At 72.3% G+C, this 57671-nt stretch carries 47 protein-coding genes and 1 pseudogene (2 of these 48 cut by a window edge); 13 read left to right on the top strand and 35 right to left on the bottom strand.

Annotation, left to right across the window (positions count from 1 at the left end):
* Positions 1-319: the beginning of an ABC transporter permease gene (locus tag ACZ573_RS16210; RefSeq protein WP_471304221.1), read on the bottom strand. It extends 353 nt beyond the left edge of the window; the window shows 319 of its 672 coding nt (coding positions 1-319); its start codon is at positions 317-319; its stop codon lies beyond the left edge, outside the window.
* Positions 320-323: 4 nt separating this feature from the next.
* Positions 324-1064 (bottom strand): ABC transporter permease, encoded by a 741-nt coding sequence (locus tag ACZ573_RS16215; protein ID WP_471304223.1) that lies wholly within the window; start codon positions 1062-1064, stop codon positions 324-326.
* 149 nt (positions 1065-1213) lie between these two features.
* On the opposite strand from ACZ573_RS16215, the gene ACZ573_RS16220 reads away from it, so the two are divergent.
* Complete coding sequence (locus ACZ573_RS16220) at positions 1214-2176, top strand: ABC transporter ATP-binding protein (protein ID WP_471304225.1); 963 nt, start codon at positions 1214-1216, stop codon at positions 2174-2176.
* A gap of 105 nt (positions 2177-2281) precedes the next feature.
* Here the strand turns inward: ACZ573_RS16220 and ACZ573_RS16225 are convergent, their stop codons facing one another.
* Positions 2282-3391 carry an alpha/beta hydrolase gene (locus ACZ573_RS16225; protein WP_471304228.1) on the bottom strand — a complete coding sequence of 370 codons (1110 nt, stop codon included), beginning with the start codon at positions 3389-3391 and terminating at the stop codon, positions 2282-2284.
* A gap of 153 nt (positions 3392-3544) precedes the next feature.
* Here ACZ573_RS16225 and ACZ573_RS16230 point away from each other — a divergent pair, with 153 nt between their 5' ends.
* From ACZ573_RS16230 to ACZ573_RS16255, 6 genes are all read left to right on the top strand, one after another.
* On the top strand, positions 3545-5392 hold the full coding sequence (locus ACZ573_RS16230) for a phosphatidylglycerol lysyltransferase domain-containing protein (protein WP_471304230.1): 1848 nt from the start codon (positions 3545-3547) through the stop codon (positions 5390-5392).
* An 85-nt stretch (positions 5393-5477) separates the two neighbouring features.
* Positions 5478-6350: a dihydropteroate synthase gene (gene folP / locus ACZ573_RS16235; protein WP_471304233.1), complete on the top strand. Its 873-nt coding sequence runs from the start codon at positions 5478-5480 to the stop codon at positions 6348-6350.
* A gap of 25 nt (positions 6351-6375) precedes the next feature.
* On the top strand, positions 6376-6819 hold the full coding sequence (locus tag ACZ573_RS16240) for a nuclear transport factor 2 family protein (protein ID WP_471304235.1): 444 nt from the start codon (positions 6376-6378) through the stop codon (positions 6817-6819).
* A 129-nt stretch (positions 6820-6948) separates the two neighbouring features.
* Positions 6949-7308, top strand: a complete 360-nt coding sequence (gene folB / locus ACZ573_RS16245; protein WP_030010912.1) for a dihydroneopterin aldolase — start codon at positions 6949-6951, stop codon at positions 7306-7308.
* Positions 7305-7913: a 2-amino-4-hydroxy-6-hydroxymethyldihydropteridine diphosphokinase gene (folK, locus tag ACZ573_RS16250; RefSeq protein WP_471304238.1), complete on the top strand. Its 609-nt coding sequence runs from the start codon at positions 7305-7307 to the stop codon at positions 7911-7913. The genes folB and folK overlap by 4 nt, the downstream gene beginning before the upstream one ends.
* Before the next feature lie 49 nt (positions 7914-7962).
* Positions 7963-8448, top strand: coding sequence for a DUF3180 domain-containing protein (locus ACZ573_RS16255; protein WP_471304240.1), 486 nt, complete (start codon positions 7963-7965; stop codon positions 8446-8448).
* A 46-nt stretch (positions 8449-8494) separates the two neighbouring features.
* On the opposite strand, the gene folE is transcribed toward ACZ573_RS16255, so the two are convergent.
* The 6 genes from folE to dacB all read right to left on the bottom strand — a co-directional run bounded on the left by folE (position 8495) and on the right by dacB (position 15956).
* Positions 8495-9103, bottom strand: a complete 609-nt coding sequence (gene folE / locus ACZ573_RS16260) for a GTP cyclohydrolase I FolE (RefSeq protein ID WP_030726949.1) — start codon at positions 9101-9103, stop codon at positions 8495-8497.
* Between the two features lie 105 nt (positions 9104-9208).
* A complete protein-coding gene (ftsH, locus tag ACZ573_RS16265; RefSeq protein ID WP_301368325.1) occupies positions 9209-11236 on the bottom strand; it encodes an ATP-dependent zinc metalloprotease FtsH in 2028 nt (675 codons plus the stop codon).
* A 204-nt stretch (positions 11237-11440) separates the two neighbouring features.
* The gene (hpt, locus tag ACZ573_RS16270) at positions 11441-12001 is read right to left on the bottom strand and encodes a hypoxanthine phosphoribosyltransferase (RefSeq protein WP_030010907.1); all 561 of its coding nucleotides are present in this window, start codon (positions 11999-12001) and stop codon (positions 11441-11443) included.
* A gap of 66 nt (positions 12002-12067) precedes the next feature.
* Positions 12068-13105: a tRNA lysidine(34) synthetase TilS gene (tilS, locus tag ACZ573_RS16275; RefSeq protein ID WP_314242530.1), complete on the bottom strand. Its 1038-nt coding sequence runs from the start codon at positions 13103-13105 to the stop codon at positions 12068-12070.
* A gap of 221 nt (positions 13106-13326) precedes the next feature.
* The gene (locus ACZ573_RS16280; protein WP_471304246.1) at positions 13327-14469 is read right to left on the bottom strand and encodes a zinc-dependent metalloprotease; all 1143 of its coding nucleotides are present in this window, start codon (positions 14467-14469) and stop codon (positions 13327-13329) included.
* A 38-nt stretch (positions 14470-14507) separates the two neighbouring features.
* The gene (gene dacB, locus ACZ573_RS16285; RefSeq protein ID WP_471304248.1) at positions 14508-15956 is read right to left on the bottom strand and encodes a D-alanyl-D-alanine carboxypeptidase/D-alanyl-D-alanine endopeptidase; all 1449 of its coding nucleotides are present in this window, start codon (positions 15954-15956) and stop codon (positions 14508-14510) included.
* 163 nt (positions 15957-16119) lie between these two features.
* Here dacB and ACZ573_RS16290 point away from each other — a divergent pair, with 163 nt between their 5' ends.
* Together ACZ573_RS16290 and ACZ573_RS16295 are read left to right on the top strand one after the other, a co-directional pair.
* Complete coding sequence (locus ACZ573_RS16290) at positions 16120-16614, top strand: inorganic diphosphatase (RefSeq protein WP_030756147.1); 495 nt, start codon at positions 16120-16122, stop codon at positions 16612-16614.
* A 208-nt stretch (positions 16615-16822) separates the two neighbouring features.
* Entirely contained in the window at positions 16823-18463 is a 1641-nt protein-coding gene (locus ACZ573_RS16295) for a threonine/serine exporter family protein (RefSeq protein ID WP_471304250.1), read from the top strand.
* A gap of 119 nt (positions 18464-18582) precedes the next feature.
* Here ACZ573_RS16295 and ACZ573_RS16300 read toward each other — a convergent pair whose 3' ends face one another.
* From ACZ573_RS16300 to ACZ573_RS16340, 9 genes and pseudogenes are all read right to left on the bottom strand, one after another.
* Positions 18583-19281 (bottom strand): DedA family protein, encoded by a 699-nt coding sequence (locus ACZ573_RS16300; RefSeq protein ID WP_471304252.1) that lies wholly within the window; start codon positions 19279-19281, stop codon positions 18583-18585.
* A 120-nt stretch (positions 19282-19401) separates the two neighbouring features.
* Entirely contained in the window at positions 19402-20160 is a 759-nt protein-coding gene (locus ACZ573_RS16305) for a MerR family transcriptional regulator (protein WP_471304255.1), read from the bottom strand.
* A gap of 76 nt (positions 20161-20236) precedes the next feature.
* Positions 20237-21019, bottom strand: a complete 783-nt coding sequence (locus ACZ573_RS16310) for an ABC transporter permease (protein ID WP_471304257.1) — start codon at positions 21017-21019, stop codon at positions 20237-20239.
* The gene (locus tag ACZ573_RS16315) at positions 21016-21951 is read right to left on the bottom strand and encodes an ATP-binding cassette domain-containing protein (RefSeq protein ID WP_471304260.1); all 936 of its coding nucleotides are present in this window, start codon (positions 21949-21951) and stop codon (positions 21016-21018) included. The genes ACZ573_RS16310 and ACZ573_RS16315 overlap by 4 nt, the downstream gene beginning before the upstream one ends.
* 78 nt (positions 21952-22029) lie before the next feature.
* Entirely contained in the window at positions 22030-22659 is a 630-nt protein-coding gene (locus ACZ573_RS16320; protein ID WP_389114719.1) for a PadR family transcriptional regulator, read from the bottom strand.
* Between the two features lie 24 nt (positions 22660-22683).
* Positions 22684-23196 carry a DinB family protein gene (locus tag ACZ573_RS16325; protein WP_471304263.1) on the bottom strand — a complete coding sequence of 171 codons (513 nt, stop codon included), beginning with the start codon at positions 23194-23196 and terminating at the stop codon, positions 22684-22686.
* Positions 23197-23307: 111 nt separating this feature from the next.
* Positions 23308-25386: pseudogene (gene mrdA, locus ACZ573_RS16330) on the bottom strand (penicillin-binding protein 2); the annotation flags it as partial.
* A gap of 60 nt (positions 25387-25446) precedes the next feature.
* Positions 25447-26904: an aldehyde dehydrogenase family protein gene (locus tag ACZ573_RS16335; RefSeq protein ID WP_189743990.1), complete on the bottom strand. Its 1458-nt coding sequence runs from the start codon at positions 26902-26904 to the stop codon at positions 25447-25449.
* Between the two features lie 89 nt (positions 26905-26993).
* Positions 26994-27872 carry a helix-turn-helix domain-containing protein gene (locus tag ACZ573_RS16340; RefSeq protein ID WP_189743988.1) on the bottom strand — a complete coding sequence of 293 codons (879 nt, stop codon included), beginning with the start codon at positions 27870-27872 and terminating at the stop codon, positions 26994-26996.
* A 341-nt stretch (positions 27873-28213) separates the two neighbouring features.
* Between ACZ573_RS16340 and ACZ573_RS16345 the strand changes: the two genes are divergently transcribed.
* On the top strand, positions 28214-28723 hold the full coding sequence (locus tag ACZ573_RS16345; RefSeq protein ID WP_471304268.1) for an ATP-binding protein: 510 nt from the start codon (positions 28214-28216) through the stop codon (positions 28721-28723).
* A gap of 110 nt (positions 28724-28833) precedes the next feature.
* Here ACZ573_RS16345 and ACZ573_RS16350 read toward each other — a convergent pair whose 3' ends face one another.
* Together ACZ573_RS16350 and ACZ573_RS16355 are read right to left on the bottom strand one after the other, a co-directional pair.
* A complete protein-coding gene (locus ACZ573_RS16350) occupies positions 28834-29079 on the bottom strand; it encodes a DUF397 domain-containing protein (protein WP_030726905.1) in 246 nt (81 codons plus the stop codon).
* Between the two features lie 136 nt (positions 29080-29215).
* Complete coding sequence (locus ACZ573_RS16355; protein ID WP_471304272.1) at positions 29216-30394, bottom strand: DUF2786 domain-containing protein; 1179 nt, start codon at positions 30392-30394, stop codon at positions 29216-29218.
* A 215-nt stretch (positions 30395-30609) separates the two neighbouring features.
* On the opposite strand from ACZ573_RS16355, the gene ACZ573_RS16360 reads away from it, so the two are divergent.
* Positions 30610-32325 carry a bifunctional 3'-5' exonuclease/DNA polymerase gene (locus tag ACZ573_RS16360; protein WP_471304274.1) on the top strand — a complete coding sequence of 572 codons (1716 nt, stop codon included), beginning with the start codon at positions 30610-30612 and terminating at the stop codon, positions 32323-32325.
* Positions 32326-32342: 17 nt separating this feature from the next.
* Here the strand turns inward: ACZ573_RS16360 and ACZ573_RS16365 are convergent, their stop codons facing one another.
* From ACZ573_RS16365 to ACZ573_RS16380, 4 genes are all read right to left on the bottom strand, one after another.
* Complete coding sequence (locus tag ACZ573_RS16365) at positions 32343-33593, bottom strand: hypothetical protein (RefSeq protein ID WP_471304276.1); 1251 nt, start codon at positions 33591-33593, stop codon at positions 32343-32345.
* A gap of 70 nt (positions 33594-33663) precedes the next feature.
* Positions 33664-34179, bottom strand: a complete 516-nt coding sequence (locus ACZ573_RS16370; protein WP_471304279.1) for a SigE family RNA polymerase sigma factor — start codon at positions 34177-34179, stop codon at positions 33664-33666.
* A gap of 124 nt (positions 34180-34303) precedes the next feature.
* The gene (locus ACZ573_RS16375; protein WP_471304281.1) at positions 34304-34810 is read right to left on the bottom strand and encodes a GNAT family N-acetyltransferase; all 507 of its coding nucleotides are present in this window, start codon (positions 34808-34810) and stop codon (positions 34304-34306) included.
* Between the two features lie 218 nt (positions 34811-35028).
* Complete coding sequence (locus ACZ573_RS16380) at positions 35029-36264, bottom strand: serine hydrolase domain-containing protein (RefSeq protein WP_471304283.1); 1236 nt, start codon at positions 36262-36264, stop codon at positions 35029-35031.
* A gap of 142 nt (positions 36265-36406) precedes the next feature.
* On the opposite strand from ACZ573_RS16380, the gene ACZ573_RS16385 reads away from it, so the two are divergent.
* On the top strand, positions 36407-38008 hold the full coding sequence (locus ACZ573_RS16385; RefSeq protein WP_471304285.1) for an outer membrane protein assembly factor BamB family protein: 1602 nt from the start codon (positions 36407-36409) through the stop codon (positions 38006-38008).
* A 26-nt stretch (positions 38009-38034) separates the two neighbouring features.
* Positions 38035-38886 carry a DUF8017 domain-containing protein gene (locus ACZ573_RS16390; protein ID WP_471304288.1) on the top strand — a complete coding sequence of 284 codons (852 nt, stop codon included), beginning with the start codon at positions 38035-38037 and terminating at the stop codon, positions 38884-38886.
* Positions 38887-38922: 36 nt separating this feature from the next.
* Here the strand turns inward: ACZ573_RS16390 and ACZ573_RS16395 are convergent, their stop codons facing one another.
* The 11 genes from ACZ573_RS16395 to ACZ573_RS16445 all read right to left on the bottom strand — a co-directional run.
* Complete coding sequence (locus ACZ573_RS16395; protein WP_471304290.1) at positions 38923-39900, bottom strand: NAD-dependent epimerase/dehydratase family protein; 978 nt, start codon at positions 39898-39900, stop codon at positions 38923-38925.
* A 99-nt stretch (positions 39901-39999) separates the two neighbouring features.
* Entirely contained in the window at positions 40000-41133 is a 1134-nt protein-coding gene (locus ACZ573_RS16400) for a hypothetical protein (protein ID WP_471304292.1), read from the bottom strand.
* Positions 41130-41858, bottom strand: coding sequence for an HAD family hydrolase (locus ACZ573_RS16405; protein ID WP_471304294.1), 729 nt, complete (start codon positions 41856-41858; stop codon positions 41130-41132). Before ACZ573_RS16405 ends, ACZ573_RS16400 begins: the two co-directional genes overlap by 4 nt.
* Positions 41851-43107, bottom strand: coding sequence for an ATP-grasp domain-containing protein (locus tag ACZ573_RS16410; protein WP_471304297.1), 1257 nt, complete (start codon positions 43105-43107; stop codon positions 41851-41853). The genes ACZ573_RS16405 and ACZ573_RS16410 overlap by 8 nt, the downstream gene beginning before the upstream one ends.
* 3 nt (positions 43108-43110) lie before the next feature.
* Positions 43111-45636, bottom strand: coding sequence for a non-ribosomal peptide synthetase (locus ACZ573_RS16415; RefSeq protein WP_471304299.1), 2526 nt, complete (start codon positions 45634-45636; stop codon positions 43111-43113).
* Positions 45633-47222: an AMP-binding protein gene (locus ACZ573_RS16420; protein ID WP_471304301.1), complete on the bottom strand. Its 1590-nt coding sequence runs from the start codon at positions 47220-47222 to the stop codon at positions 45633-45635. The genes ACZ573_RS16415 and ACZ573_RS16420 overlap by 4 nt, the downstream gene beginning before the upstream one ends.
* Positions 47219-50377, bottom strand: coding sequence for a condensation domain-containing protein (locus ACZ573_RS16425; RefSeq protein WP_471304305.1), 3159 nt, complete (start codon positions 50375-50377; stop codon positions 47219-47221). The genes ACZ573_RS16420 and ACZ573_RS16425 overlap by 4 nt, the downstream gene beginning before the upstream one ends.
* Positions 50374-51642: an MFS transporter gene (locus ACZ573_RS16430; protein ID WP_471304307.1), complete on the bottom strand. Its 1269-nt coding sequence runs from the start codon at positions 51640-51642 to the stop codon at positions 50374-50376. Before ACZ573_RS16430 ends, ACZ573_RS16425 begins: the two co-directional genes overlap by 4 nt.
* Positions 51635-55732: a non-ribosomal peptide synthetase gene (locus ACZ573_RS16435; RefSeq protein ID WP_471304310.1), complete on the bottom strand. Its 4098-nt coding sequence runs from the start codon at positions 55730-55732 to the stop codon at positions 51635-51637. The genes ACZ573_RS16430 and ACZ573_RS16435 overlap by 8 nt, the downstream gene beginning before the upstream one ends.
* The gene (locus tag ACZ573_RS16440; protein WP_471304312.1) at positions 55729-57021 is read right to left on the bottom strand and encodes a MupA/Atu3671 family FMN-dependent luciferase-like monooxygenase; all 1293 of its coding nucleotides are present in this window, start codon (positions 57019-57021) and stop codon (positions 55729-55731) included. The genes ACZ573_RS16435 and ACZ573_RS16440 overlap by 4 nt, the downstream gene beginning before the upstream one ends.
* 2 nt (positions 57022-57023) lie before the next feature.
* Positions 57024-57671, bottom strand: the end of a protein-coding gene (locus ACZ573_RS16445) for a type I polyketide synthase (RefSeq protein WP_471304314.1). Its footprint extends 3948 nt past the window's final position; 648 of the gene's 4596 nt are visible here — the last part of the coding sequence; its start codon lies off the right edge, out of view; its stop codon occupies positions 57024-57026.

Below are 57671 nucleotides of genomic sequence, written 5' to 3' on the forward strand. Positions count from 1 at the left end.
GCAGCGGCGGGACGGCGAAGAGCACGAGCGCGGCGATGGTCGGCAGATAGCCGGCGTTGCGCAGCGGGGAGACCATGAACAGCGCCAGCACAGCGAAGACGGGGACGGCCCGGCCGATGTTGGAGATGTTGATCGCGAGGGTGCCGCCCTTGCCGAGGTGGCCGAGGAACAGGCCGATCGGCAGCGCCACCGCGCAGGCGATCGCGAGCGCGACCGCGCTGACGTACACGTGCTCGCCGAGCCGGTGCCAGACACCGCTCTCCCCCGACCAGTTGGCGCCGTTCGCCAGCCAGTCCCAGGCCCCTGTGATCGCGCCCACGGCTTCAGGCCTCCTTCGCCGGAGCCGAAGCCGGAGCCGGAGCCGCGGGCCGGGCACCGGCACGCGCACGGGCTCCGGCACCGGCCCGGGTCCACGGGGTGAGCAGCCGCTGCACGCCGAGCAGCAGCAGGTCGGCCACGAGCGCGAGCAGCACGCACAGCACCGACGCGGTGAGCACCTGGGCCTTGAAGGAACTGTTCACGGCCGGGGCGATGAGATTGCCGAGGCCGCCCTTGCCGACGATGGAGCCGACCGTGGTCAGCGCGACCGTCGAGACGGTGGCGATCCGGACCCCGGCGAGCAGCGCGGGCAGCGCGAGGGGCAGTTCGACCTGCCACAGCAGGCGCCCCGGACCGTATCCCATGCCGCGCGCGGCCTCCCGTACGTCCTCGGGGACGGCCTCCAGGCCGGCCAGGACGTTGCGGACCAGGATCGTCAGCGAATACAGCACCAGCCCGGTCACCACCAGCGCCGCCGAGAGGCCGAAGACCGGCAGCAGCAGGGAGAACATGGCCAGCGAGGGGATCGTGTAGAGGAGGGTGGTCAGACCCAGGACGGGTGCCGCCCAGCGGCGGCCGCGGCGGGCCAGCAGGGCGAGCGGTACGGACACGGCTATGCCGATCAGGACCGACACGCCCGTGATCCAGATGTGTTCGAGGGTGGCATCGGTGAGTTCCTGGGAGCGGGAGGTGACGTAGTCCCAGCAGATCCAGTCGTTCGCCACCAGGCAGTTCTGCGCCGCCATGCCCCTCACCCCCCGCCATTCGAACGTACGTCTTCACGGTCACCCGTCACAGCGACCCTAACCCCCGACACCCTCAATGGCCGGAATCCTTCGCAGTGGGGCAACACGCCCTTCACAAATCAGCGGCCCGCGTGCGGAAAGATGGGCTTGTGATCCGATTCGAGCATGTGACCAAGCGCTACCCCGACGGGACGACAGCCGTCGAGGACCTGTCCTTCGAGGTGGCGGAGGGTGAGCTGGTCACGCTCGTGGGACCGTCCGGCTGCGGCAAGACGACCACGATGAAGATGGTCAACCGGCTCATCGACCCGACCTCCGGCCGGATCCTGCTGAACGGCGAGGACATCGCGGCCGCCGATCCGGTCGAGCTGCGCCGCCGGATCGGGTACGTCATCCAGCAGGTCGGGCTGTTCCCGCACAAGACGGTGCTGGAGAACACGGCGACCGTGCCGCAGCTGATCGGCACCCCCAAGGCCCAGGCCCGCGCCCGGGCGGCCGAACTGCTGGAGCTGGTGGGCCTGGACCCGGCCGTGTACGGGGGCCGGTACCCGGAGCAGCTGTCCGGCGGGCAGCGCCAGCGCGTCGGCGTGGCCCGCGCGCTCGCCGCCGATCCGCCGGTGCTGCTGATGGACGAGCCGTTCGGCGCGGTGGACCCGGTGGTCCGCGAGCGGCTGCAGAACGAGTTCCTGACCCTGCAGAGGACGGTGCGCAAGACGATCCTGCTGGTCACCCACGACCTGGAGGAGGCGATCCGGCTCGGCGACCGCATCGCGGTCTACGGCAGCGGCACCATCGAGCAGTTCGCCAGCCCGGCGGCGGTGCTCGGGGCGCCCGCCACCGAGTACGTGGCCTCCTTCGTCGGCGCCGACCGGGGGCTCAAGCGGCTCGCGGTCACCGCGGTCGAGGCGGCCGACCTGGCCGCGGCGCAGGGGAAGGACCCCGCGGCCTCGGTGGAGCTGGGCGCGACACTGCGCGAGGCGCTCTCCGCCCTGCTGCAGGAGGACTCGGGGCGGATCGGGGTCACGGACCCGGAATCCGGCGCGCTGGTCGGCGTACTGACGCCGGAGGGCGTCCACCGGGCACTGCGCCGGGCGCAGTTGCAGGAGGCGTAGCCCCTCAACGGTGCCCGCGGCCCCGGAAACAGCTGTGACCGGCCTCGGGAGGCCGGTCACGGGGTGCGTCGGGCGGCCTCGCGCCGGACGCCGGCGCGAGGCGGGTCAGGCCTGGATGCGGCCGCTCATCCACATCAGCATCGGCGGGATCTCCCGTCGCCACGTGTTGAAGTTGTGGCCACCGCTGTCGAGGATGATGGAGGAGACCCGGTCCGGGCCCTGCACCTTCTTGATGAACTTCCTGGTGTCGGTGAGGTTCGGCTCGCCCTTCTCACTGCTGGTCACGAGGAAGGACGTACCGGACGGCTTCTTGTGCTCGACGCTGTGCAGCACGTCCGCACGCTTCTTCAGCTTCTCGTCCCCGTGGAACAGGTCACCGGTCGTCGGGTCGTCCGGGGCCTCGTAGTACGCGGACAGACCCGCGGCGGCGCCGAAGGTCTGCGGGTAGTGCGCGGCGATCTTCAGGGCGCAGTAGCCGCCCGTGGAGTTGCCGATGAAGCCCATGTTCTGGGGCTTCTTGCCGACCCGGAAGGTGTCCGTGATGGCCTGCGGGAGGTCCTCGCCGAAGAAGGTCTCGGTCTGCGGGCCACCGGGTATATCGACGCACTCGGTGTCACGCGGCGGCGCCACGGTCGGGCGCAGCATGACCAGGATCATCGGCTTCATCTTGCCCGACTTGGACAGGCTGAAGGCCTTCATGGGGTAGTCGAGCCCTTTGATGAGGTTCTCGGCGGTGCCCGGGTAGCCCGTCAGGACGATGGACGCGGGGAAGTTCTGGTCCTTGTGCTGGGGCTGGAAGTACTCCGGCGGGAGCCAGACGTAGCCGGGGCTCGTTATCTTCGACTTCTGCCCGGTTATGGCAACCTTCAGGATCTGACCACCGACCTGGGGCTTGGCGCCACCGGGTACGTCCAGCCTCTGCTTGTCGACGACCTTGATGTCCTTGCTGCTCATCGAGTGGTCGACGACCTTGCCCATGGACGTCTCCTGACCGAGCAGGTCGGCCCAGGAACCGTAGAAGAGGAACGACTTGTTGGCCGCCAGCCCCACAGCCGAGAACAGCGCCAGCTGGGTCGCCAGCAGCAGCCCGATCCGGCCGGCGAACGCGCGCCAGGTGCGGCCCGAGAGCTTCGGCCAGAACCACACCGTGGCCGCGAAGAGCAGCACACCGGCGATGATGGCCAGCGCCAGAACCGTATTACTGGTGAGACCCATGAGCAGTCAGTCGACTTTCTGGTGGCAGGACTGTTTTTTTCCGACGAAAGAGTGAACCCGCTCCTCGTCGATGTCGTCCTAAGGGACGCACCACAACACCGGAGGCTGTCGCGGCCTTCGGCCACATGATCTCTCGCGGAGCAACGGGAAGCGATGTCTAGCAGGATAGATGGCGATAAGTCGGGACAGGTTCCGAGCAGGGCCCGCCGAATCCTCCGAGGCCCACAGCCGGAGTCGGTGCCCGGCCTGGTAGGTACGGCCGTCATGATCGTCGGCCTTCTGGACGTCGCGGCAGGGGTGTTCCCGCGTTTCCGGCACAGCCGGATCCACGCGCTGGCGGAGGTGCTGCCGGTCTTCGGGCCGTTCGCAGCGGCCCTCGCCATCAGCGCGGGCGTACTGCTCCTGCTGCTCGCGCACGGCCTCAAGCGCCGCAAGCGCCGGGCCTGGCGGGCGGCGGTCGTGCTGCTGCCGGCCGGTGCCGTGGCGCAGTTCCTCTACCGGCACTCGATCCCCGGCGTGATCATCGCGGCGGTGCTCTTCGCGCTGCTGCTGCGCCACCAGAGTGAATTCAAGGCGCTGCCCGACCCGCGCAGCCGCTGGAAGGCCCTCGCCAATTTCGTCGTGATGAGCGCCGGCTCCATCGGGCTCGGCCTGCTCATCGTGAACGTCCACCCGAACCGGGTCGTGGGCAACCCCAGCCTGTACGAGCAGATCACGCACGTCGTCTACGGCCTCTTCGGCTTCGAGGGCCCCGTCGACTACGCGGGCCAGGTGTCCTGGACCGTCGGGTACTCCCTCGGCGCCCTCGGCATGCTGACCGCCCTCACCACCATCTACCTGGCCTTCCGCCCCGAGCACCCGGCCGCCCGGCTCACCGCCGACGACGAGGGCAAGCTGCGCGAGCTGCTGGCCAAGCACGGCGGCCGCGACTCGCTCGGCCACTTCGCGCTCCGCCGCGACAAGGCCGTCGTCTTCTCCCCCAGCGGCAAGGCCGCCGTCACCTACCGCGTCGTCTCCGGTGTGATGCTCGCCTCCGGCGACCCCATCGGCGACGTCGAGGCCTGGCCCGGCGCGATCGAGCGGTTCATGGAGGAGGCCAAGGCCCACTCGTGGACCCCGGCCGTCGTGGGCTGCAGCGAGACCGGCGGCGAGGTCTGGACCCGCGAGACCGGCCTGGACGCCCTGGAGCTGGGTGACGAGGCGATTGTCGATGTCAAAGACTTCTCCCTCGCGGGCCGTCCCATGCGCAATGTCCGCCAGATGGTGAAGCGCATCGAGCGCAACGGCTACACCACCCAGGTGCGCCGGGTCAGCGAGCTGACCGAGGAGGAGCTGGAGCGGGTCCGCGGCGCGGCCGAGGCCTGGCGCGGCACCGACACCGAGCGCGGCTTCTCGATGGCCCTGGGCCGGGTCGGCGAGGAGGGCGACGGCGACTGCTTCATCGCCACCGCACACCGCGTGGAGGAGGGCGACACCAGCCCGTTCGGCGACCTGAAGGCCGTCCTGCACTTCGTCCCGTGGGGCACCGACGGCATGTCGCTGGAGCTGATGCGCCGCGACCGCGCCGCCGACCCCGGCATGAACGAGCTGCTGATCGTCGCCTCCCTCCAGGCCGCCCCCGACCTGAAGATCGAGAAGGTCTCGCTGAACTTCGCGATGTTCCGCGCGGCCCTCGCCCGCGGCGAGAAGATCGGCGCCGGTCCCGTCCTGCGGATGTGGCGCGGCCTGCTGGTCTTCCTCTCCCGCTGGTTCCAGATCGAGTCGCTGTACAAGTTCAACGAGAAGTTCCGCCCCCGCTGGGAGCCGCGCTTCATGGTCTACCGCAACAGCCGCGACCTGCCCCGCATCGGCTTCGCCGTGATGCAGGCCGAGGGCTTCGTCACGGTGGCCCTGCCCCGGCTCTTCGCCAGCCGCCGCCGTCCCAAGCCGGTGCGCACCTGCACGCACAACCACATGACGGCCGTGCCCAAGCAGCCGGAACGCGAGGTCCAGGCGGCGTAACCCCCGGCACATGCCCGTCCAGGGCCCCGGCGGTCGTAAGACGCCGGGGCCCTGTCGTATCCAGGTCAGCCCTACCCTTGGACCTATGAACACGAAGCGCGGAGCCACCGGCAGGGGCCGGGTCGCAGGTCTGCCGGACTGGGACCGCTGCGCGGTCATGGGCGTCGTCAACGTCACCCCCGACTCCTTCTCCGACGGCGGCCGCTGGTTCGACACCACCGCCGCGGTCAAGCGCGGCCTCGACCTCGTCGAGCACGGCGCCGACCTCGTCGACGTCGGCGGCGAGTCCACCCGCCCCGGCGCCACCCGCGTCGACGAGGAGGAGGAGCTGCGCCGGGTCGTCCCCGTGGTCCGCGGCCTGGCCTCCGAAGGCGTCACCGTCTCCGTGGACACCATGCGCGCGGTCGTCGCCGCCCGGGCCGTCGAGGCCGGCGCGACCCTGGTCAACGACGTCAGCGGCGGCTTGGCCGACCCCGGGATGATCCCGGCCGTCGCCGCCGCCGAGGTGCCCTTCGTCGTGATGCACTGGCGCGGCTTCAGCGCCGGCATGAACAGCCTCGCCGTCTACGACGACGTGGTCGCCGAGGTCACCGCCGAGCTGCGGACCCGGATCGACGCGGTCGTGGCCGGCGGGATCGCCCCCGAGCGGCTCCTCGTCGACCCCGGGCTCGGCTTCGCCAAGAACGCCGAGCACGACCTGGCCCTCGTGGCCCACCTGCCCGAGCTGCGCGCCCTGGGCTTCCCGCTGCTGGTCGCCGCGTCGCGGAAGCGTTTCCTCGGCCGGGTCCTGGCCGGCGGGGCCGACACCACCCCGCCGCCCGCCCGCGAACGGGACGCCGCCACGGCCGCCGTCTCCGCGATCGCCGCCCACCAGGGCGCCTGGGCCGTACGGGTGCACGAGGTACGGGCGACCGCGGACGCGGTTCGGGTGGCCCGTGCCGTGGAAGGCGCACTCTGATCCGCACCCACCGACAAGGAGCACCGTGAGCAGAACCGACATCGAGGCGGTCGAAGAGGTCAACACGGCCTTCTACGAGGCAATGGAGCGGGGGGACTTCGACTCACTGTCGGCGCTCTGGCTGGAGGACGAGGTCTCCTGCGTCCACCCCGGCTGGCCGGTGCTCTCGGGCCGCGGCGAGGTCCTGCGCTCGTACGCGCTCATCATGTCGCACACCGACTACATCCAGTTCTTCCTCACCGACACCAAAGTGGCCGTAATAGGTGATACCGCCCTGGTGACGTGCACGGAGAACATCCTCAGCGGCGGCCCCGCCGAGGACGGCGGGGAACTCGGCCCGCTCGTCGGTCAGCTGGTCGTCGCGACGAATGTGTTCCGACGCACATCCGAGGGCTGGCGACTGTGGTCCCACCACGGTTCTCCCGTCCTCACGGAGTCCGGCGAGGACGAGGAGGAGGACGCCTCCTGACCCCTCCGGCGGGATCCGGAGTATTTCGCAGGTAAATTCGAAGACGGACGACGCCGACCGCACTCGGCGCAGCCATGGCCCCGGGGAGCCCCGGGACCGGAAGCACCTACGAAAGCAGGAGTGATTCGCGTGGATCGTGTCGCGCTGCGCGGCCTCAAGGCTCGCGGGCACCACGGCGTCTTCCCCCGGGAACGCGAGGAAGGCCAGACCTTCATCGTCGACCTCGTGCTGCACCTCGACACCCGCCCCGCGGCGGCCGGAGACGACCTGGCGAAGACCGTGCACTACGGGGTCGTCGCCGAGGAGGTCGTCGACGTGGTCCAGGGTGAGCCCGTGGACCTGATCGAAACCCTGGCCGAGCGAATCGCCCAGCAGTGCCTCAAGCACGAAGCGGTGGCACAGGTGGAAGTCGTCGTCCACAAGCCGGACGCGCCCATCACCGTCCCCTTCGACGACGTGACCATCACGATCACCCGGAGCCGCGCATGAACAACGGACTGAACGCACAGAGCGACCCCACCGTCCAGCCGGTACCCGCCTCCGTCGTCGAGACGGTCGACGCGGCGGACGTGACCCTGTCCAACCCCAAATGGGCCGTGATCGCGCTCGGCTCGAACCTCGGCAACCGGCTGGAGACCCTGCAGGGCGCCATCGACGCCCTCGGCGACACCCCCGGCATGCGGGTCAAGGCCGTCTCCCCTGTCTACGAGACCGAGCCGTGGGGGGTCGAGCCCGGCTCGCAGCCCTCGTACCTCAACGCGGTCGTCGCCGTGAAGACCACCCTGCCGCCGTCCTCGCTCCTGGAGCGCGCGCACGCCGTCGAGGAGGCGTTCGACCGCGTCCGCGAGGAGCGCTGGGGCCCGCGCACGATCGACGTCGACATCGTCGCGTACGCCGACCGGGTCTCCGACGACCCGGTCCTCACCCTCCCGCACCCGCGCGCCCACCAGCGTGCCTTCGTGCTGGCCCCCTGGCACGACATCGACCCGGAGGCCCAGATCCCGGGCCGCGGCCCGGTCACCGCGCTGCTGGCCGAAATCGGCCTGGTCGGCGTCGCGCCGCGCCCCGACCTGGAACTCCACCTCCCCGAGTAGTCGTTAGTAGCCTGTTCACGGCTACTCGCTGAAAGTGGGGAACGGGCAAGTGAAACAACTGAGGCCGGGGGTCCTGGCGGGCATCTTCGTGGTCGCCGGGGTCCTGTCCTGGGCCGGTGCCCGGCTGTGGAACGCGTACGGCACGCTGCCGGGCGTTCCGCTGGCCGCGCCGATCGTCCTGGGCATCATCGCGGCGGTGCTGCTGGCCACGGCCCTGTCCATGCGCGCCCGCCTCAAGGCCCAGCGGGAGCGCCGCCCGGGCGCCAAGGGCGTGGAGCCGCTGATGGCGGCCCGCGCCGTGGTCTTCGGCCAGGCCAGTGCCCTGGTGGCGGCGCTGGTGGCGGGCATGTACGGCGGTGTGGGCGTCTTCCTGCTGACCGACGCCCTGGACGTCCCCGCCCGCCGCGACCAGGCCTGGTACGCCGGCGCCTCGGTCCTGGCGGGCGTGGCGGTCATCGCCGCAGCCCTCTTCCTGGAACACGTCCTCAAGCTCCCGGAGGACGAGGACCCGACCAAGGCCCCGGCCCGGGCCTAGCCAGGCCTGTCGGTCGGCCCCGGCCGGGGCCGACCGGCGTACCGGCTCAGCGGGCCATGATCAGGGACATGGCCTCGTTGCGGGTGGCGGGGTCGCGGAGCTGGCCGCGGACCGCCGAGGTGATGGTCTTCGCGCCGGGCTTGCGGACGCCGCGCATGGTCATGCACATGTGCTCGCACTCGATGACCACGATGACCCCGCGCGGGTCCAGGATCTCCATCAGGGAGTCCGCGATCTGCGTGGTCAGGCGCTCCTGCACCTGCGGACGGCGGGCGAACACGTCCACGAGGCGGGCCAGCTTCGACAGGCCGGTGATCTTGCCGTCGGTGGACGGGATGTAGCCGACGTGCGCGACGCCGTGGAAGGGGACCAGATGATGTTCACATGAACTCATGACTTCGATGTCCTTCACCAGGACCATCTCGTCGTGTCCGAGGTCGAACGTCGTCGTCAGGACCTCTTCGGGCTTCTGGTACAGCCCGGCGAATATCTCCCGGTACGACCGCGCCACGCGCGCCGGGGTCTCCAGGAGCCCTTCACGGTCCGGATCCTCGCCGACCGCGATCAGGAGTTCGCGGATAGCCGCCTCCGCGCGCTTCTCGTCGAACTCGCCGATCCTGCCCTCGTCACCGGTCAAGGTCACTGGGTCGGTCATCTCATCCTCGTTCCTGTCCGCACACGCGGTCGTACAAATGTGCCGCGCCCCCCAGGCTAGAACCTGGGGGGCGCGGCTTCCATTCCGGGTGGGGCGAGCCGTCCGTTACTCGGGGCGGTCCTCCGGAGCCACCTCGATGCCCTTCTCCGTGGAGACCGGCGCGACGGCGGCGGACGTGCCGTTCGCCGAGTTCGTCAGCTGGAGCTCCTTGGGAGAGAGCACCGGCGGACGGGTGGACGGGGTGCGGCGGGAGGAGCCGGTCCACGCGGGGCGGGCCGGACGCTTCACGATCGTCGAGAAGATCTCGGCGATCTGCTCCTTGTTCAGCGTCTCCTTCTCCAGCAGCGCGAGGACCAGGTTGTCGAGGACGTCGCGGTTCTCGACCAGGATCTCCCAGGCCTCGTTGTGCGCGGTCTCGATGAGCTTCTTGACCTCTTCGTCGACCAGCGCCGCGACCTCTTCCGAGTAGTCCCGCGGGTGCGACATCTCGCGGCCCAGGAACGGCTCGGTGTTGTCGCCGCCGAACTTGATCGCACCGAGACGCTCGGTCATGCCGTACTGCGTGACCATGGCCCGCGCGGTGGCGGTGGCCTTCTCGATGTCGTTCGCCGCGCCGGTGGTCGGGTCGTGGAAGACCAGCTCCTCCGCCGCGCGCCCGCCCAGCATGTACGCCAGCTGGTCGAGCATCTCGTTGCGCGTGGTCGAGTACTTGTCCTCGTCGGGCAGGACCATGGTGTAACCCAGGGCCCGGCCGCGGGACAGGATCGTGATCTTGTGGACCGGGTCGGAGTTCGGGGAGGCCGCCGCGACGAGGGCGTGTCCGCCCTCGTGGTACGCGGTGATCTTCTTTTCCCGGTCCGACATGATCCGGGTCCGCTTCTGCGGGCCCGCCACGACACGGTCGATCGCCTCGTCCAGCGAGTGGTTGTCGATCAGCTTCTTGTCCGAGCGGGCCGTGAGCAGCGCGGCCTCGTTCAGGACGTTGGAGAGATCGGCACCGGTGAAGCCGGGCGTGCGACGGGCGACGGCGCCCAGGTCGACGTCCGGGGCGACCGGCTTGCCCTTCTGGTGGACCTTGAGGATCTCCAGACGGCCCTGCATGTCCGGACGGTCGACCGCGATCTGCCGGTCGAAGCGGCCCGGGCGCAGCAGCGCCGGGTCGAGGATGTCCGGGCGGTTCGTGGCGGCGATCAGGATGACGCCGCCCTTCACGTCGAAGCCGTCCATCTCGACCAGCAGCTGGTTGAGGGTCTGCTCGCGCTCGTCGTGACCGCCGCCGAGACCCGCACCGCGGTGCCGGCCGACGGCGTCGATCTCGTCGACGAAGACGATCGCCGGGGCGTTGGCCTTGGCCTGCTCGAACAGGTCACGGACACGCGAGGCACCGACACCGACGAACATCTCGACGAAGTCGGATCCGGAGATCGAGTAGAAGGGGACACCGGCCTCGCCCGCGACGGCACGCGCCAGCAGGGTCTTTCCGGTGCCGGGCGGGCCGTACAGCAGCACGCCCTTGGGGATCTTGGCGCCGACGGCCTGGAACTTCGCCGGCTCCTGCAGGAACTCCTTGATCTCGTGGAGTTCCTCGACGGCCTCGTCCGAGCCCGCGACATCGGCGAACGTGGTCTTCGGGGTGTCCTTGGTGATGAGCTTGGCCTTGGACTTCCCGAAGTTCATGACCCGGGAGCCGCCACCCTGCATCTGGTTCATCAGGAACAGGAAGACCAGGACGATGAGCACGAAGGGCAGGAGCGAGAGCAGCACGCTCAGGAACGGGCTGGTCTTGTCCGGCGTGACGGAGTACCCGTCCGGGATCTGACCGGCGTCGTACTTGGTCTGGAGGCTCTGGGCGAGCTGGACGCCCTGATCCCCGATGTAGTTGGCCTGGAACTTGGTGCCGTCGTGCTTGCCGAGCTTCTCGCCTTGCTTGAGCTCGATCTTGATCATCTGGCTGTCGCCGGTGGTCAGCTTGGCTGTCTCCACCTGGCCAGTGTTGATCGCCTTGATGACCTCGCTGGTGTCCACCGACTTGTAGCCGCCGCCGGAGCCGACGACATTCATCAACACGACCACGGCGAGGACGGCCAGCACGATCCACATGACCGGCCCACGGAAGTATCGCTTCACGTCCATCCATACGGGACGCCAGGCGTCCCGTCCCTCCTGCCCGTAGGTAAATGCTGCTGTGAGTAAAGACTGTTCTTCGGAATGTACCCCTGAATTGTCACCCGCGGCCCTGTGGGACGGCTGACAGACCCGCCTTCCCCTGCTCCAACGGCGGGAATCGCCCCCAGGTTCCCCGCGGGCCTGCCGGGGTTCCCGGGGGCGGGAGCGGGATCAGCCGCCGTAGACGTGCGGGGCGAGCGTGCCGACGAACGGCAGGTTGCGGTACTTCTCCGCGTAGTCCAGGCCGTAGCCCACGACGAACTCGTTGGGGATGTCGAAGCCGACCCACTTCACGTCGATCGCGACCTTCGCGGCCTCGGGCTTGCGCAGCAGCGTGACGACCTCCAGGGAGGCCGGCTGGCGGGAGCCCAGGTTCGACAGCAGCCAGGACAGCGTCAGGCCCGAGTCGATGATGTCCTCGACGATCAGGACGTGCTTGTCCTTGATGTCGGTGTCCAGGTCCTTGAGGATCCGCACCACGCCGGAGGACTGGGTCCCGGCGCCGTACGAGGACACCGCCATCCAGTCCATGGTGAGCGGGGTGGACAAGGCACGCGCCAGGTCCGCCATCACCATCACGGCGCCCTTGAGCACACCGACGATGAGCAGGTCCTTGCCCGCGTACTCCGCGTCGATCTTCGCGGCCAGCTCGGCCAGCTTCGCGTCGATCTCTTCCTTGGTGATGAGCACCGACTGGAGGTCGTTGCCCATGTCCTTCTCGTCCACCCGCATCACTTTCGTTGTCGGCCGGGGCTCCGGGGGGCGACCCCGGAGGACTCAGCCGTGTTTCAGCACCAATCAGCCCTGCCGGATGACAAGTCTGCCACCCTGCCGCTGGGCCTCGACCCGGCCGGGCAGGTTGATGGCGCCCTGACCGCGCCATCCGGTGATGAGACGGTCGACTTCTTCGATGTGACGGGCGAAGAGCGAGCCCGCGGGGGACCCCGCCGCGACGACGGCCCTGCGCAGCACACGGCGGCGGACGGCCGGGGGCAGGGCGTAGAGCTTGGCGCACTCCAGGCGGCCGTCCGCGTCGCGTACGCCGGTCTCCGCCTCGGCGGCCCAGGCGTCCAGGGCGTCGGCGTCGTCCCGGGAGAGCTGCGCGGTGCGGGCGAGTGCCTCGACGACCCCCTTGCCGAGCGCCTTCTCCAGGGCGGGCAGTCCCTCGTGGCGCAGGCGGGAGCGGGTGTAGGCGGGGTCGATGTTGTGCGGGTCGTCCCAGACGGGGAGGGACTGGACCATGCAGGCCTTGCGGGCGGTCTGCCGGTCGACCTGGAGGAAGGGGCGGCGGTAGCGGTTCGTGCGGCCCGCGCTGCCGCCGGAGACCTCCGGCATGCCGGAGAGCGAGCGGATGCCGGAGCCGCGGGCCAGGCCCAGCAGGACGGTTTCGGCTTGATCGTCCCGGGTGTGGCCGAGCAGCACGGCGGCGGCGCCGAGGCGGTCCGCGGCTTCGTCCAGGGCCCCGTAGCGGGCGTCGCGGGCGGCGGCCTCGGGTCCGCCGTCGCGGCCGACGCGCACGGCGACGGACTCCACCGGGTCGAGGCGGAGTGCGGTCATGCGGGTGACGACCTCGGCGGCGCGCAGGTCGGAACCGGGCTGCAGTCCGTGGTCGACGGTGATGCCGCCGGCCCGGATGCCGAGCTTGGGGGCCTCGAATGCGAGGGCGGAGGCGAGCGCCATGGAGTCCGCGCCGCCGGAGCAGGCGACGAGGACGAGCGGCAGGGGGCCCCCGGCGCGGCGGGGGCCGGCGGGACTGCCCGTGTGGTCGGTGAGGACGTCGTGGAGTACGCGGCGGACCGCCAGGCGTATCGCCGCGACCGCAGGATGGGGACCCATGTCCGGTGCCCTTCGATGGAGTTCGGATGCCTCGGAGGCGTTGGGGTGGTGTGCTGAGGTGCTGCTGCCCGGCCCCCGCGGAACGGGAGGATGTCACTCAGAGTGCGTCGATGGTGACAGAACCGAGCCGTTCCCCGAGCATCGCACGCCCTTCCGCGGCCCACGGTCCCTCGGACGGGTGACGCTGCTTCCCCCAGTGAGACATGTTTACGCCCCCTGTGTCACTCCGCTTCGCTCGGTTCGCTCCCCTTGCGGTGCACCCGGGCCACCCAGTCGGCGGGCCTGGCGATCTCGGCCTTGGTCGGCAGTGTGTTCGGGGAGGTCCACACCCGGTTGAAGCCGTCCATGCCGACCTGGCCGACGACGGCGCGCACGAACCGCTCGCCGTCGCGGTACTGGCGCAGCTTGGCGTCCAGGCCCAGCAGCTTGCGCAGTGCGGCGTCGAGGCGGCCGGCCCCGCTGGCCCTGCGCTGCTGGAACTTCTCGCGGATCTCGGCGACCGAGGGCACCACCTGGGGGCCGACCCCGTCCATCACGAAGTCGGCGTGGCCCTCCAGCAGGGACATGACGGCGGTGAGCCGGCTGAGGATCTCGCGCTGCTCGGGGGTCTGCACGAGTTCCACGAGGGAGCGGCCCTCGTCGCCGTGCTCGGCGTCGGGACGGGCGCCCGCGAAGGACTGGGCGGCCTCACGGATGCGTTCCAGGACGGTGGACGGGTCCACGTCGGTGGCGCCGAGAAACGTCTGGATTTCGCCTTCGAGGTGGTCGCGCAGCCACGGGACGGCGGTGAACTGTGTACGGTGCGTCTCCTCGTGGAGGCAGACCCAGAGCCGGAAGTCGTGCGGGTGCACCTCCAGCTCGCGCTCGACGTGCACGATGTTGGGCGCGACGAGCAGCAGGCGGCCGCCGGCGGCGGAGGCGGGCAGGTCCCGGGAGACGGGTGCGAAGGTCTCGTACTGGCCCAGGACCCGGGAGGCCAGGAAGCTCAGCAGCATGCCCAGCTCGACGCCGGTGACCTTGCCGCCGACCGCGCCGAGGACGGCTCCGCCGGGGGTGCCCGCGCGGCGGTCCTGCATCTTGCCGAGGAGCGGCTGGAGCAGCTCGCGGAAGCCCGCGACGTTGGCCTTGACCCAGCTGGCCCGGTCGACGACCAGGACGGGCGTGTCGGGGACGGCCGACCCCTCGGGGATCATCCGGGTGAACTCGCGCACGTGCCGTTCCGAGGTCCTGGCGTGCCGCCGCAGCTCGGCGACGACGGCCCGCGCCTCGTCCCGGGTGACCTCCGGGCCGGGTCGTACCAGCCGGGTCGCGGTCGCCACCGCGAGGTTCCAGTCGACCATCTCCGCACCACCGATGCTCGTCATGCGTCAACCGTACGTGGACCGGCCCTCCGGCGGACCCCCTACGAAGCGGTCGCGACGGCGGCGGCCAGCTTGTCGAGGGCCTTCTCGGCGCCCTCGGAGCCGGGGGCGTTCGCGGTCAGGAAGGCGAAGGCGAGGAGCCGGCCGGAGGAGTCGACGACCGTCCCGGAGAGGGAGTTCACCCCGGACAGGGTGCCGGTCTTGGCGCGGAGCAGGCCGGCGGCCGGGGAGCTGCCGGAGTTGCGGGCCTTCAGGGTTCCGGTGAATCCGGCGACGGGCAGTCCGGTGAGGACGGGCCGCAGCTCGGGGTGCTGGGGGTCGGCGGCCCTGGTGAGGAGCCCGGTGAGCAGGCCGGCGCTGACCTTGTCGGCGCGGTTGAGTCCGCTGCCGTCGGCGAAGCGGGAGCCGGCGGTGTCGATGCCGAGGGCGGCGAGCCGGTCGGTGACGGCCTTCTCGGCGCCCTCGAAGCTCGCGGGGCGGCCGGAGGCGAGGGCGGTCTGCCGGGCGAGGGCCTCGGCGATGTCGTTGTCGCTGTTGGTCAGCATCCGCTCGACGAGGCCGGCGACCCGGGTGGAGAGGGTGACGGCCAGCGGCTGGACGCCGGCGGCGGCCTTGGCCTTCGCGGGTTCGCCGGTGACCTTGATGCCGCGTTCGGCCAGCAGGGTGCGGAAGGCCCGGGCGGCGTCCTCGGAGGGGTCGTCGGACCGGTCCACGGGCCCGGAGGTGGAATCGTCGGGGCGGCCCTCGTCGGCCGTCAGGGCGGTCACCGGAGCGATGTTGGGGTTGGCGCCGATCGGGTGGCGGGCGGGGCCGGTGTAGAGGCCGTCGTCGTATCCCAGGGTCACGGTGTCGGTGCCGGCGGCCTTGAGGGCCTGCGCGGTGTCGGCGGCGAGGGCGACGAGGCTGCCGCCCGATCCGGCGGGGCTCTTCTTCTTCGCGGTGAGCGAGGGGTCGCCGCCGCCGGCCAGGACGATCTGTCCGGGGGCGGTGCCGGGCACGACGGTGGTCCTGATCCGGTGCTCGGGCCCGAGGGCGGCCAGCACGGCCGCGGCGGTGGCGATCTTGACGGTGGAGGCCGGGGTCATCGCGTCCCGCGCCCCGGACTCGTAGAGGACCTGCCCGGTGGCGGTGTCGACGACGGACGCGGTCCGCAGGCTGCCGAGCGCGGGATCGGCGAGCAGCGGCTTCAGCGCGGCGGCCAGGCCCCCGGCGGAGGCGGGCGCGGCGGGGGCGCTCTGCGCGCGCGGGGCGCCCGGGCCGATGCCGCCGAGCACCCCGGGGGCGCTGGGCGCGGCCTCGGGCAGGGCGTCGGAACCGGGCCCTCCACCGTGATCTGCACCACCCGTGCGGTCCCAGGAGGCGGCGGTGTCCCGCTCGGCCTTACGCTGGCCGGAGTCCCAAGGACCGGCCGCGGTCACCGCTGCCCCCGACAGGGCGAGGCCGGCGACGGCCGACCCTGCGATGAGCTGCCAGGTCTTGACCAATGGCACCTCGGACCAGCCCCTTTCGCGATCACACATATGCGTGAGGGACACTTAACCACTGCGTCTTGCCGCGAGCATGGCACCCCACCCGGCAGGGCTGGGCCGGACGCGCACGCAGACGAATCGACGCAGTCCCGAAGCAATGCAGCTGATCATGGAGGAGCAGGACGTGGAGTTCGACGTCACCATCGAGATCCCCAAGGGTTCGCGGAACAAGTACGAGGTGGACCACGAGACCGGCCGGATCCGTCTGGACCGTCGCCTCTTCACCTCGACCAGCTACCCGGCCGACTACGGCTTCGTCGAGAACACCCTGGGCGAGGACGGCGACCCGCTGGACGCGCTGGTCATCCTTGACGAGCCGACCTTCCCGGGCTGCCTGATCAAGTGCCGCGCCATCGGCATGTTCAACATGACGGACGAGGCGGGCGGCGACGCCAAGCTGCTGTGCGTGCCGGCCTCCGACCCGCGTGTCGAGCACCTGCGCGACATCCACCACGTGTCCGAGTTCGACCGCCTGGAGATCCAGCACTTCTTCGAGGTCTACAAGGACCTGGAGCCGGGCAAGTCCGTCGAGGGCGCGAACTGGGTCGGCCGCACCGAGGCCGAGGCCGAGATCGAGGCCTCGTTCAAGCGCCTGGAGGCGCAGGGCGGCCACCACTGAGCTCGCGCTCGGCGGTAACGGGCCGGGGCACTCCCCCGCGCCCCTTGTGACATGGCGGGCGGTATCCCTCGGGGATACCGCCCGCCGTCGCGTTCGCGGGCCGCCGCCGCGGGCGCGGCCGGGCGCGTACCGGGTAGAAGCTGGGTGTGCGGCGGGAGGAAACGATTCCGCATACTGATACCCCGGGTGATCACGGACTGGAGGACGCGTGGCGGAGGCCGACGGGGCCGAGGACAGGAAGCCCCAGTCCGACGAGGCGCACAGCGCCTTCACCCCGCCGCCCGGCATGGAGCCGGGCGTTCCCGAGGAGGACCAGCCCACCTCGGAATTCGCCCGTCCGGCGGGCGCCGATCCGGTGGAGCCCGAGCCCGAGGGGTCGGCCTTCGCCGCCCCGGCCACCTACCGGGCCGCGCAGTCCCCGCCCGCCTACACCCCCGGCCAGGGCTTCCCCGTCGCGCAGATGAAGGAATCGCCCTGGCAGGACCGCATGCGCACGATGCTGCGCATGCCGGTCGACGTGCGTCCCGTCCCGGAGCTCGTGCAGCGCCACAGCGAGACCGGCCCCCCCGTGGGCCGCGTGCTCGACCTGACCCTGCGCATCGGCGAGCTGCTGCTCGCGGGCGGTGAGGGCGCCGAGGACGTGGAGGCCGCGATGTTCGCGGTGGCCCGCTCCTACGGGCTGGACCGCTGCGAGCCGACCGTCACCTTCACCATGCTGTCGATCACCCACCACCCGTCGCTGGTGGGCGACCCGGTCTCGGCCAGCCGGACCGTGCGCCGCCGCGGCACCGACTACAACCGGCTCGCGGCCGTGTTCCGGCTCGTGGACGACATCAGCGCCCCCGAGATCGACGTCACGCTGGAGGAGGCCTACCGGCGCCTCGCCGAGATCCGCCGCAACCGGCACCCCTACCCCGGCTGGATGCTGACCGCCTCCGCCGGACTGCTCGCCGGGGCCGCCTCCACGCTCGTCGGCGGCGGGGTCCTCGTCTTCTTCGCCGCCGCGATCGGCGCGGTCCTCGGCGACCGCCTGGCCTGGCTGTGCGCCGGGCGCGGGCTGCCCGAGTTCTACCAGTTCGTGGTCGCCGCGATGCCGCCGGCCGCCCTAGGGGTCGCGCTCAACATGACGGGGATCGACGTCAAGGCCTCCGCCGTGATCACCGGCGGGCTGTTCGCGCTGCTGCCGGGACGGGCCGTGGTCGCGGCCGTGCAGGACGGCCTGACCGGCTACTACATCACCGCGTCGGCCCGGCTGCTGGAGGTCATGTACCTCTTCATCGGCATCATCATGGGCGTGCTGGTGGTGCTCTACGTGGGGCTGCAGTTCGACGCCTCGCCGCGGCCGGAGGAGGTCCTCCAGATCCAGCAGCGGCCCCTGATCCAGATCGCCGCCTCGATGGTGCTGGTGTTCACCTTTGCGATCCTGCTCCAGCAGGAACGCTCCACCGTGTGGATCGTGACGCTGAACGGCGCGGTCGCCTGGGTCACCTTCGGGGCCCTGCACTACGCGGGGAACATCCCGCCCGTCCCGTCCACGGCCATCGCGGCCGGGCTGGTGGGCCTCTTCGGGCAGCTCTTCTCCCGCTACCGCTTCGCCTCCGCCCTGCCGTACGTGACGGCCGCGATCGGCCCGCTGCTGCCCGGCTCGGCGGTGTACTACGGGCTGCTGCTGATCGCCGAGAACCGGCTGAACGAGGGCCTGGGCTCACTGGTGAACGCCGCGGCCATCGCGCTGGCCATCGCGATCGGGGTCAACCTCGGGTCGGAGGCCTCGCGGCTGTTCATGCGCATCCCGGGGGCCACGAGCGCCGCCAAGCGCCGCGCGGCGAAGCGGACCCGCGGCTTCTGAAAGCGCCGCCAGGCCGCGTACGTGTGCCCGTACGCGGCCTCGTACGGGCACACGTACGCCCCGGGGCCTCAGGTGGGCCTCCGGGGCGGTACGGGCGTACGGGGTGCTGCGGGCGGGCCTCAGCGCTTGGCGTGGCGGCCACGCGCGCCCGAGGCCTGCGGGGCCGAGCCGTCGGCCACGGCCTCGTCGCCGGCCTTCGCCTTGCCCTCCTTGCGGGCCTTCAGCACCTCGAAGATCACCGGGATGACCGAGATCAGGACGATGCCCACCAGGATCGACTCGACGTTCGTCTTGATGAACTCGATCTGGCCGAGGAAGAAACCGGCGATCGTGATGCCCGCGCCCCAGCCGATGCCACCGATGATGTTGTAGGTCAGGAAGGTGCGGTACTTCATCGTGCCGGCGCCCGCGACCATCGGGGCGAAGGTGCGGATGATCGGCACGAAGCGGGCGAGCACGATGGCCTTCGGGCCGTGCTTGTCCATGAACTCGTGCGCCTTGTCCAGATTCTCCCGCTTGAAGAGCTTGGACTTCGGCCGGTTGAAGATCTTCGGCCCGAAGAACTTGCCGATCATGTATCCGACCTGGTCACCGATGATCGCGGCGGCCACGATCAGGGTGCAGACGAGCCACAGCGGCTGCTTGATGTACTGCCCGTCCGCGACCAGCAGACCCGCCGTGAAGAGCAGGGAGTCGCCGGGAAGGAAGGCGAAGAGTCCCGATTCGGCGAAGACGATGACCAGGATGCCGACCAGACCGAAGTGCGAGATCAGGTAGTCCGGGGACAGCCACTCTGGGGCGAGCGCAAGCGTATACACGGGTTCCGGGCTCTCCTGGAATCGGGGGGCGTAAGGCGGAAGGATCGATTTCAATTATCAACGCACACGACCCCCGCCCGGTTCCAGGGACCGGAGGGGGTCGCATGCGTGACATTCCGCTTACACCTTGCGGACTCCGTTCGCGAGGATCGCGTCGCGCAGGTGCTCGGCGAGACCCGGCTTCATCGCGCCGTAGAACGCCGCGAACCGCTCGTCCGCCACGTACATCTCCCCGAGCCACGTGTGCATCTCGTACGGGCAGTCGTAGAACCACTTGTGGATGTGCAGGCGGTGCTCCTCGGCCAGGTCCATCGCGCGCTCACCGTCCGCGGGCTCGCCCGCCTCCATGACCGCCACGTACCGACGGCCCCAGTCGGCGGACTCGTCCTGGATCCGCTGCCAGTCGTCCTTCGTGTACGAGGCCGCCCGGCGCTGCGACTCGGCGTACGCCTCGGTATCGCCCCAGCGCTCCTCGACCTCCTGCGCGTACTGCTCCGGGTCCTGGTCCCCGAAGACCTCGAACCTCTCCTCAGGCGTGAGGTTGATGCCCATCTTCTTCGCCTCCATGGCGTGCTCAACGGCCTTGGCCATCTGCTGGAGCCGGGCGATCCGGTCGGTCAGCAGGGCATGCTGCCGGCGCAGATGCTCCCGCGGATCCGTCTCCGGGTCGTCCAGCAGGACCGCGACCTCGTCGAGGGGGAAGCCGAGCTCCCGGTAGAACAGGATCCGCTGCAGCCGGTCCAGGTCGGCGTCGTCGTACCGCCGGTGTCCCGCATGGCTGCGGCCGCTCGGGGAGAGCAGCCCGATCTCGTCGTAGTGGTGCAGGGTGCGCACCGTCACTCCGGCGAATCCGGCGACCTGGCCCACGGAGTAGCTCATCTTTTCCGCCCTCTGGTTGGGTACGCCCTTCACTGTGGGTCCTCACGTGGCGTGAGGTGCAAGTCCGCCGCGGGAGCTACTTGCTCAGGCCCCGGAACCTGCCCACCGCCGACGGGAAGAAGATCGCCAGCAGCAGGACCGGCCAGGCCACCGCCAGCAGCGCCGCGTGATCGGCGGCCCACGACGGCGGAGCCGCGGCCGGGTTGCCGAACAGCTCGCGGACGGCCGTGGCCGTCGCCGACAGCGGATTCCATTCCACCACCGTGCCCAGCCAGCCCGGCATCGCCTCCGGTGTGGCGAAGGCGTTGGAGAGGAAGCCCACCGGCCACACCAGGATCTGCACCGCCTGCACCAGCTCCGGACGGCCCGCGACCATTCCGAGGAAGATGCCGATCCACAGCATCGCGAAGCGCAGCAGCAGGAGCAGGGCGAAGGCCGCCAGAGTGGCCGCGGGCGAGCCGTGCGGGCGCCAGCCCAGCAGCAGGCCGACTCCCGCGAGGACGGCCAGTCCCACCGCCGACTGGAGCATGTCCGCCGCGCTGCGGCCGACCAGCACCGCCGCGGAGGACATGGGCATGGCGCGGAACCGGTCGATCACCCCCTTGCCCAGGTCCTGGGTGACGGCGGTCATCGTCGCCTCCAGCCCGAAGGCCATGGTCAGCGCGAGCATCCCGGGCACCAGGAACTCCACGTAATCGCCGCCGATCCCGCGCCCGCCGCCGATCAGGAAGCCGAACATCAGCAGCAGCATCACGGGGAAGACCAGTCCGACGACCATCTGGACGGGCCGGCGCCCCCAGTGCGCGAGCTCGCGCCGGGTCATCGTCCAGGAGTCCACGACCACCCAGGGCGTGCTCATGCGGCCACCTCCGTGACGTCCGTGCGGCCGGTCAGGTGCAGGAAGACCTCGTCGAGCGTGGGGCGGCGGACCGCGAGGTCCCGTGCCTCGATGTGCGCCCCCTCCAGCGCGCGCAGGGTCAGGGCCAGGCCCGCCATCCGGTCCTGCACCGGGAAGCTCAGGGTCAGGGAGTCCGGGTCCACGGCCGGGTCCGGCAGCAGCCGCGCCGCCTCGGCGAGCCGTGCCGCGTCCCGCAGGACGACGACGATCCGGTCGGGCCCGACGAGGGACTTCAGCTCGTCGGCCGTGCCCTCGGCCGCCACCCGCCCCGCGTCGATCAGCGTGATGCGGTCGGCCAGCTGGTCGGCCTCCTCCAGGTACTGCGTGGTCAGCAGGACGGTGGTGCCGCCGCCCACCAGGGAGCGGACCGCGCTCCATACCTCGGTGCGGCCGCGCGGGTCGAGCCCGGTGGTCGGCTCGTCGAGGAAGAGCACCTCCGGCTCGGTGATCAGGGACGCCGCGAGGTCGAGCCGGCGCCGCATGCCGCCGCTGTACTGCTTCACCGGCTTGCGGCCGGTGTCCGCGAGGCCGAAGCGCTCCAGCAGTTCGCCGGTCCGCAGCCCGGCCCGCCGGGCGCCGAGGTGGTGGAGGCGGCCGAACATCTCCAGGTTCTGCCACCCGGCCAGTTCCTCGTCGAGCGCCGCGTGCTGGCCGAGCAGCCCGATCCGGGCGCGGACGGCCGGCGCCTGGGTGCGTACGTCGTGACCGGCGACCCGGACCACGCCCTCGTCGTGCCGCAGCAGGGTGCTCATGACGCGCACCGCCGTGGTTTTCCCGGCTCCGTTGGGGCCGAGGACGGCGTGCACCGTCCCGGGCTTCACCTCCAGGTCGAGCCCCGCCAGCGCGGGCTTGCCGCCGTACCGCTTGTGGACACCTTCGACGAAGATCGCCAAAACCGCTCCTCTAGTAATCAAATTTGAGTAGCTGGGCGCGCCCAAGGTAATGCCCGCCCCGCGGCTAGTCAAACTTGATTACGCATCCTGGTGCGCGGCGTACGGATTCTCCTGGCCGTCCGCGAGGACCCCCACGAACGGATCGCCGCCCTCACCGGCGAAGGAGTACGCGCCCCCCTCGATCCGGGCGACGAGCCCCCGCGTCCACTCCGCCTCGGCATCCGCGGAGTGGACCCACCTGTGCATGATCTCGCCGATGTGGCCCAGCGCCTCCGGGCCGCCCTCCGGCGTGTAGTAGTCCGTCACCGACGACCGCCAGAGCGCCAGCTTCGCCATCCGCTCCCGGAGCAGCGCGAGCACCTCCGCCCGCGGCAGATCGACCATGAAGCCGATCGCCGCCGACAGCACGTCCGTCTTCTGGTCGTACGCCGCGAGGGCCTCGCGCAGCAGCCGGAAGTACTCCTCGCGGCCGGCGTCCGTCACCTCGTACTCGGTGCGCGGCGGCCCGCCCGCCGCGCTCGGTGCCACCTCGTGCGCGTGCAGGACGCCCTGCTTGGCCATCTGCTTGAGCGCGTGGTAGATCGATCCGGGCTTGGTGTTCGACCACTCGTGGGCGCCCCAGTACTCCAGGTCGTTGCGTACCTGGTACCCGTGGGCCCGCCCGTGCTGGCGGACCGCACCGAGGACAAGAAGCCGGATCGCTGACATGGGGCCAGGCTAAGCCCCCGGCCTCTAGCCCATCGCCTTGGTGCCGTCGAGGGATTCGCGGACGATGTCCGCGTGGCCCGCGTGCCGGGCGAACTCCTCCACCAGGTGCAGGAGCATCCAGCGCATCGAGACCTTGGCGTCCTTGGGGAACCAGGGCGCCGGCGGGAGCGGGAAGGTCTCGTCCAGGCTCGGGACGGCGGCGATGAAGGCCTCCGTCTGCTCCGCGACCCCGTCCCAGAAGGCGAGCACCGACGCAACGGACTCGCCGTCGACCAGGCGGAAGGCCTCGCCCCAGGTCTCCTGGGTGCGCGCCTTCTCGTTCGGCACCTGCTGGGCGAGGCGCAGCCAGTTCAGCTCGACCTCGGCCACGTGCTTGAGCAGCCCGGACAGGGTGAGCTCGCTGACGCTGGGGCGGCTGGCGGCCTGCTCCTCGCTGAGCCCGAGGAGCGATTCGCGGATCGCCGTGCGCTGGGCGCCGACGAAGGCGAGGAGGGTGCCGCGCTCGTCGCCGAGGACTTCGGTGGAAATCTGAGCCATGACCGACCGCCTTAATGCGTGAGGTGTGTGCCGGGGGGCCTCTCCCCCCGACACGACCCACGCTACGGAGCCTTGCGGTCAGATCCTGTCCTCATTGGCCGTTCAGTTGCCTTCGATCTCCCCGTCGGGGCGGATCGCCGGCAGCGCGGTGGCGGGCTGCGGGAGCAATGCCTTGGAGAGGTCCTGCTTGCCCGTCGGGTCGAGCCCGTACATCGCCTCGTAGATGTTGCGGACCGCCGGTCCCGAGGCACCCGAGCCGGTGCCGCCCTGGGAGATCGTCATGACGATCGCGTAGTCCTCGGTGTACGAGGCGAACCACGAGGTCGTCTGCTTGCCCTGGACCTCGGCCGTACCCGTCTTGGCGTGCATCGGGATCTGCTTCTGCGGCCAGCCGCCGAAGCGCCAGGCCGCGCTGCCGTTGGTGGCGACGCCCGCGAGGGCCTCGTCGATGTCGTCACGGGTCTTCGCGTCCATCGGCAGCTTGCCCGCCTCCTTCGGCGCGAGCTCCTGGACCGACTTCCCGTCGGCGCTGACGATCGCCTTGCCGATGCTGGGCTGGTGGAGCGTGCCGCCGTTGGCTATGGCCGCGTAGACGGAGGCCATCTGGATCGGGGTGACGAGCGTGTCGCCCTGCCCGATCGAGTAGTTGATGGCGTCACCCTCGCGCATCTGGTTGCCCTGGCGGCAGTTCTCGTAGGCGATCTTCTCGGCGAAGGAGCCGTTCTTCTTGCCGTCGCGGCACCAGGCGTCCTTGTTCGCGTCGAAGAAGTCCTGCTTCCACTTCCGGTCGGGGACCCGGCCGGGGACCTCGTTCGGCAGGTCGATGCCGGTGCGCTTGCCCAGCCCGAACTCGTGGGCCGTCTTGAGGAACCAGTCCTTCGGGTCCTTCTTCGGCTTGATGCCGCCGTCCTTCTTCCACTCCTGGTCCGCGAGGGCGTAGTAGACGGTGTCGCAGGAGACCTCCAGCGCCCGGCCGATGGTGATGTCACCGTGGCCCTGCGACTCGAAGTTCGTGAAGGTCTGGCTGCCGACCGAGTACGAGCTGGGGCAGGGGTAGCGGTTGTTGAACGGGTACCCGGCGTTGACCGCGGCCGTCGAGGTGACCACCTTGAAGATGGAGCCCGGCGCCGCCTGTCCCTGGATCGCCCGGTTCAGCAGCGGGTAGTTCGACTCCTTGTCGGTGAGGGAGGCGTAGTCCTTGGCGGAGATGCCGCCCACCCAGGCGTTGGGGTCGTAGGTCGGGTTCGAGGCCATCGCCACGACCCGGCCGGTCTTGGTCTCCATCACCACGACGGCGCCCGAGTCGGCCTCGTAGTCGCGGCCGGTGTTCTTGTCCCGGACCTTGCGGGCTTCGGTCATCGCGTTGTTCAGCTCGCGCTCGGCGACCGCCTGCACGCGGGAGTCGATCGAGGTCACGATGTTCGAGCCGGGCTTCGCCGGGTCGGTCTCGCCCTGGCCGATGACCCGGCCGAGGTTGTCCACCTCGTAGCGGGTGATGCCGGCCTTGCCGCGCAGCTCCTTGTCGTACGTGCGCTCCAGGCCGGAGCGGCCGACCTGGTCGGAACGCAGGTACGGCGAGTCCGACTTCTTCGCCTTGGCGATCTCCTCGTCGGTGACCGGCGAGAGGTAGCCCAGCACCTGGGAGGTGTTGGCCTCGTCCGGGGCCGCGTAACGGCGCAGCGCGGTCGCCTCGGCCGTGATGCCCGGGAAGTCCTCGGGGTGCTCGCGGATCTGCAGGGCCTGCTCGGTGGTGGCCTCGTCGCTGACCGGGATCGGCTGGTAGGGGGAGCCGTTCCAGCAGGGCTGCTTGGTCTTGGCGTCGCAGAGCCGGACCTTGTCGATGACCTCCTGGGCGTCCATGCCCAACACCCCGGCGAGCCGGGTCAGCACGGACCTGCCCTTGTCCTTCATGGTCAGCAGCTCGGTGCGGCTGGCGGAGACCACGAGGTGGGTCGCGTTGTCGGCGAGCGGGACCCCGCGCGAGTCCAGGATCGAGCCGCGCACCGCGGGCTGGACCACCTGCTGGACGTGGTTGTTCTTCGCCTCGTCCGTGTACTCCGAGCCGTTGCGGATCTGGAGGTACCAGAGGCGTCCGCCGAGCGTGAGCAACAGCGAGAAGACCACGATCTGGATGACGACGAGCCGGTTCTGGACCCGAGGGGTCCTGCCGGTCTCCGGTATGTTGCTCAACTCGTTCTCCCCCGGGCGGCTGCTACGCCCGGCCGAGTCTAGGGGGACGGCGGGGGTGACCTAGAACGGGAAGGTCGTCCGGCCGTGCTGTACGGAGATCCACTTCTGCGTGGTGAAGGCCTCGACCGTGGCTTCGCCGTTCAGCCGGCCCAGACCCGAGGCCTTCTCGCCGCCGAAGGCGGCCAGCGGCTCGTCCCCGATCGTGGAGTCGTTGACGTGGATCATGCCCGTCTCGATCCGCTGGGCGAAGCGGACGCCCCGCTCCACGTCCCGGGTGTGCACGGCGCCGCTGAGCCCGTAGGGGGTCGCGTTGGTCAGCCGTACGGCCTCGTCCTCGCCGTCGAAGACCACCAGCAGGGCCACCGGGCCGAAGATCTCCTGGCTCAGCAGCGGGGAGTCCTCGGGGATCCCGGCGAGCACCGTGGGTTCGACCAGGTTGCCGCGCGTAGACCCGCGTACGAGCGCCTGCGCGCCGGATTCCACGGCCTGGTCCACGAGCGCGGTCAGGGCGTCGGCCTGGAAGGAGTTGATCAGGGGGCCGATGTGGGTGTCGGCCTCGTGCGGGTCGCCCGTCTTGAGGGCGCGCACGCGTGCGGTGAACTTCTCGGTGAACTCCTCGGCGACGGAGGCGTCGACGAGGATCCGGTTGGCGGCCATACAGACCTGGCCCTGGTAGACGAAGCGGCTGAAGACGGCCGCGTCCACCGCGTAGTCGAGGTCGGCGTCGTCGAGCACGACGAGCGCGCTGTTCCCGCTGAGCTCCAGGACCGTGCGCTTGAAGTGGCGGGCGGCGATCGCCCCGACGTGCCGGCCGACCCGGTCCGATCCCGCGAACGAGATGACCTTGGGGACGGGGTGGGTCAGGAGCGCGTCGCCTATCTCGGCGATGTCGGTGACCAGGACGTTCAGCAGGCCGGCCGGCAGCCCGGCGTCCTCGAAGATCTTGGCGATCACGCCGCCGCCCACGACCGGGGCGTTCTGGTTGGGCTTGATGACGACCGCGTTGCCCAGCGCCAGGGCCGGGGCGACCGACTTCAGGGTCACCAGGAAGGGGAAGTTGAAGGGGCTGATCACCGTGACGACGCCCACGGGGAGCCGCTGGACCCGGTTCTCCTTGCCCTCGACCGGCGAGGGCAGGATCCGCCCCTCGGGCCGGACGGCGAGCTGGAGGGACTCGCGGATGAACTCCATCGCGAGGTGGACCTCGTACTCGGCCTTGGGACGCGTCCCGCCGAGCTCGTCGATCATCGCCTCGACGATCTCCTTCTCGCGCTCCTCGGTGATCCGCAGGGCGCGCTCCAGGACGGCGCGTCTGATGTAAGGGCTGGTGGCGGCCCACTCGCGCTGGGCGCGTTCGGCGCCGCGGTAGGCCTGGTCCACCTGCTCGACGGTGGCCACCGTGATGGCTGCGAGCTTCTCCCCGTTGAAGGGGTTGACGTCGATGATGTCCCACGAACCGGTACCGGCCAGCCATTCGCCGTCGATGTACTGGTGAGCCAGGTCGCTGAATATGGACATGCCATCCCTTACTGCGAGCGCGCACCCGTGCGCTGCACCGGAGACCGATCGGTCATCATGCACTGATCAGACGTCATACTACGTGCGAATCAAGACAGTTGGAGCAGACCGCGGAGAAGATCCCGGGTCCGTTCGGCATCGGGGCAGTCCGCCTGGAGCCGTTCCATCGCCCGCTCGTACTGCCCCACTTCCTCGCCCTTGTCCAGGTAGAGGGCACTGGTGAGCTGTTCCAGATAGACGATGTCCTGGAGGTCGGACTCGGGGAAGCGCAGCAGGGTGAAGGCTCCGCTCTCGCCCGCGTGGCCGCCGAAGGAGAAGGGCATCACCTGGAGCTGCACGTTGGGCCGCTGGGAGACCTCGATGAGGTGCTCCAGCTGACCGCGCATGACCTCGCGGTCGCCGTACGGGCGGCGCAGGGCGGCCTCGTCGAGGACGGCATGGAAGACGGGGGCGTTCTCCGAGACGAGGACCTTCTGGCGCTCCAGGCGCAGGGCGACGCGGCGGTCGATCTCGGCGGCGGTGGCGCCGGGCATGCCGCGGCTGACGACGGCGTGCGCGTACGCCTCGGTCTGCAACAGTCCGTGGACGAACTGGACTTCGTAGATCCGGATGAGCGAGGCGGCGCCCTCCAGCCCGATGTACGTCTGGAACCACCCGGGCAGCACGTCGCCGTAACTGTGCCACCAGCCGGTCGCGTTGGCCTCCCGGACCAGCCCGAGCAGCGACTCGCGCTCCGCGCTGTCCGTGACTCCGTAGAGCGTGAGGAGATCCTCGACGTCTCTGGCCTTGAAGCTCACCCTTCCCAACTCCAAGCGGCTGATCTTCGATTCGGATGCGCGGATCGAGTAGCCGGCCGCCTCACGGGTGATGCCGCGGGATTCTCGGAGTCGCCTGAGCTGGGAGCCCAGGAGGATGCGGCGCACCACAGAACCGCTTGCTTCTGCGGTCACTAGTACTGCCCTCCCCATCGCATTGGCGTGCGCGTGGTGTGCGCGAGCGTCTCGGGGCCCCCGTACCCCAGGGGCCGCAGTCTGCCACCAAAACGCATCGGCCCGTACTCGTTCTGTAACGGAATCCCGTCTCCGGGAAAAGAAGTCCGTAAGTATGCGTAGGAAGAAATGAGTCAGAACCGTCACGGGAGGGGACAGGTCCGGCGCGTGCACGTGCATCTGCCCTTGCATCCGGCTCCGGCATTCGGAACGATGGTCCCCGCGCACCTGCGTGCTATTCGCGCCGGCGCCGGACCCACCCCGCAGTTCTTTCTGGACGGAGATGACCGCTCCGCCCGCGAATCCCGGGAGTGCCTCGCATGGGGACGAATGGATCGACCATGCTCGAGCCGTTACGGCAGGGGCTGCCCCCGGTCGACCCCACGGCTGTCTCCGGGTCCGCCTCCTGCGCCCTGCCCGCCCGTTACGAGGCGGTGCGCGGAGCCCGCTCCTTCTGTCGTTCGACCCTGTCCCAGTGGGGCCTCGACGACCGCTTCGACGATGTGGCCCTGGTGGTCTCCGAGCTCGTCACCAACGCGCTGCGCCATGCCCTGCCCGAGGACGCGCGGGGGACGGACGCCGAGCCGGAGCCGCCGGTACGGCTGCACCTGATGCGGTGGAGCACGCGACTGGTGTGCGCGGTGCGGGACCCCAGCGAGGACCGGCCCGGCGGGGCGTTCTCGCCGGAGCGCACCGAGGAGAACTTCGACCTGGAGTCCGGGCGCGGGCTGTTCCTGGTGGACTCGTACAGCGACAGCTGGGGCTGGCACCCGCTCGCGGGCCGGCTGACCGGCAAGGTGGTCTGGGCGCTCTTCCTGCTCCAGGACTGAACCGCCGACGGCCGCCGATCAAGGGCGAACACAGGACAACTGGCCGGGATTGATCATTGCGATCAGTCCCGGCCAGTGCACGTGCATGGCGTGATGGGTGCGCTGTTCCGTCAGCTGATCAGGTGATCGAACTCGCCGTCCTTGACGCCCAGAAGCAGAGCCTCGATCTCGGCCGGCGTGTAGACGAGCGCCGGTCCGTCGGGAAAGCGCGAATTGCGCATGGCGACATCGCCTCCCGGCAGCCGTGCGAACTCCACGCAGGAACCCTGCGAGTTGCTGTGTCTGCTCTTCTGCCACGTCAGCTCAAACAAGGTAGCGAGTTCTGCAGCTGCCATCCCGTTGTACGCGTGGTCCACAGGAAGCCCCCGATAGTGCAGATGTCAACTCCTCCGGATCATAGCTGTGTTCACAAGCCGCTGCATGGGCAGATGCACGTGCACGCGGGGTGGTCCGTTGATCACAGACAGGTCCGTACTCAGGAGTAGGGAACATCTAGCGGGGCAGCGGCTTCTGCCTGCCGCCCATGTGGGCGCGGTCCGCGGCGGCCGTTCCGTCCTCCCAGCCCGCGTGGTCGGTGGCGCCGCGCAGCCGGGTCGTGGTGGTCCGGGGGAACATCTCCTCCGCCCGCGAGGTGACCGCCACGTCGCGGGCCACCAGGGCCGGCAGGTTGTCGGGGGCCTCCGCCGCCGTGTGCTCGGCGGTCTCGGCGAGCCGTTGGCCGAGCCGGCTGGCGTAGGCGAGCAGGAAGGACTGCCTGAAGGTCTTCGTCCGCTTGCGCCCGCCGGAGCGCTGCGCGGCCTCCGCGCGGGTCATCGCCGCCGTGCCCTGTACGAGCAGCGAGGTGTAGAGCAGCTCCACCGCCTCCAGGTCGCTCTCGAAGCCGACCACCGTGGAGAACTCGAAGCCGCTGTTCCACACCGCCCGGCAGCGGTTGGCGCCGGCCACCGCGTCGAGCAGGACCGCCTTCGCCTCCTCGTACGGCGCCTCGACACCGATCCGGCAGGCGCCGGGCACCTGGGCCGGGCCCTTGCCGCTCGCCGCCAGCAGCGCCTCGTCCACGGTGTGCCGGGCCATCAGCTCCTGGGCCTTGGCGCTGAGCGCCTCCGCCTCCTCCGGGAAGGTCGTCGCCTCGGCCTTGGCGAGCAGGGCCCGGATCCGGCCCAGCATGCGCGGCTCGATGTGGGCGTGCTCGGCGAGCGCGTCGGCCGGGTCGCCGGGCAGCGGACCCACCGGTTCGATCGAGGGCAGCCGGATCATCAGCCGCAGCACCTCCAGGAAGGCGGTGGCCAGCGTGAACCGGTCCGCCCGTTCCCGCTGCGCGAGCCGGTCGGCGTACTCCTCGTCGCCCGTCCACCACACCTCGGGGGCGCCCCAGCGCGCCGGGAGCCGGGCGTAGCGGCGCGCCTCGGCGGCGATCAGGTCCCCGGTGATCCGCAGGTGCCGCTCGTCGAGGTCCCGGCGGACCAGTCGCAACACGTCGGCCGGCTGCCAGCCCCGCTCCCAGCCCTGGCGTACGTACGCCTCCCCGCGCGCCAGCAGCTCCCGCCCGACCGCGGGCCAGCCGCCCTGGTCGGCGACGAGCAGCGACGCGCCGGTGTCCAGCCCGGCGTCGTCCTGGGCGTAGAGGGCGGCGGCGAAGGCTCGGTCGACGGTCTCGGCAAGGTCTCTCACACCTCTCAGCTTGGCATGTCCGCCTTCGCGTCCCGTTCCCGGCGGGCGGCCTCGATCTGCGGGCGGTGCGCCGGCGACCGGTCCGCGTCCAGCCCGCCGGCGTTTGAGGCGCGGGGGTCCGGGGGCAGCGCCCCCGCAACGGCGCCGCGCCGGACAGGCTCGCCGCACGGCCCGCCGCGCGGCCACTGTCAGACCCCGGTGGGAGACTCGCACCCATGAGCGACCGCACTCCCCGGTGGGCCCTCGCCGAGGACGGCGACGGGTGGTGGCACGCCGCGCCCGTACCCCCCGCCGGCGGAGTGCGGATGCGCGTGCGCGACCCCGCCGAGGCGGTGCGCGCCGCCCCGCCCGGCACGCGCTGGGTCTGGCGGTCCACCGCGGCCGTGTACCCCCGGCTGCTCGCCGCGGGCGTCCGCGTCGAGCGGTGCCACGACATCGAGGACGCCGAGCTCCTGCTCCTCGGCCACGAGGGCCGCTTCGGTGAGCCCCGCTCGGCGGCCGCCGCCTGGGCCCGGCTCACCGGCGGCCCCGTACCGCCCGATCCGCGCCCGCGCGCCGCCGGACCCCGCGCCCAGGACTCCCTCTTCGACCCGCAGCCCACCCCGGTCCCCCTGGACGCCCTGCTCGCCGTCCACGCCGACCAGGCGAAGCGGCTCGACGCCACCGCCCACCCCGACCGGATGCGGCTGCTCACCGCCGCCGAGTCGGCGGCCTTCCTCGTCGCCGCCGAGATGAACCGCGTGGGCCTGCCCTGGCGGGCGGACGTGCACCGCGCCCTGCTGACCGAGCTGCTCGGCGAGCGGTACGCGGGCGGCGGGGAGCCCCGGCGCCTCGCCGAGCTGGCCGACCGCGTGTCCGACGCCTTCGGCAGACGCGTGCGCCCCGATCTGCCCGCCGACGTGATCAAGGCCTTCGCCGGGGCCGGGATCAAGCTCAGGTCCACCCGCCGCTGGGAGATCCAGGAGCTGGACCATCCCGCCGTCGAGCCGTTGATCGAGTACAAGAAGCTGTACCGGATCTACACCGCCCACGGCTGGGCCTGGCTCGCGGACTGGGTCCGCGACGGCCGCTTCCGCCCGGAGTTCATCCCCGGCGGCACCCTCACCGGCCGCTGGGTCACCAACGGCGGCGGGGCCCTGCAGATCCCCAAGGTGATCCGCCGGGCCGTGGTCGCCGACCCCGGCTGGCGGCTCGTCGTTGCCGACGCCGACCAGATGGAGCCGCGCGTCCTCGCGGCGATCTCCCGCGACCCCGCCTTCATGGAGGTCGCCGGGGAGGCCTCGGACCTCTACACCGCCGTCTCCCGCCAGGGCTTCTCGGGCGACCGGGACAAGGCCAAGATCGCCGTGCTCGGCGCCGTCTACGGCCAGACCTCCGGGGACGGCCTGAAGAACCTGGCCGCGCTCCGCCGCCGCTTCCCCCGGGCCGTCGCCTACGTGGATGACGCGGCGAAGGCCGGGGAGGAGGGCCGGCTCGTACGGACCTGGCTGGGCCGTACCTGCCCGCCGCCCGCCGGCTCCGGCGAGGGGGACGAGGCCGGTGACGGCGGCGTCGACCCGGGCGAGGGGTACGGGGAGGGCGGGGCCGGGGCCCCTCAGCACCGGGACGACGGCTGGACCCCGAGCTACGCCTCCACCAACACCCGGGCCCGCGGCCGGTTCACCCGTAACTTCGTCGTCCAGGGCAGCGCGGCCGACTGGGCCCTGCTGCTGCTCGCGGCCCTGCGGCAGGCGACCGCCGACATGCGGGCCGAGCTGGTGTTCTTCCAGCACGACGAGGTGATCGTGCACTGCCCGGCCGAGGAGGCCGAGGCCGTCGTGGAGGCGATCCGGACCGCCGGCGAACGGGCCGGCCGGATCGCCTTCGGCGACACCCCGGTCCGGTTCCCGTTCACGACGGCGGTCGTGGAGTGCTACGCGGACGCCAAGTGAGGGGGGCCGGCGGGCGGTCAGTGGGTGGGCGCTCCCAGGTTCCAGTCCGGGGCGAGCGCGATCTGCCGCAGCTGCGCCATCGTCAGCGCGGGTGAGGGCCGGGTGGCCGCGCCGTTCTGGTCCGCCGTGCTGAAGGCGGTGACCAGCACGCGCAGCCCGTCCTCGCGCAGGGTGTCCACCTTCCACTGGGTCACGCTCTTGTTCTTCTCCCCAGGACCCGCCGTGACCTTCACCTTCGTGCCGTCGGACTCCGTGGTGACGGCCGGGTTCCCGGTGAAGCCCGGGGGGTTCGCGTGCGACTGGACGTTGATCTGGACCAGGGACTTGCCCTTGCCGTCGTCGAGCACGACGTAGCCGTACGTCCCCTGCCCGCCCTTGGAGACGATCGGGACGGTGATCCGGAACTGAGCCATCAGGTGCTCCAGGGCGTCCACGGCCTTGCGGTCCCGCAGGGCGATCGACTCCGGCTCGGGCGCCGGCTCGGGATCGGCCGGGGGCAGGGCGTTCAGGGCCGCGTGCCAGGTGTCCGAGGTGACCAGGCTCTTCAACTGCGCGACGGTCAGCGGCGGGTCGGTGCGCGAGACGGGGGCACCCTTGTCGGCCGCGGCGTTCCACTCCGACGCGTCGACCAGGAAGCCCTGCACGGTCACGAGCACGGCCCGCCAGACCTTGGTGTCCGCCCGGCGGTCCGGGTACTCGTACCCCTGGTGGAGCAGCAGCCTGGAGCCGTCCGGCAGCTGCTCGGTCCGGCAGTCGTCGTAGGTGTGCAGGTTCTTGTCCTCGCACTCGGTCTGCGCGCGGGACCGGCTGCCGAACGGGTCCACCCGCTGGAGGCTGAGGGAGACGGCCGCCGGGCCCTTCCCGTCGTCGTACACGACGCCGACCCTCGGTCCCAGCTCGTCCTGCGTGCCCCGCGCCGTGGGCTCGGTGAGCCGGCCGGCCGGCAGGAGCGACTTCAGGTTGCCGATCATCTGGTCCGCGCTGACCGCGGCGGTGCCGGTCCGGCGCCCGTCGGCCGGCGGGGTCGGCTGCGGCGCCGCGGCGTGGGCCGCGCCCCCGTCCCCGGAGCCGCCGAACAGGCCGCCGGAGTAGGCCCCCGCCGTGGCGATCAGGGCGAGGGCCAGCACGGATCCGCCGGCGACGGCCCGGCGGCGCGCCACCCGTCGCCGGCCACGTTCCTCGCCCGCGTCCGCCAGGGCCTCGGGGTCGGCCGTGAAGCCCTCCCCCGTGCGCCGGAGGGCTTCGGCGAGTTCGACTTCGACGGACATAGGGGCCAGGCCTTCCGTTTGCCGGGGGAGGTGAGCTGAGGGGAGGAGGTGAGCTGAGGGGAGGTGAGGGTCATCGGTCCACGAAGGCGGCGAGGCTGCCGCCCAGCTGCTCCCGCAGCCGGGCGAGCGCCCGCGAGGTCCGCGTTCGGACCGCCGCCGAGGAGGCGTTCATCGCGTCGGCGGTCTCCTCGACGCTGCGGTCCTCCCAGTAGCGCAGCACCAGCACCGCCCGGTCCTTGGGCTCCAGCCGCGCCAGCGCGTCCAGCAGCGTCGGCCGCTGCGCCGGATCTCCGCCGCCCGGCCCGGGTGCGCCCCGGCCGGGGTGCTCCCCGACCGGCCGCTCCCCCGCCGGCCGGCGGCGCCGGTGCGTGAGGAAGACCCGTACCAGCACCGTCTGGGCGTAGGCCGCCGGATTGTCGATCCGGGAGATCCGGCCCCACCGCTGGTACATCCGCCCCAGGGTCTCCTGCACCAGCTCCTGCGCGAGGTGGGTGTCCCCGCCCACGAGCAGACATGCCGACCGGTACAGGGGGCCCGAGCGGCCCGCGGCGAACTCACGGAACCCGTCCCTGCGCCCCTGGCGCATGTGCTCCCCCCTCGCGTCCGTCCCACCCCTGTGACGCGAGGACGGCGGAGAACGTTTCATCCCCCGCTCATCCCCCGCCGCTGTTCCCGCCGGTACTCCTGCCGGTACTCCTGCCGCAGGCCGGTCAGCCCAGGTCGTGGAAGTACACGTGGAACTCCTCACGGACGAAGCCCTCCGCCTCGTACAGCCCCTGCGCGACGGTGTTGTCGTACGCGGTCTCCAGCTGCACACCGGACACCCCGGCCTCGCGGGCCCGGCGCAGCACCTCGCGCAGCAGCGCCCGGCCGGCCCCGGTGCGGCGGCCGGCCGGGGCGACGTAGAGGTCGTTGAGGACCCAGGCGGTCCGCAGAGAGAGGGAGGAGAATCCGCGGTAGACCTGCGCGAAGCCGACCGTGCCGGCCTCCGGGACATCGGCGAGCAGCACCAGCGACTCGTCCTTGGCGATCCGCTCAGCCAGGAAGGCCCGCGGGGCGTCCGGGTCCTCGATGTCCACCTCGTAGAAGTCGAGGTAGCCGCGGAACAGCACGGCCGCCGCGTCGACGTCCGCCTCGCCCGCCGCGCGGACCGTGACCGCGGAAGCGTGGTCCTGCGCCGGGGGCCGGCCGTCCTTCTGTGCTGCCCGACCGTTCATGTGCATCTCCCTCAGGGGTGTTTCGCGCGTCGCGGACCGTGGTGGGTGGAGGGTGCCGAGCCGTCCGCGCCCCCCGGCGCCCTCGACTGCCTACGCTACGGCGGGAGTCGGCCGTGGCGAAGCACGGGGCGAAGGACGGGGCGCACACGCGACGTCGGCGGGCCCCGGGACCGAAGTCCCGGGGCCCGCCGCGCACATGCGGGGCCGGCCGGGCCCGCTCAGGACACAGGCTGGGCAGGGAGCGTGTAGATCCGGCCGGGGGTCACGATCTTGGTGATCGCCTCGCCGAACAGGGTGCTGGGCTCCTGGCCCTGGTACCCGATGTCCGTGTTGACCAGCACGACCAGCGTGGCCTTCGATTCCGGCAGGTAGAGGACCAGCGATCCGTAGCCCGGCAGTGAGCCGTTGTGCCCGATCCAGCCCTGGACGTTGAAGATGCCGAGGCCGTAGCCCGTGCCCGGGAGCGCGTCGACCACGTCGAGGCGCTGGGCCTGGGTGGCGGGGGTCAGCAGGGTTCCGGTCGCCAGGGTCTTCGCCCAGCTGCGCATGTCGGGGAGGTCGGAGATCATCGCGCCGGCCGCCCAGCCCCAGGAGGGGTTCCAGTCGGTGGCGTCCTCGACCTTTCCGGAGGCCGTCTGGTTCGTGTAGCCGTGGGCGTGCGGACTGGGGAACTCCGGGCCCGTGGGGAACACCGTGTGCTTCAGCCCGGCGGGCTCGACGACCTCCCGGTCGATGAACCGGTCGAGGGGGACGCCGCTGACCTTCTCCACCACCAGCCCGAGCAGGATCAGGTTGGTGTTGCAGTAGAAGAACTTCGCGTTCGGCTCGAAGAGCACCGGGTGCTTGAAGGAGTAGGCGAGCAGCTCCTGCGGGGTGAAGGGCCGGTCGGGATTGCTGGTCAGCGCCTTGTAGAAGTCCTCGTCCGCCGAGTAGTTGAACAGGCCGCTGCGCATGCCGGCCAGCTCGCGCAGGGTGATGCGGTCGCCGTTGGGCACGCCGGCGATGTACGTGCCGATCGGGTCGTCCAGACCGACCTTCCCCTGGTCGACCAGCTCCAGCAGGGCGGTCACGGTGAAGGTCTTCGTCACGCTGCCGATCCGCATGTTCAGGTTCGGGGTCATGGGCGCGCCCGTGGCCTTGTCGGCGATGCCGAAGGACCGTACGTAGTCACCCTTGCCCGGGGCCGACACGGCGACGATGACGCCGGGGATCTTCGCCTCCGCCAGCACGTTCTTGATCGCGGCGTCCAGCTGGCGGGTGACGGCGGGGGTCAGCTGTGCGAACCCGTCCGAGGCGGGTGTCGGGGTCGGTGCCGGGACCGTCGCCGCCGGCACGGGAGCCGCGGGCGCCGCCGCGTCCCGTGCGTGCACCGCGCCCGCCCCCGCACCCACGGACCCCGCCACGAGTACGGCCGCCGCCACGGCCACGGCGGCACTGCGCCGGAGTGTCGTCATGCCCGGCCTCCTCACCCCGCGAGCCAAGGAACCATCACTCCACGCTAGACCTGCGCACCCGGGCGGGCGACCGGAGCTGCCCGCGGCGAATTCGTCCAAAAATCTATTCTAGAAATATCTCCGGATCGACCAGACTTCCCCCATGACCGGTCGTACCTCCGGCCCATGGCCGGAACCCGACGAGCAGCGACCCGCCGGTTTCGGCCCGCCGCCCGCCCCGTTCGCAGCGCCCGCCCCGACCGCCCCGCTCGCACCGCACGCGCCACCCGCACCGTTCACCTCAGCCGCCCCGCGATCCGGCGGCCGGCCTCGGCCGTCCCGTCCCGTGGCCGCCGTCGGCGCCGCCCTGGCACTGCTCGCCGCCCTGCTCCTCATCGGCGGCGGCGCCTACCGCCTCACGGTCCGCGGCGGGCCCGTGCAGCCCCTGGCCGGGCCCTCCGGCTCGCCCTCGGTCGACCAGGGCGACGGCAAGGGCCCCGGCGGGGGACCCGACACCTACGACCCCAACGCGGGCATCCGGGCGGGCGAGGCCCGGGTCTGGCTGCGCGACAACCAGGCCGAGGTGGCCGGGGCGGGTGTCTCGCAGTACGGCCCCTGGCGCGTGGGCGACACCGTGGCCAGTGCCATCCCGAGCGGACTCACCGGCTACGCGGTCGCCGACGGCCAGGAGAAGTGGAAACTCCCGCTCCAGACCCCGCTGTGCGGGGTCCCGCCGGCCCCGTCCGCGCAGGGCAAGCTCGTCGTCGGGGTGAAGGAGAGCACGTCGGAGAGCTCGCGCTGCACCCACCTCCAGCAGATCGACCTCGCCACGGGGCAGGCCGGCTGGAAGATTCCGCTGCCGCCGGAGAACGACCGGGACACCACGACGCAGTTCGAGCTGGCGATCAGCGGCGACACCGTGGTCGTCGCCCGGTCGGCCCTCATGAGCGGCTTCTCGGTCACCGACGGCCACAAGCTCTTCGGCACGTCGAGCCCGAACGGCTGCTATCCGTCCGCCTTCGCCGGGGGCTCGCGGCTGATCGGAATCCGCCGCTGCCCCGACCCGAAGGACGTCCGCGCATCCGGACAGGAGATGGTCGAGGAGCTGGATCCGGCCACCGGCGCCGCGCGGTGGAGCTACAAGTACGCCCCGGACTGGACGGTGGGCCGGGTGCTCTCCGTCGACCCGCTGGTGATCGCCGCGCACCACAAGGACAAGAAGACCTGGAACCTCACGGCGTTCGCCGCCGACGGCACGGTCCGCTCACAGAGCACCCCGGCCTTCGGGGTCAGCGGCCGGTGCAACGGATTCGGCAACGCGAGCGGCTTCCAGGAGTGCTACGCCGCCGCGGCCGACGCCGACTCGCTCTACATCGGCGCGGGCAAGCCCGGCACCTCCCTCGACACCGAGGCCACCGGCCAGGTCGTCGCCGTCGACCTGAACACCGGCAAGGAGCGGTGGCGCACCGCCGAGCAGCCCAAGGGGCGCACCATGTGGCCGCTGGCGGTCGAGAACGGCAGGGTCCTCACGTACGTCACCCCCGGCACCAACGAGGCGGGGGCGGTCGTCTCCCTCGCCGCGGCCGACGGGGCCTCGCAGCCGGCCCTGCAGAGCCCGGCCGCGGCCCGCGGCGCCGAGGGCGTCTTCTACCCCCACGGCGTCCGCATCGCGTGGGCGGGCGGGCGGCTGTTCCTGCTCAACGGCCGGGTGAACAGCCCGGAGCCACGCAAGGCGAGCCGCGCGATCCTGTCCTTCGGCAAGTAGGGCAGCCAGGTACCAGGAGGGGCACCGTGCAGAACCCGTACCCACAGCCGAGTCACCCCGGCGGGCTGTACCGGCCGCCGCCCTTCGCGCCGCCGCAGGAGCCCGGCGGCGGCGGGCGCCCGATCAGCAGAGGACGGCTCGTAGCCGGGATCTGCGCCCTGACCGCCATGGCGGTCGCCGCCGCGGCGACCGGCGTCGTACTCGGCGTCCGCGAGAACCGGGCCCGCGCCTCGGCGGCCGCGGCGGCGTCGGCGGCGGACCCGGCGAAGCCGCTCGTCGCGGGCTGGAAGACCGTGATCAACCCCACGCACGGCACCGCCTTCGACGTCCCGCCGGGGTGGGAGGTCCTCGAACCCCAGGTCTTCAGCGGCTATGAGGACAGCAAGGACACGGAGAAGGTCCTCATCGGGCACACGGCCCCCGCCTTCTACAAGTCCCAGTGGTGCAGCATCGACGCGAACGGCGACGGCCAGGTCACGGACGTCCGGCTCGGCAATGTCGGCACCAAGGGCGCCGGCGGCGCCAAGGACCCCGCCGACATCGCCGTGAGGGAGGCGCCCACCTGGGTCTACGCCGCCTACACCCAGCCGGACAAGAGCGTGGTCACGGCGGACAAGCCGGTGGAGTACACCACCAAGTCCGGGGTCAGGGGGAGTTACGTCAAGGCGCGCTCCTCGGGCGCCCAGCGGCCCAACCGCTGCGCGGGCGACGGCCAGGCGGTCGTCTTCGGCTTCAAGAACTCCCGGGGCGACCTCGTCTCCTGGGACTTCTACGGCCGCACGGGCGTCCCGGGCGCCGTCGACGACGCCCTGATCATGCGCATCCTGAGCACGGTCCGGCTGGCCGGCGACCCGAAGGACCCCGGCCCCGGGCCGTGATCGCCCACGGCCGCCCGCCCACCGGCCCTAGGCGTGTCAGCCCTTCAGCAGCCGGGCCTCCGCCTCCTCGGACAGGCCGTCCGCCAGGGTCGGCCCGCCCTCCGGGACCGATCGCTGCCAGGCCCAGGTGTCGGTGACCGTCTCGGTGACCGGGCGGCAGACGAGGCCCGTGGCATGGGCCCGGGAGACGTCTCCCGCGTGGATCGCGGCGTGGAAGTCCGTGCCGGGCGGGGCCCAGACGGGGAGGTCGGTCCACGGGGAGAGGTCCGCGGCGGCGATCGCCTCGGGGGAGGTCCAGCGCAGTTCGGCGGCGGCGCCCGTGACGCGTACGCAGGTGTCCAGGAGTTCACCGATGGTGGTGTGGCCCGGCTGCGAGACGAGGTTGTAGGGGCCGTGCAGGGACGACTCCAGCGCGTTCAGCAGCCAGGTGGCCAGGTCGCGGACGTCGACGTACTGGAGCGGCGTGTCCCGGGGGCCGGGGGCCACGACCTCGCCGCCACGGGCGATGCGCGACAGCCACCAGGGCAGACGGCCCGCGTTCTCGCGCGGGCCCAGGATCAGGCCCGGCCGGACCAGCAGCGTGCGGTCCTCGCCGAACGCGCGCAGCACGGCCAGCTCCGCGCCCCGCTTGTCGGCCGCGAAGTCGGTCGCCTCCGCGTCCGGGTCGCCCGCGGCCAGCGGCCCGGACTCGTCCAGCCCGGCCGGCACCGGCCACGCGTACACCGAGCGGCTGGAGACGAAGGCATGGCGCCCGGCGCGCCCGGCCAGCAGGTCGGCCGCGTCGCGCACCACGGTGGGGGCGCCCGACCAGGTGTCGACGACCGCGTCCCACTCCCCCGTCGCGAGGGCGGCCAGACCGTCCTCGCGCGTACGGTCGCCGTGGCGGACCCGCACGCCGGGCGGGGCCGGGTGCTCGCCCCGGTGGAAGACGGTCACGTCCCAGCCCCGGGCGACCGCGCCCTCGGCGACGGCGCGCCCCGCGAAGTCCGTTCCGCCCAGCAGCAACAGCCTCATCCTGGTCCCTCTCCGTGGAGCTCGTGCGTCGTGTGGTGCGGCGCGCGAACGCCGCCGGGGCCCGTCCCGGCCGCCGGCGGCGTTCGCGGAGGAGCCCGGTCAGCGGGCGGTGCGGTCCCGGTACGCCGCGAAGCGCTCGGCGATCTCCTGGGCCCGTCCCTCGGCCTCCGAGAGCTTCATCTCGGCGCAGTCGTAACCGAGTTCCTCCTTCATGATCGCCATGGCGGAGGGTTCGAAGACGACGGTGCCGTCCGCGCGGATCTCGCTGATGCCGTCGTGCAGCTGCCCGGAGACGTTGATGGCGTGCGCCTGGTCCGCCGTCATGCCGTCGGGGAGCAGCGCGCGGAACTTGCCGTTCTCGATCGCCACCGGGTAGCCGCCGAGCGCCCCGTCCGCGCCGGGTGCGTGGACCACCGCGTCGCGCCCGTCGGCGAGCGGCTCCAGCACGCTGAGCGCGGAGGACGCGGTCATCGTCTGGCCGGGCAGGCCGCCGGTACGGCGGTACGCGCCGGGCAGCCGGTTCAGGAGCTCCGCGACGTCCAGCTCGCCGGTGACGTCGCGCCCGTCGAGCCGGATGCCGAGGCCCATGCCGGCGGGGCCGCTGTTGCCGGTGCGGGACAGGCGGTGAGAGACGTAGTGGTGGGCCACCAGGCGCACCTCGACGTCGGCGGTGCTGCGGCCGAGCTCGTCGGCGGCCACGGCGGTGATGCCCGGGACGTTGTTGGCGACGTTGCCGATGCCGATGTCCGGGGAGAGGCCGATCGCGGTGAGCGCGGGGTGCACGGCGTCGGGGTAGGCGGCGTTGACGACCAGGGCCTGGGTGCCGGAGAGGCGCACGGCCTCCATGGCCTTCATCACCGGGACCAGGTGCATGGGCAGCCACGGGCCGTAGTTGGCGGCGTAGACCCGCTGGAAGGCGTCCTGCTGGAGGGTGGAGATGACCCACCAGGACTGGTAGCTGACGGCCAGGAAGATGATGTCGGGGTCGAAGGCGGATATCCGCTCGGCGGTGCGCGCCACGTCCGTGATGTCGGTCTGCGCGTGGCTGACCTCGTTGGTGTATCCGCGCTGGACGCTGCAGAAACGCGTCAGGTTCGCGGCCTTCAGGACGGTCTCCTCGTCGCGGCCGACGAGCTGGACGTGGCGGGGGTTCGGGCTGTGCGCCAGCTCGTGGAAGACACGGCGGCCGATGTCGCCGGCACCCAGGACCATGATCTTGCGGGCGTTGTTCATGAGGTACCTCCGAAGGGTGCGGCAGCGGCGAAGGGGGCGGCGACGGGCGCCATCAGGTGGGCGTCGCGGACGAGCTGGGGCAGCAGGCGCATGGACGGGAAGGTGAGGGCGCCCTCCCGGTGGGGCGGGGTGGCCGGGTCGGCGGTGTACTGCAGGACCCGCATCCCGGCGGCCACGGCGGCGTCCACGCCGACCGGGCTGTCCTCGACCACGACGCACTCGTCGGGCGTGACACCGCAGCTCTCGGCGGCCCAGCGGAAGAGCTTCGGGTCGGGCTTCCAGGCGTCGGCGTCGTACGCCGAGAAGAGCCGGTCGCCGAAGTGGTGCAGGATGCGGGCCTTCTCCAGGCGGCTGCGCATGATGGCGAGCGGGCTGTTGGAGGCCACGCACATGCGGTCGCCGACGGCGGCGGCGAGCTGTTCGAGGGCGTACGCGACGCCGTCGATGGGCTCGATGCGGTCGCCGATCAGCTCCTCGCACCGGGCGCGGGCGATCACCATGGCGTCCTGCGGCGGGGCGTTGCCCGACAGGTCCGCCATCAGGTCGAAGCACTCCTGCATCTTCTTGCCGGAGAACAGCTCGTCCCGCTGGTCCTTGTCCAGCCGCAGGCCCATCATCTCGCCGACGTGGGCGATCCCGCCGTTCTCGGCATCCTGCGTGTCGACGAGGACGCCGTCGAGGTCGAAGACGACGAACTCGGCCGCTCGTACGGGGAACTCACTCATAGTCGATCCAGTCCACGCTCTCGATGGCGGCGACGGTCGCGGCCAGTTCCTCATGGGTGGCGGCGGAGCCGATGACGGCCGCCGTGTTGCCGCGCGCGCCGATCCGCCAGTCCACGTCGGCGCCGGGCTCGGCGAGGACGACGACCCGGTCGACACGGGCGAGGCGGCGCAGCGCGGAGACGCCCCGGATGGCGCGCACCCGGCGGGCGCCGACGGGCGGCACGGTCAGGTAGTGGAAGGCGATCGGCCCGCCCTGCTTGACCTCGGGGGTCTCGTACGGGAGGCCGAGCGCGGCGGCGACCGCGACGTACGCCGGGTCGGAGGTGCCGGAGCGGACGGCGAGGTCGTCGACCCAGGCGCCGAGCCGGCCGTTGACCTCGATGACCCGGGGGCCGTCGGCGGTCAGTTTGATCTCGACGTCGGCGACGCCGTGGATGTTCAGGGCGCGCACCGCGCGGCAGGCGAGGTCACGGACCTCGCGCTCCTCGGCCTCCGGCACGACGGAGAAGCCGCCGTAGCCACCGCGCTCGCGGAACGGCTCGGCCAGGGCGAACTTGCTGGTGACGAACACCGGCCGGACGTCGTCGCCGTCGGCCACGCAGTCCACCGCGATGTAGTCGCCCCAGGGCGCCGGGGTGGGCCGCCCGACCAGGAGCTCCTCCAGCATCACGGCCGTCTCGGCGGGCCCGCCGTCCGAGCCGGTGAAGATCGTGGCGAGGGCGGCCCGGCACTCCTGCGGGGTGGCGACGGCCTGCGTGTTGCGGCTGGACGCGCCGATCACCGGCTTGATGATGGCCGGCAGTCCGACGTAGGCGATCGCCTCGTCGGCCTGGGCCGGGTCGGTCAGGGTGCGGAAGCGCACGCTGTCGACGCCCGCTTCGGCGAACCGCCGGCGCTGCAGGTCCTTGTGGGTGATGGCGTCGACGTCGGCCGGCCGGTGGTAGCGCAGGCCGAGCGCCTCGGCGAGCCGCACGGTGGGGGCGATCTGGAACTCGCTGAAGGTGATGATGCCCGCCGGGGCGAGCGCGCGCAGCGCCTCCTCGGTCTGTGCCTCGGTGCGGCCCGCGGTGTTCACCACGGTGCCGACCATCTCCAGGGTCGGGATCATCTCCTGGGCGTGGGCGGTGTCCGCGGTCACGAACACCAGATCACAGCCGGCCTGCCGGGCCGCCTCGGCGAGCCGGGTGGGTGCGAGGCTGCCGGCGTCGTAGACGACGAGCAGCACGGGGTTGGCGGGGTTCGCGGTCATGGGTCAGCCTCCGGCCGGGAACGCGCCGGTGCGGCGGGCGACGGTCAGGGCCCCCGCGAGCGACTCGACGGTCGAGTAGGTGAACAGGGTGCGCACCGGGATCTCCAGGCCGAACTCCTCCTGGAGCCGCAGCGCCACCCGGGTCGCGGTCAGCGAGTCGCCGCCGAGGTCGAAGAAGTCGTCCCCGGCGCCGACCTCGTCGGCGTACAGCGTCTCGGCCCACACCCGGGCCACGGCCCGCTCGGCGGGGGTGCGCGGGGCGATGAACTCGGTCTCCAGGCCGGTGCGTTCGCCGTCCGGCGCGGGCAGCGCCTTGCGGTCGGTCTTGCCGCTGCTGGTCAGCGGCATCCGGTCCAGGAAGACGTACGTACCGGGCACCATGTAGCCGGGCAGGGTGCGGCCGCACCAGTCGCGCAGCGCGCCGATGCCGGGCACCGGGCGGCCGGACACCGGGACGACGTACGCCACGAGCGTCTTCTCCCCGGGCACGTCCTCGCGGACGGTGACGGCGCAGGTGCCGACGTCCTCGTGGGCGAGCAGCGCGGCCTCGATCTCGCCGAGTTCGATGCGGAACCCGCGGACCTTGACCTGGTGGTCGAGGCGGCCGAGGAACTCCAGTTCGCCGCCGGGCAGCCACCGCACCAGGTCGCCGGTGCGGTAGACCTGGCCTTCGGCGAACGGGTTGCGGGTGAAGCGCTCGGCGGTCAGGTCGTCGCGGCCGAGGTAGCCGCGGGCCACGCCGGCGCCGCCGATGAGCAGTTCGCCGGGTACGCCGACGGGGACCGGGCGGTCCGCGTCGTCGACGACGTACAGCTCGGTGCCGGCGGTGGGGCGGCCGATGGGGACGGCGCCGGCGGCGCCGGTGATCTCGGCGACCGAGGCGTAGACGGTGGTCTCCGTCGGGCCGTAGCCGTTGAGGACCCGGGTGCCGGCGCGCAGCATCCGGGCGGCCAGTCCGGCGGGCAGGGCCTCTCCGGCGGCGAAGATCTCCAGGGCGCGCGGCCGGTCGCCGAGGGCGTCCAGGAGGGGGCGCAGCGCGGACGGCGTGGCCTGGACGAGGGTCACGGCGTGCCGGTCGATCAGCTCGACGAGGGCGGGCGGGTTGTGGATCTGGTCCTGGTACGCGCCGATGATCCGGCCGCCGGTGATCAGCGGCAGGAACACCTCGACGCCCGCGATGTCGAAGGTGGCCGAGGTGGTGAACAGGACCCGCTCGTTCGCCGGTGCCGGGAAGGTCTCCCGCATGCCGCACAGCAGGTTGCCGAAGCCGCCCCGGGTGACGGCGACGCCCTTGGGGGTGCCGGTGGAGCCGGAGGTGTAGAGGACGTAGGCGAGGTGCCCGGGCCCGGCGGCCGCCGCCGCTTCCACGACGGGGGAAGCGGCGATCGCCGCGGCGTCGGTGTCGACCGCGACGAGGCTACGGGGCCCCGCCCCGTCGCCGCCGGACAGCCGGCCGCGCAGCGACTCCTGGGTGACGACCACCGGCGCGGCCGTGTCCCGCAGGACGAACTCCAGCCGGTCGACCGGGTGCTGGGGGTCGAGCGGCACGTAGGCCGCGCCCGAGCGGAGCACGGCGAGCAGCGCCACGATCAGTTCGGGGCCGCGCTCCAGGCAGACCGCGACGGGCACGTCGGGGCCGGCGCCGAGGCCGCGCAGGTGGTGGGCGAGGCGGTCGGCGCGGCCGTCGAGCTCCTGGTAGGTGACCTCCTCGGCGCCGAAGACGACCGCGACGGCGTCGGGGACGCGCCGGGCCTGCCCCGCGACCAGACCGGCCACGTCCACGGCGGCGGCCGCGTCGGCGGCCTCGGGGAATGCGGCGCGGCCGCGGCCCCAGCCGGTGAGCAGCAGCTCGCGCTCGGCGGCGCCGAGCGGATCGAGTCCGTCCAGCGCGATGCCGGGGGTTTCGGCGATCGCGGTGAGCAGGGTGAGGTAGCCGTCGGTGAACCGCTCCGCGCTCGCCACGTCGAACAGCTCGGCGGCGAAGCCGACGTGCAGGCCGAGGCCATCACGGCCGTGGTCCCGGTCGAGCGCGAGGGTCAGGTCGGGCGGGCACACCCCGTCGGCCCGGTAGGCCGGCCCGTCCGTGAACAGGGCCTGGACGACGGGGTGGTGGCCGTCTGCTCCGGGTTCGAACGCGGCGGCCAGGCGGGCCACCGGCAGCGCGGCGGCCCGGCCGCGGGCCAGCGCGGCGTCGGTCCGGGCCACGAGCTCGGCGAAGGCCGGGCCCGCGGTCAGGTCGGCGCGTACGACGGCCAGGCCGCCGTCGGCGCCCGGGACGCCCACCGCGAGGTCGCGCTGCCGGGTCCACCGGCCGAGCAGCACCTGGTAGGCGGCGAGCAGCACGGCGGACAGCGGGGCGCCGTACTCGGCGGCCGCCTTGTCCAGCGCCTGCGCCGTACCGGCCGGGACGGTGCGGGTGACGTGGCCCAGGGCGCCGGTGCGCGCCGAGGGGCGCGGCCGGTCGGTGGCCGGCTCCAGCGGTTCCAGGCCCGCCAGTTCGGTTCGCCAGTACTCCAGCGCGTCGGTCATGACCCCTCCGTCGTGTCGAGGATCCGCGCCAGTGCCTTGCGGTCCGTCTTTCCGTTGTCGTTGAGCGGCAGCCCGCCCGGCAGGTGGGTGAGCGAGGCGGGCACCATGTGCAGCGGCAGCAGCTCGCGCAGCCAGGCGTCGAACCGCTCGGGGTCCACCTCGCGGCCCGCGTAGGCGCCGACCAGCTCGGTCTCGCCGTCCGGGCCGGGCAGGGCGAGCACCGCGGCGTCGATGACGTGCGGGTGGCGGTGCACGGCCGCCTCGACCTCGCCGAGCTCGATCCGGAAGCCGCGTACCTTGACCTGCTGGTCGAGGCGGCCCCAGTGCACGTAGAGCCCGTTCTCGCGCCGGACCCGGTCACCGGTGCGGTACCAGTGGGCGTCGGTCAGCGCGGTGCTGCCGTCGTAGCCCGCGGCGGGGCCGCCGCCGGGCTCGTACGACACGAACCGCCCCGCGTTCTCGCGCGGGTCGAGGTAGCCGCCGAAGCGCTGCGGGCCGCGCACGCACAGTTCGCCCTCGTCGGCCGCCAGGCCGTCCTCGTCCAGCAGCACCATCTCCATGCCGGGGAAGGGGACGCCGATCGGCACGGTGCCGTTGGAGAACTCCGGCCAGTCCGTACTCGGCCCGGGCAGCGCGTGGTGGGTGCAGCACACCGTCAGCTCGGTGGGCCCGTACACGTTGTGGATCACGGCGTTCGGGGCCACCTCGCGCCAGAGTGCGGCGTGCTGCGCGGTGACCGGCTCGGCGCCGAACATGCTGTGCCGCAGCTTCACGGCGCGCCCCAGGGGCAGGTTGCCGAGCCGCTGCGCCTCCCGGATCACCGAGGGCACCGAGAACCAGTGGGTGAGCTCGCGTTCGACGATGAAGTCGACCGGCCGGTACAGGTCGGCGGCGAGCGGCACCACCAGGGTGGCGCCGCCGCCCCAGGTCGCGAACAGGTCGATGAGGCTCGCGTCGAAGGTCAGGCCGAACGTCTGGGTGAGCCGGGCACCCGGCGCGATCTCGTACCGCTCGATGTTGTGCGCGATGAACAGCGAGGTGTTCCGGTGCCGGATCGGCACGCCCTTGGGCTGGCCGGTGGAACCGGACGTGAACAGCAGGTACGCCTCGCGGTCCGGATCGTCCGGGACCGGCGGCAGCGACTGCTCCAGCACCCCGGCCGCCGCCGCGGACACCCGCTCGTCCTCGTCGAGTCCGAGGACGGTCGGCCGGTGGCGCTCGGGCAGCCGGGTGAACAGGCCGGCGGACCGGGTGTCCACCAGGGCCACCTGCACACCGGCCCGCTGGGCGATGTCCAGGTTGCGCTGCGCGGGGTAGTCGGGGTTGAGCGGGACGACGCTCGCGCCGAGCCGCTGGATCGCCAGGTATCCGGCGTACGCGGCGACCGAGCGGGTGGCGGCGAGCGCCACCCGGGTGGGCAGCGAGCCGTGCTTGGCGGCGATGCGGTCGGCGAGGGTGAGCGCGAGGGCGCGCACCTCGCCGTAGGTCAGTACCTCGTCGCCGATCTCCAGGGCGGGCAGGCCGGGGTGCCGCAGGGCCGATTCCTCGAACCACTGGTAGAGCGTGCGCTGTTGCCGGTCGTTCATCGTTTCCTCGGTATCGGTGTGCTGGTCTGGCGGGTGCGGCCGCGGGCGCGCATGGCCTCGGCGCGGGCCTGGGCCCGGCTCTGCCCGCGCTCCCCGGCGGCCGACGGGGCGTCCGTGGCGGGGGCGCCGCCCAGGAAGGCGGCCATGGCCTTCACGGTGGAGTGCCGGAACAGGTCCACCACGTCGACCTCCCGCTCCAGTGCGCCGCGCAGCCGGTCGCGCAGCCGGATCAGGAGCAGCGAGTTGCCGCCGGCGTCGAAGAAGTTCTCCGACGCTCCGACCGGCCGGCCCAGCACCTGCTCCCAGGCCGTGGCGACGGTCCGCTCGGCGTCGCTCGCCGGCTGCGCGTCGGCCCCGTCGGCCGGCTGCCCGGCCCCGGCGGCGGCCGCCTCGGCGAGCAGCTCGGCGATCGCCTCCCGGTCGGGGCGGCCGGCCGGGAGCAGCGGCAGCCGGTCGGCCAGGTGCAGCCGGGTGGGCAGCAGATGGCCGGGCAGCAGGTCCCGCAGGTGGGTGCGGAGTGCGTCGACGGTGAGGTCCGCGCCCGGCCGGGCCGCCACGGCCGCCGCGAGGGTGCCGTCGGCCGGGTCGGTCAGGACCTGCGCCCGGACGACACCGGGGTGCGCGAGCAGCGCGGCCTCCACGTCGAGGGCGGCCACGCGGACGCCCCGCACCAGGACCTGGTCGCCGGACCGGCCGGCGAGGACGATCCGCCCGTCGGGGAGCCGGCGGGCCAGGTCGCCGGTGACGAACAGGCGGGCGCCGGGCTCCTGGCCGAACGGATCGGGCAGGAACCGTTCGGCGGTGGCGCGCGCCCGGTCCACGTAGCCGCGGGTGACGGCCGGGCCGCCGATGTGCAGCTCGCCGACCGCGCCGGTCGCCGCGATCGCACCGCGCGCGTCCAGGACGTACGCCGTGGCGCCGGCCGGGAGCCCCAGCGGCAGGGGGCCGTAGCCCTCCCCCTGCGGGGACCGCGCCGGGCCCGCGAGCGCGGGGCCGGCCGTCTCGGCGCACATGTACAGCTGGTGCACGTCCGTGGCCCCGGCGGCCACCGCGGCCGCGAGGGTGGCGGGGAACAGGGGCTCGCCCGTGGTGAGTACGGGGACCCGCGCGCCGCCGGTGAGCAGCCCCGCGAGCTCGGCGGGGGCCGCGAGCACGGTGGCCGCGTCGCCGCCGGCGGGGACGACCGCGCGGCCGCCCCGGGTCAGCGGGCCGAACAGCTCCAGGAACGCGGCCGGCGAGTCCGGGGCCGCCAGCAGGGCGACCGCGTCGAAGGCGGCCCCGGGCAGCTCGCGGTGGGCCCAGCGCAGCCGGGACACCAGATTGCGGTGCTCGGCGACGACCGCGCGCGGCTCGCCGGTGACACCGGCCGTGCGCAGCACCCAGGCGGCGCCCCGCGCGGTGACCCCCGAGGCCTGCGGCGCCGCCGGGTCCTCGCCGGCAGCGTCCTCCGGGTCGAGCACGTCGACCTGGGTGTGGTCGAACAGCGCGCCGGAGTACGGGTCGGCGAGGACCGTCCGCAGTCCCGCGTCGTCCACGGCGAGCCGCAGCAGGAAGGCGGGCAGCTCCGGGTCGAGCGGTACGCACGTGCCGCCCGCCCGGACCACCCCGAGCTGGGCCGCGGCCAGCGCGAAGGACTTCGGTACGCACACCCCGACGGGGGTCTCGGGGCCGGCCCCGAGCGCCCGCAGGCGCGCCGCCACCCGGTCCGCCGCGCGGTCGAGTTCGCGGTACGTCCAGGTGCGCGCCCCCGCGGCCACCGCGACCGCGTCGGGGGTGCGGGCGATCTGCTCGGCGACCAGCCCGTGCAGGGTGGCCTCGTCCTCGTACGCCGCCACGGGCTCCGGGGCCTCGGTGCGCAGCAGCGCGGAGACGCGGGACTGCGGGTCCGCGCCGATCCGCTCCAGGACCGTGCGCAGCCGGTCGAGCAGCAGCCGGGCGGTGGCCTCGTCGAAGAGGTCGGTGCGGTAGTCCGCGAGGGCCAGCAGGCCGTCCTCGGTCTCCACGGTGTCGATCGCCAGATCGGTCTTCATGGTGGGCAGGCGCAGCTCGGCGGCGCCGAACCGGGAGCCTGCCGCCTCGTGGACGGGCGCGGCCGGCGCGTGCGTGTACATGACCTGGTAGAGCGGGTGGTAGCTCGGGTCGCGGGCGAGCCCGAGCCGGTCCATGACCTCGTCGACGAGCAGGTCGGGGTGGTCGAGGGCGTCGAGGAGGTCCCCGCGCACCCGGCCGACCAGGTCGGTGAACTCCGGGTCGCCGGCCAGCTCTCCGCGCAGGACGACGGGCCGGGTGAGGTAGCCGATCACGCCGGCGCTCTCGGTGGTGTCGCGGCCGGAGACGGCCATGCCGGTCAGCACGTCGGTGCCGCCGTACTGGCTGAGCACCACGTCCACCGCGGCCTTGAGCACCATGAACAGGCTGGCGCGCTTGGTGCGGGCCAGCCGGCGCAGCGGCTCCACGACCGGCGCGGGTACGACGGTGGTGACCCGGGCCCCGGCGTGCCCGGCCCGCGCCCGGCGGGGCCCGGCGAGCGGCAGTTCGAGGAGTTCGGGGGCGCCGGCCAGGCGCTGTGTCCAGTAGGCGAGCCGTTCGGGCCCGGCCTCCTCGTCCAGCGCGGTGCGCGCGGCGAGGAACTCCCCGTACCCGACGGCGGGACGGGGCAGCGGGTCGGCGAGGCCGTCCGCGAACGCCCCGTACAGGGCGACGAGTTCGGCGGTGAACAGCTCCAGCGAGGCCCCGTCGAACACGATGTGGTGGACGCCGACGAGGAGCTGGTGCCGCGTCCGGGACAGGCGCAGCAGCTCGGCCCGCAGCAGCGGTCCGCCGTCGAGGTCGAAGGGGGTGCGGGCGAAGGCTTCCGCGCGGGCGGCCGCCTCCTCCCGCGTCGCCTCGACCACGTCGAGGGCGACCGGAGCGGGCGCCCCGATCCGCTGCACGGGCTCGCCGTCGGCGTCCCGCACGATGCGCACCCGCAGCGCGTCGTGCCGCCGGACGAGGGCGTCTAGGGCGCGCTGCAGGGCGTCGGCGTCGAGCGGGCCCTCGATGGTGACGGCGAAGGGGATGCTGAAGAACGGGTCGCCGGGCCGGAGCTGGCCCAGGGCCCACAGCCGCCGCTGGGCGGGGGTCAGGGGAAGCGTGGGCAGGGCGGGCGTGCTCATGCGACGGCCTCCGGTTCCGGGGTGCCCGCCCGCCCGCCGCGGCCGCCGCGCAGCCGGGGGACGAGCAGGACGAGGGCCGCGACGACGAGGACGGCGCCGGCGACGACGATGGATTCGGCGATGCCGACGAGTCCGGCGAGCAGGCCGCCGACGACCACGCCGAGGACGGTGAAGTTGACCATCAGGGCGTTGAGCAGGCCGACGCCGCGGCCGCGCAGCTCCTCGGGCAGGTCGCTGAGGAGGGTGTTGGCGACCGGCACCTGGAAGAGCCCCGAGCCGAGACCGGCCAGGACGCACCAGAGCAGGACGACGGTCAGACCGAGTGCGCCCTGGTCGGTGGCCTCCCATGCCGTGCCCGTGGGGGCGAGCAGCAGCAGGGAGGCGCCGAAGAGCACGATCGACCCGATGAGCAGCCCCCGGTCGGAGAACCGGCGCACCAGCGGCGGACCGGTGAGCGCGCCGATCACGCAGCCCGCGCCGAAGCCGGCCTGGGCCAGCCCGTACTCGAAGGCCGGCAGCTCGAAGACGCTCAGGAGCTGGGAGTTGAGGTTGGTGGTGAACAGGCCGAGGACCAGCATCACCGGGACCATGACGATCGCCAGGAAGCGCAGCGAGGGTACGGCGAGCACACCGGAGATGCCGGTGCGCAGGGACTGCCAGTACCCCTCGCGGCCGCTGTCGGCGCCCCGCACGGGCACCTCCCGCAGCACGGCCATGCTGGCGAGCAGCAGCGCCGAGAGCACGAACGTCACGGCGTCGAGCACGAAGACCGTGGTGACGCTGCCGAAGGCGATGAGCAGCCCGCCGAGCGCGGGGCCCACCAGGTTGAGGGTGTGGTTGGTGGACTGGAAGAGGGCGACCGCCGTGGGGATGCTGTGCCCGCGCACGATCAGCGGGATCGCGGTGATGCGGGCCGTCTCGAAGAAGGCCTTGGCGATGCCGCTGAGCAGGATGAGCACGAGCAGCAGCAGCGGCGAGTCCCGTACGGCGATCATCGCGAGCACCAGGGCGACGCGGACCAGGTCCGAGCCGACCATGAGCAGCCGGGCCGGCAGCCGGTCGGCCAGCGGTCCCACGAACGCGCCGAGCACGCCGAAGGGCAGCAGCTGCGCGATGACGACCAGGGACACGTACAGGACCGGGTCGTCGGTCTCGGTTGCCACCACGTAGATCAGGGTGATCTTGGTGATGGCGTCACCGAGGAAGGAGGCGACGACGGCCAGCCAGTACCGGATGTACGTCCGGTCCTTCAGCAGCTCAAGCATCGTCTCCCCCACCGTTCCCGGCAGCGCCGTTCAGTACCTCGTTGAGGACTTCGGCGACGCCCTCGATGTGGGGGTGGCGCATCATCGTGTAGTGGTTGCCGCCGACCGTGCGGACGTCGAAGTGCTGCCCGGTCAACTCGTTCCAGGAGGTGGCGAGGTCCCACTCCTCCTCGTCGGCGCGGATCAGCGTGACCTTGCCCTTGACGGGGCCGGGCCGGAAGTTCCACACCAGGCGCAGGTTGGCGACCCACAGCTCGTAGATGTCGCGGATCTGCTCGCGTCCGGCGTCCGGCGGCAGGTAGTCGCACTCGCGGGCGATGCCGAGCAGGTAGTCGAGGTGCGCGTCCTCGTCCATGGTCTGCAGTTCGGCGAGCGGCTTGAGGCGCTGACCGTAGTCCCACTGCAGGTTGGCGGCGATGGCCTCGACGATCTCGGCCGGGTCCGGCTCGGAGCCGGCCGGTACGACGGCGGGGGCGTGCGCGTCCATCATGACCACCGACACCTCGGCGCCGCTCTTCTCCAGCTCCCCGGCGACGGCGAAGGCGTTGGCGCCGCCGTAGCACCAGCCGGCCACCGTGTAGGGGCCCTCGGGCTGGGTCTCGCGGATCAGCGCGGCGTACTGGGCGGCGCGGTCGCCGAAGCCGGTGAACGGCAGCTCGCCGCCTGTGGGCGGCGGCGAGGCCAGCGCGTACAGCGGGCGCCCGGCGGGCTCGACGAGGGCTGCGAACGGCATGTAGCAGACGACCTCGCTGCCGGCCGGGTGGGCGAAGAACACCGGGGAGCCGGTGCCGTCGCCGGAGCCGAGCTCGACCAGGTGCACCCCGGTCTCGTCCTGGTAGCCCTCGCGCAGCATCCGGGCGAACCGCTCGACGGTGGCGCCCCGGAAGATCGCCGCCATCGGGAGCTGCTGCCCGAACCGCTTCTCGATCTCCGCCATCAGGCGCAGCACGAGCAGCGAGTGGCCGCCCAGGTCGAAGAACCGGTCGTGCAGGCCGATCGGGGAGACCCCGAGGACCTCCTCCCAGATGTGCGCGACCTCCAGCTCGACGGCGTCGCGCGGCGGCACGTAGCTCGCCGCGTCGCGCTCGACGGCGGGGGCGGGCAGCGCCCGGCGGTCGATCTTCCCGCTGGTGTTCAGCGGGAAGGTCTCCAGGCGGACGATCGCGGCGGGGACCATGTAGTCGGGCAGGAAGCCGCGCAGGTGCTCGCGCAGCTCCTCGGCGGTCAGCGTCCCGTCGGCGGACTCGACGTACCCGGTGAGCCGCTTGTCGCCGGGGCGGTCCTCACGGACCAGGGCGACCGCGCGGCGCACCGCCGGGTGCTCCTCCAGCCGGGCCTCGATCTCGCCCAGCTCGATGCGGAAGCCGCGCAGCTTGACCTGGCCGTCGTCGCGGCCGAGGAAGACGAGCGTGCCGTCCTCGCGCAGCCGAGCCTTGTCGCCGGTGAAGTAGAGGCGGGCACCGGGGCGGCCGCCGAACGGGTCGGGCACGAACCGCTCGGCGGTCAGGCCGGGCCGGCCGCGGTAGCCGCGGGCGACGCCGGTGCCGCCCAGGTACAGGTCACCGGGCATGCCGACGGGGACCGGGGCGAGGCGGTCGTCCAGGACGTACACCTGGGTGTTGTCGAGCGGACGGCCGATGGAGATCTGCTCGGTGCCGCTGTCCAGGCGCTGGAAAGTCGACCAGATGGTGGTCTCGGTGGGGCCGTACACGTTCCAGGTGCGGCCGGGCTCGCGGACCAGCTGCTCGGCCAGGGCGGGCGGCAGGGCCTCGCCGCCGACCAGGACGCGCAGCGAGCCGTCGTTGTGCCAGCCCGCCTCCACCAGCAGGTGCCAGGTGGCGGGGGTGGCCTGCATGACGGTGGCGCCGGTCTCGGCGAGCAGCGCGGCGAGGCGCCGGCCGTCGACGGCCTGCTCCTTGGTGACGACGTGCACCCGGGCCCCGCTGATCAGCGGGGCGTACAGCTCCAGGCCCGCGATGTCGAAGGTGACGGGGGTGACGGCGGCGAGCGTGTCGCCGGGGCCGAGCCCGGTCTCGCGGGCCATCGACAGCAGCAGGTTGACCAGGTTGCGGTGGGTCACCTCGACGCCCTTGGGGCGGCCGGTGGAACCCGAGGTGAAGATGACGTACGCGAGCCGGTCCTCGCCCGAGGCGGGCTTCGCCGGGTCGGCGGACGCGGCGGCGATCGCCTCCGCGTCGGTGTCCAGGCGGATCCGCTCGCCGGGGCATCCGGCGAGCGCGCCGAGCAGGCCTTCCCGGGTGAGCAGGAAGCCGGTGCCGGCGTCGCCGGTCATGTCGGCGAGGCGCTGCGCCGGGTAGGCGGCGTCGAGCGGGAGGTAGGCGCCGCCCGACATGATCACGCCGAGCAGCGCGACGACGAGGTCCACCGAGCGCTCAAGGCACACGCCGACGACGGTCTCGGGGACCACGCCCCGCGCCTGCAGGTGGGACGCCAGCCGGCCGGAGCGGTCCAGGAGTTCGCCGTACGTCAGCCGCTCGTCTCCGCAGGAGACGGCGACCGCGTCGGGGGTGGCGGCGGCCTGGCGGCGCACCAGGTCGTCCAGGCCCAGGCCGGGCTCGCGCGCGGCCTCGGTGCTGTTCCACTCGACGAGCAGGGTGTGCGCCTCGCCGGCGTCGACCAGGGACAGGTCCTGGACGGTGCGTCCCGCGTCCTCGGTCATCTGCTCCAGGAGGCGCACGACCTGGCGGGCCATCCGCGCCATCGTGCTCTCGTCGAACAGGTCGGTGTTGTACTCGAACAGGCCGTGGAGGTGGTCGGCGGCCAGCTGCGGGTCGTCGAGGAACCCGAGGAACACGTCGTCCTTGGCGGTGGCGTTGTCGAGCATCAGCTCCTCGACGCGCAGCCCGGCCATCGGCGGCGGGTCCTCGTGGACGAAGTCCACCAGGATGAAGGAGGCCTGGTAGATCGGGGTACGGCTGGGGTCCCGGGGGATGTCGAGCTCGTCCAGCAGGGTGCCGAACGGGATGTCGAAGTGGTCGAAGGCGCCCAGCATGGTGGAGCGGGTCGCCCGGAGCAGCTCGCGCACCGTCATCGCGGGCGAGACCGTGGTGCGCAGCGGCAGCATCGTGAGGAAGTAGCCGATCATCGGCTCGGTCTCGGGCCTGCCGCGGGTCGAGGAGGTGGTGCCGACGACGACGTCCTGCTGGCCCGTGAGCCGGTGCAGCAGCGTCTTCCAGGCGGCGAGCAGCACGATGTTGATCGTGACGTCCTCGCGCTTGGCGAGGTCGCGGATCGCCTGGGTGAGCTCCGGGGTGAGCGGGAACTGGTAGCGGGCGCCGTTGGAGGTCATGACCGGCGGGCGCGGCCGGTCGGTGGGCAGCTCCAGGACCAGCTCGGCGCCTTCGAGCTGCTGCTTCCAGTACGGCAGGTGCTTGTGCCGGACCTCCTCGCGCAGCCACTGCGGCTGCCACTCGGAGTAGTCCGCGTAGTGCACCTCGACGGGCGGCAGCCCGGGCTCCCGGCCCGTCGCGAACGCCGTGTAGAACTCGGCGAACTCGGCGTTGAAGATGCCCATCGAGCCGCGGTCCCAGACCAGGTGGTCGACGGTGCCGACCAGGACGTGCTGGTCGTCGGCGACCCGCAGCACCGCGATCCGCAGCAGCGGTCCCTTGACCAGGTCGAAGGGGGCGCGCATCTCCTCGGTGGCCAGGCGCGTCAGCTCCGCCTCGCGCCGCTCCTGCGGTACGGAGCGCAGGTCGACGTGGCGGACCGGCACCTCCATGGCGGGGTGGACGACCTGGACGGGAGTGTGGCCGTCCTGCTCGAAGGTGGTGCGCATCGCCTCGTGGCGGTCCACGAAGGCGTCGGTGGCGCGCTGGAGCGCGTCCCGGTCCAGCTCGCCGTGCAGCTTCGAGGCGAAGTACACGTTGTAGAGCGGGTCTTCGGCGTCGAACTGGTGGATCAGCCAGATGCGCTCCTGGTCCACCGTGAGGGGCACCCGGTCGCCGCCCGTGCGCCGGGGAATGGGGCCGGCCGTCGAGGGCGTACGGGCGCGCTCGCGCATCTTCTTGTCCAGGAGGGCCCGCTGGGCGGGGGTGAGGCCGGCCAGCCGGTTGGCGAGTTCGGTCACGACGGGTCTCCTTCGGCGGCAGCCTCGACGGCCTCGGCTGCCCGGTACCGGTTCTTGAGTTCGGTGAGGTGTTCCAGACCCTTGACGACCTGGCCCGGCGCGAGGCCGAAGTCGACCAGGCAGGCCACCTCGTCCACGCCGATGTCGACCAGGTCCTCGATCAGGGACTCGCACTTGTCGGGCGTGCCGAGCAGCGCGAGCGTGTCGAAGTACCGCTCGAAGGTGGCGTTCAGCATCACGTCGCGCTCGGCCTCGGAGAGCTTGGAGTACTCGCTGCCGAAGCTGTCCTGCTGCGCGAGGAAGGTCTTGAGGTAGCCGGTCAGCGGCTCCCGCACGATCTCCCGGGCGCTCTCGTCGTCGGAGTCCAGGAACGTGTGCACCATCGCGGTGACCTTGGCGCGGGACGGGTCGTGCCCGGCTCCGACGAGTGCCTCGCGGTAGGCGGCGATCTTGTCCTTGAGGTCGGCGGGCCGCTGGGCGACGAGACCGGTCAGCAGGTACGCACCGGCCTCACCGGCCTTGACGAACGTCTCGGGGCTGCCCTGCGCCGACACCCACACGGGGAGCTCGGGCTGGATCGGGCGCGGCAGGGTGCGCACCGGCTGGAGCGAGCCGTCGGCGCGCGGCAGTTCGACGCTCTCCCCGGCCCACAGCCGCTGGATCGTCTCGATCGCCTCGAACATCTCCTCCTTGCGGCGCGGGTAGCGCTGCTGCCCGTCGCCGGGGGCCAGGAGGAAGTCGTCGGGGTGCCAGCCGGAGGCCGCGGAGATCGCGGCCCGCCCGCCGGACAGGTTGTCGACGACCGCCCACTCCTCGGCGACCCGCACCGGGTGGTGCAGCGGCAGGACGCAGCTGCCCGCCCGGATCTGGATCGACTGCGTCTGTACGGCGATGGCCGCGGCCAGGACCGACGGGTTGGGGTAGAGCCCGCCGAAGTCCACGAAGTGCCGCTCGGGCACCCAGATCCCGGCGAAGCCGTTGGCGTCGGCGAACCGGGCGCTCTCCATCAGGAGGTCGTACTTCCCGGGGCCGGCGGCGGTGCCGTCGCCGGAGAAGAAGAACAGGCTGAACTCCATGGTGCTGCCGGGGCGCCGGGTGCGGCGCGGAGCGGCGGCCTGCCGGGCGCCGGCCCGCTCCCCCGCGTCCAAGGTGGCGGGTGCCTTCAGGCCGCGCTCGCGCATCGCGCGCAGCAGGACCTCGCGCTGGTCCGGGCTCAGCGAGGCGAGCCGCTCCTGGAGCATGCGGGCCTGCGCCGCCTCGGCGTCGGTGGTCGTGTTCTCGTCAGCCATGGTCAGCTGTCACCCTTCAGCTTGTGCTCGGCCTCGGCGGCGGAGAGGGCTTCGACCTCGCGCAGCATCGCCTCGAACTCGTCCAGGCCGATGGACTCGGCCTGGTGTGCGCGGATCGCCGCCGCGAGCCCCGGTACGGTCGGCGCCTCGAAGACGGCGCTCATCGGGAAGTCACCGTGCGCCTGGCGCAGCCGGCCCACGATCTGGATGGCGAACAGCGAGTTCCCGCCCAGGTCGTAGAAGTCGTCGTCCGGGCCGATCGGGGAGGCGCCGAGCATCTCCTGCCACACCCGGGCCACCGACTGGGCCAGTTCGTCGTCCGGCCACACGGTGGCGGGGTCCCAGTCGCTCTCCTCGCCCCGGCCGCTGCCGAGCGCGCTGGTGAAGGAGGCCGCGGTCATGCCCTGCTGGTCGGCCAGGACGTCCTGGAAGTCGGCCCGGGACACCACCAGCTGGGGCAGGCCGGCGAAGAGCGCGGCCCGGGCCAGCGCGAGGCCGTCGGCGACGGGGATGCCCTGGCTCACGCGCAGCCGCTCGTACAGCTCGCGCACCTCGGGCAGTCCGGCCATCTGCAGCTCGAACCAGTCGTCCCACTCCCACTGCGACCAGTCGAGGGTGACGGTGTTGCGCCCCTGGGCGGAGCCCGCTGC

It is taken from the genome of Streptomyces sp. NPDC040545 (assembly GCF_055595065.1).

What these genes read in the sequence shown, in the direction of transcription:
- ACZ573_RS16215 (WP_471304223.1), bottom strand. Translation starts at nt 1,064, where the DNA reads ATGGCGGCGCAGAACTGCCTGGTGGCGAACGACTGGATCTGCTGGGAC.
- ACZ573_RS16225 (WP_471304228.1), bottom strand. Translation starts at nt 3,391, where the DNA reads ATGGGTCTCACCAGTAATACGGTTCTGGCGCTGGCCATCATCGCCGGT.
- ACZ573_RS16230 (WP_471304230.1), top strand. Translation starts at nt 3,545, where the DNA reads ATGTCTAGCAGGATAGATGGCGATAAGTCGGGACAGGTTCCGAGCAGG.
- folP (WP_471304233.1), top strand. Translation starts at nt 5,478, where the DNA reads ATGAACACGAAGCGCGGAGCCACCGGCAGGGGCCGGGTCGCAGGTCTG.
- folK (WP_471304238.1), top strand. Translation starts at nt 7,305, where the DNA reads ATGAACAACGGACTGAACGCACAGAGCGACCCCACCGTCCAGCCGGTA.
- folE (WP_030726949.1), bottom strand. Translation starts at nt 9,103, where the DNA reads ATGACCGACCCAGTGACCTTGACCGGTGACGAGGGCAGGATCGGCGAG.
- ftsH (WP_301368325.1), bottom strand. Translation starts at nt 11,236, where the DNA reads ATGGACGTGAAGCGATACTTCCGTGGGCCGGTCATGTGGATCGTGCTG.
- hpt (WP_030010907.1), bottom strand. Translation starts at nt 12,001, where the DNA reads ATGCGGGTGGACGAGAAGGACATGGGCAACGACCTCCAGTCGGTGCTC.
- tilS (WP_314242530.1), bottom strand. Translation starts at nt 13,105, where the DNA reads ATGGGTCCCCATCCTGCGGTCGCGGCGATACGCCTGGCGGTCCGCCGC.
- ACZ573_RS16280 (WP_471304246.1), bottom strand. Translation starts at nt 14,469, where the DNA reads ATGACGAGCATCGGTGGTGCGGAGATGGTCGACTGGAACCTCGCGGTG.
- ACZ573_RS16305 (WP_471304255.1), bottom strand. Translation starts at nt 20,160, where the DNA reads ATGAGCTACTCCGTGGGCCAGGTCGCCGGATTCGCCGGAGTGACGGTG.
- ACZ573_RS16310 (WP_471304257.1), bottom strand. Translation starts at nt 21,019, where the DNA reads ATGAGCACGCCCTGGGTGGTCGTGGACTCCTGGACGATGACCCGGCGC.
- ACZ573_RS16320 (WP_389114719.1), bottom strand. Translation starts at nt 22,659, where the DNA reads ATGTCAGCGATCCGGCTTCTTGTCCTCGGTGCGGTCCGCCAGCACGGG.
- ACZ573_RS16325 (WP_471304263.1), bottom strand. Translation starts at nt 23,196, where the DNA reads ATGGCTCAGATTTCCACCGAAGTCCTCGGCGACGAGCGCGGCACCCTC.
- ACZ573_RS16335 (WP_189743990.1), bottom strand. Translation starts at nt 26,904, where the DNA reads ATGTCCATATTCAGCGACCTGGCTCACCAGTACATCGACGGCGAATGG.
- ACZ573_RS16340 (WP_189743988.1), bottom strand. Translation starts at nt 27,872, where the DNA reads ATGGGGAGGGCAGTACTAGTGACCGCAGAAGCAAGCGGTTCTGTGGTG.
- ACZ573_RS16345 (WP_471304268.1), top strand. Translation starts at nt 28,214, where the DNA reads ATGGGGACGAATGGATCGACCATGCTCGAGCCGTTACGGCAGGGGCTG.
- ACZ573_RS16360 (WP_471304274.1), top strand. Translation starts at nt 30,610, where the DNA reads ATGAGCGACCGCACTCCCCGGTGGGCCCTCGCCGAGGACGGCGACGGG.
- ACZ573_RS16365 (WP_471304276.1), bottom strand. Translation starts at nt 33,593, where the DNA reads ATGTCCGTCGAAGTCGAACTCGCCGAAGCCCTCCGGCGCACGGGGGAG.
- ACZ573_RS16370 (WP_471304279.1), bottom strand. Translation starts at nt 34,179, where the DNA reads ATGCGCCAGGGGCGCAGGGACGGGTTCCGTGAGTTCGCCGCGGGCCGC.
- ACZ573_RS16375 (WP_471304281.1), bottom strand. Translation starts at nt 34,810, where the DNA reads ATGAACGGTCGGGCAGCACAGAAGGACGGCCGGCCCCCGGCGCAGGAC.
- ACZ573_RS16380 (WP_471304283.1), bottom strand. Translation starts at nt 36,264, where the DNA reads ATGACGACACTCCGGCGCAGTGCCGCCGTGGCCGTGGCGGCGGCCGTA.
- ACZ573_RS16385 (WP_471304285.1), top strand. Translation starts at nt 36,407, where the DNA reads ATGACCGGTCGTACCTCCGGCCCATGGCCGGAACCCGACGAGCAGCGA.
- ACZ573_RS16395 (WP_471304290.1), bottom strand. Translation starts at nt 39,900, where the DNA reads ATGAGGCTGTTGCTGCTGGGCGGAACGGACTTCGCGGGGCGCGCCGTC.
- ACZ573_RS16400 (WP_471304292.1), bottom strand. Translation starts at nt 41,133, where the DNA reads ATGAACAACGCCCGCAAGATCATGGTCCTGGGTGCCGGCGACATCGGC.
- ACZ573_RS16405 (WP_471304294.1), bottom strand. Translation starts at nt 41,858, where the DNA reads ATGAGTGAGTTCCCCGTACGAGCGGCCGAGTTCGTCGTCTTCGACCTC.
- ACZ573_RS16410 (WP_471304297.1), bottom strand. Translation starts at nt 43,107, where the DNA reads ATGACCGCGAACCCCGCCAACCCCGTGCTGCTCGTCGTCTACGACGCC.
- ACZ573_RS16415 (WP_471304299.1), bottom strand. Translation starts at nt 45,636, where the DNA reads ATGACCGACGCGCTGGAGTACTGGCGAACCGAACTGGCGGGCCTGGAA.
- ACZ573_RS16420 (WP_471304301.1), bottom strand. Translation starts at nt 47,222, where the DNA reads ATGAACGACCGGCAACAGCGCACGCTCTACCAGTGGTTCGAGGAATCG.
- ACZ573_RS16425 (WP_471304305.1), bottom strand. Translation starts at nt 50,377, where the DNA reads ATGAGCACGCCCGCCCTGCCCACGCTTCCCCTGACCCCCGCCCAGCGG.
- ACZ573_RS16430 (WP_471304307.1), bottom strand. Translation starts at nt 51,642, where the DNA reads ATGCTTGAGCTGCTGAAGGACCGGACGTACATCCGGTACTGGCTGGCC.
- ACZ573_RS16440 (WP_471304312.1), bottom strand. Translation starts at nt 57,021, where the DNA reads ATGGCTGACGAGAACACGACCACCGACGCCGAGGCGGCGCAGGCCCGC.